Genomic DNA, 57,671 nt, shown 5'->3' with positions numbered 1-57,671 from the left:
CCGGTCTGCACCCAGATCATGACGATCATCAGCAGGTAGTTGTTCAGCGGGTGGGAGAGGATCCAGTTCGGCGGGTCGTCCCAGCCGAGGCTGATCGCGAGCTGGCTGAGCAGGCCGATCTGCGGCTGGGAGGGGTCGCGGTCCTCGTAGACGAACTTCCAGATAATCGACGCGCCGACCAGGGAGATCGCCATCGGCATGAACAGCAGCGACTTGTAGACCGCCTGCCCGCGCAGCCGGTCCACCAGCAGGGCCAGCACCAGGCCGGTGCCGGTCGCCACCAGCGGGGCGACGACCAGCCACTGCAGGGTGTTCCACAGCACCTGGTGGATGGACTCGGTGGTGAGCGCCCAGCCGTAGTTGCTGCCGCCGACCGCCTTGGTGGAGTCGTCGTTGTAGAAGCTCAGGTAGACGGTGCGGACCAGCGGGATCACCAGGCCGACCAGCAGCAGCAGGATCGCCGGTCCGACCATCACCAGGACGGCCAGCGGGCGGGAGAACCGCCCGGTCGCCCGGCCTGCCGCGAAGAAGATCAGCAGCAGCACGCCGAGGAAGCCGGCGACGGCTCCGACGGTGTTGGTGAACTTGATCGTCGCATCCGTCCACGCCGAGTCGGCGAGGTGCACGGCGGTGGCCGTGGGCATGCGGAGGGTCCTTCCTCGGACATGGGGAGGGGCAGCGCGGGCGGGTGGGACCCGCGCTGCCCGGAGGCGGCCGGCGTTACTGCGGCCAGGCCGCGTCGATGTCGGCCGCCACCTTCTGGATGGACTGCCCCTCGGCGAACCACGCCGTGAACGACTTCCACATCTGGCCGGAGCCGATGGCCGCCGGCATCAGGTCGGAGGCGTCGAAGCGGAACGTGGCGGCCGGGTCGGTGAGCGCCTCGGCGGAGAGCTTGTCGATCGGGTCGGTGTAGAGGCTCTTGTCCACGCCCTGGTTGGCGGAGACCCAGCCGGAGGCGACCTTGACCCGGCTGCTCGCCCAGTCGCTGGTCGACAGGTAGTTCTGCACCGCCTGCACCTCGGGCCGGCTGGAGAACGCGGCCAGGAACTCGCCGCCGCCCTCGACCGGGCTGCTGACCGCCGGGTTCACGGCCGGCAGGTGGAAGGCGAAGATGTCGCCGTCCGGGCCGATGTTGGTGCCCTTGGGCCACTGCGCCCGGTAGAACGAGGCCTGCTGCAGCATGTAGCACTTGTTGGAGAGGATCGGCGCGCCCGCGTCCTGGAACGTGGTCGTGGCGATCGACTTCACGTCGCCGATGCCGCCGTTGACCCAGGCCGGGTTCTGCATCCAGTCGGCCACCGTCTTCATGGCGCCGGTGATCTTCTCGTCACTGAACTTGATCTTGTGGCTGACCCACTGGTCGTAGACGTCGCCGCCGTAGCTGCCGAGGACGGCCTCCTCGACCCAGTCGGTGGCCGGCCAGCCGGTCGCGGTGCCGGAGGCGATGCCGCCGCACCACGGCTTGGCGCCGCCCGAGGTGGCGATCCTGTTGCTGAGGCCCATGAGGTCGGCCCAGGTCTTCGGGACCTCGTAGCCGGCCTGCTTGAAGGCCTTCGGCGAGTACCACACCAGCGACTTCATGTTGGCGCTCATCGGCGCCGCGTAGAAGGTGCCGTTGACGGAGCCGTAGGTCTTCCAGACCGGGCTCCACTTGTCCTCGTTGGCGACGGTCTGCGCCGGCGGCTTCACGACCTTTCCGGTCTTGACCATCTGCGCGAGCAGGCCGGGCTGCGGGATGATCGCGAAGTCCGGGGCGTTTCCGCCGCTCACGCGCACCGGCAGCTGCGACTCGAAGTCGTTGGAGCCCTCGTACGAGATCTTGATACCCGTACAAGAACTGAACTCCGCCCAGGACTTCTCCAGCGAGTCCGACTCCGGGCTGAGGATCGAGGCGAACATCGTCACCTTGGTGCCGGAGTGGCCCGCGTAGGCCTGGTACTTGGCACAGTCACCGGTGAGCGTGGGTGCCGCCGACGTGCCGCCGCCGTCCTTCGAGGAACTGTTCGAGCACGCCGCGGCGAGGGCCAGGGCGAACACGGCGGGAACGGCGAGCAGACGCCGCCGCAGGAGTGTGGTCATCGGCGGGCCTCACAGGCGATCGTGGTGGTGGACAATGCGCTCCTCCTGGCCAGGGCACCCCGAGATGCCGGCGTGGGACTACAAGTCTGCGCTGTACCGGTTGATCGAGCTGTACCCAGCAGTATCGCTGGCTTGAAGACGTTAACTCACCGGTTACCCCACGCCAAGGTGCGCGTTCGACCTTCATCGGCCGGTGTCCCGGTCGTGATCGGGCCGTGCTGGAGGGCCGGTTCCGCACCGGCCCTCCAGCACCGTTCCGGGCCCGGTCAGAGCCGGACGGGCAGCTCGCGCAAACTGTTGACCACCATGGTGGGGTTCGGCCGCAGCTCCTCCTCGGGCACCGCGAGGGCGAGGCCGGGGAAGCGTTCGAAGAGGGCGGGCAGCGCCACCGCGGCCTCCAGACGGGCCAGCGGCGAACCCGGGCAGACGTGCGGCCCGTGACCGAACGAGAGGTGCCGCCCGGCGTCACGGGTGATGTCGAAGACCTCCGCGGTGATGCCGTGCTGCGCGGGGTCGCGGCCGATGGCGTTGTAGGAGATCAGGACGGCGTCCCCGGCGGGGATCACCGTGCCGCCGGCCTCGATGTCGGCGGTGGCGAAGCGGAACAGGAAGTTGCTGGTCGGAGGGGTCCAGCGGAGCGACTCCTCGACCACCGCCAGCCAGCCGACCTCGCCCGAACGGGCGAGCGCGAGCTGGTCCGGATGGGTGAGCAGGGCGCGGACCGCGTTGGTGATCAGGTTGACGGTGGTCTCGTGGCCGGCCGCGATGATCACGCGCAGGGTCGCCGAGGCCTCGGCGTCGGTCAGCGGTCCGCCCTCGACGTCGGCCGTCAGCAGGGCGCTGATCAGGTCGTCCCCGGGCTCGGCGCGGCGCAGCGCCACCAGGTCCGCGACGAAGGCGTTCAGCGCGGCGATGGTGGCCGGCACGTCGGCCGGTGCGGTGGTGCTGGAGAAGAACCGCTCGTACAGCTCGCGGATGTAGGCGTGGTCGTGCTCGGGCACGCCGAGCAGCCAGCCGATCACCGACATCGGCAGCGGGAAGGCGAAGGCCGTCTTCAGGTCGACCACCGGCCCGGCCGCGGCGAGCCGGTCGAGCAGTTCGGCGGTGAGCTCCTCGATGCGGGGCTTCATGAGTTCGACGCGGCGGGGGGTGAAGGCCTGGGCCACGATCGCCCGCAGCCGGCGGTGCGCGGCGCCGTCGGTGGTGACCATCGAGGGGCCGGGCACGGCCAGGCCGATCAGCGGCCAGGTCTTCGGCACCTCGCCCTTCCGGAACGCCGCCCAGTGCGCCGCGTCCTTGACCAGCCGGGCGTCGGTGAGCAGTTTGCGGGCCTCGGCGTGCCGGGTGACCGCCCAGCCGCGGACGCCCATCAGCTCGACCGGGACCACCGGGCCGGCGGCGCGCAGCAGGGCGCCCTCGGCGGCGTTGTCACGGGCCAGCGGGTCCATCACGAACGGCGCGTCGGCGGTCGGCGCGGCCGCTCCGGTCGTCCCGTCCGCCCCGGTCGCCGGCTCCGCTGCCGTCACTGCGGCCCCTGCGGTCAGTTCGGTCATCCCTGCCCCTCCTCGGGTCTCGTCACTCCGCCACGTAGCCGGGGGTGAAGGCCACCGGCAGCGCCATCAGTCCGCGCACCCAGGCCGAGGGGCGCCACACCAGGGCGCTCTCGGACACCGCGAGGCGCAGGTCCGGCAGCCGGTCGAGCAGCACCTCGATCGCGGTGTTGGCGATCACCTCGGCGGCCTCGCGGGCCGGGTAGGGGCAGCCGTGGTCGCCGGCGGAGAAGCTCAGGTAGGCGCGGTTGCCCTCGGCGGGGCGGCCCGAGTCCTGGCGGACCGTCGGGTCGGCGTTGGCGCCGGCGAAGCCGAGCAGCACCATGTCGCCCTTGGCGATCCGCTGGCCGCCGAGGTGGACGTCGCGGGTCGCCCAGCGGCCGGCGAAGATCTGGGTGGGGGTGTCCTCCCAGAGGGCCTCGCCGAGCGCCTGGCCGATCGAGCGGCGGCCGCCGGAGAGGGAGGCGGCGAAGCGCTCGTCGGTGAGCATCAGCCGCAGCGCGTTGGAGATCCAGTAGGCGAGCGGCTGGTGACCGGCGATCAGCAGCACCCGCAGGTCCCGCATGACCTCTTCGTCGTTGAGCCCGGCCTCGTGGGCGAGCAGCCGCGAGGTGACGTCGGAGGCGGGGATCTCGCGGCGCCGGTGGACGAGTCCGAGCATGACGGCGAGCAGCTGCTGGGCGCCCTCCTGGGCGTCGGCGCCGCCGTCGAGCATCGCGAGCAGGCCGCGGATCAGGACGGGGGCCTCGTCCTCGTCGAGGCCGAACAGCCGGCAGAGCACCAACAGCGGCATCCGGTGGGCGTAGTCGGCGACCAGGTCGGCCTCGCCGCGGCCGGCGAAGCCGTCGATCAGCCGGTCGGCGATCTCCTCGGCGTGGATGCGCAGTTCGTACGGGTCGACGGCGGCGAGGGCGTCGGTGACGGCGGAGGAGCGGCGCTGGTGCTCGGCCCCCTCGGCGTAGAGGATCGAGGGGACGGGCGCCATCATCGGCTTGAGCGGCCAGTCCTCGGGGATGTCCGGCCACTGGTTCCAGCGGGTGGAGTCCCGGCCGAAGACCTTGGGCTGGCCGGTGACCAGCTGGAGTTCGCGGTAGCCGATGACCAGCCAGGCGGGGACGCCGCCGGCGAGTTCGACGGGCGCGACCGGGCCGTGGCGGTCGCGCAGCTCCTGGTAGAGCGCGCCGGGGTCGGTCTGGAAGCGGGGCCCGTACAGCGGGGCGGCGTCGGCGTGGGCCGGGCAGCCGGGCGGCGGGGTGGTGACGGGCTCGGTCACGGCGTGTCCTCTCCGGAGGCCTCGGCCTCGGCCATGCGGTGCAGGTGGCGGACGAGTTCGATCAGCACCTGCTTGCTCGACTCGCGGTCCCGTGCGTCGCACTCCACCAACGGGACGTGGTCGGCGAGGTCGAGGGCGGCCCTGACCTCGGCGAGGGTGTGCTCGGGCGGCCCGAAGTTGTTGCGGACGACCACGAAGGGCGTGCCGTGGTGTTCGAGGCGGTCGATGGCGTACCAGGACTCCTCGAGGCGGCGGGTGTCGACCAGCACCACGGCGCCGAGGGCGCCGCTGAACAGCCGGTCCCAGAGGAACCAGAAGCGTTCCTGGCCGGGGGCGCCGAAGAGGTAGAGCACGTTCTCGGCGCCGAGGGTGATCCGGCCGAAGTCGAAGGCGACGGTGGTCGACCGCTTGCCCTGCACCCCGGTGAGGTCGTCCACGCCCTCGCCGGCGCGGGTCATCGTCTCCTCGGTGTTGAGCGGGCGGATCTCGCTCACCGAGCCGACCAGGGTGGTCTTGCCGACGCCGAAGCCGCCCACCACGACGATCTTCAGCCCGTTGGCGGCGGTGCTGCTGAGCGGGGCCCGGCCGGCCGCAGCGAGGGTGTCAGAGCTGTTGGAGACCATGCAGTACCTGCTTCAGCGTGTCGAGGTCGGGCAGGCGTGCCTTGGACGGGGCGAACCTGGGGTGGCGGGCGGTGATCCGGCCGGCCTCCAGCAGGTCGCCCAGCAGGATCTTCACCACGCTGACCGGCAGGGCGAGTTCGGCGGCGAGTTCGACCACGGCCGTCGGGGTGGCGCACAGCGCGAGGATGCGGGCGTGCTCGGACTGCATGCCGGGCATCGGCTCCTGCTCGGTGACGATCAGGGTGACCAGGTCGAAGGCGTGCTCGGGCGGCCGGCTGCGGCCGCGGGTCACCGTGTAGAGCCGGTCCGGGTCCTCGTCCCGGCCGGCGAGCGGCCGCGTCACACCCCGGCCTCGATCTCGCGCGGCGGGGCGCTCAGGAACACCCCGATCTGCTCGATCAGCCCGTGCATGTTGTGCCCGACGACGCCGACGTCGGCGTCGTCGGGCGTGACGACCGCGAGGTGGGCCCCCTCGCCGGCGGCGACGATGCACAGGATGCCGCCGTGGAACTCGGTCATCGACTGGCGGACGCCGCCGGCCGCGTTCCCGAACTCGATGGAGGCGCCGTGGGCGAGGCTCTGCATGCCGGAGGCGATCGCGGCGAGCTGGTCGGCCTGGTCGGTGCCGAGGCCGGCGGTGTGGCAGAGCTTGAGGCCGTCGGCGGAGAGCACCAGGGCGTGCCGGGCACCGGGGGTGACCGTCAGCAGGTTCTCCAGCAGCCAGTCGAGGTCGCGGTCGGTGCTGCTGCTCATCGGGCATCGTCCTTCGAGTGGGCGTCGGGGGACTCGGCCCCTTGCAGGGCCTTGCGGAACGCGCCGAAGCGGGCCGCGGAGAGCGCGGCGGAGCGCTCGGTCCGCGGCGCCGGTGCGGCCGGCGCGGCCGGCGCGGCCGCTGGCAGGGTCTGGCCGCAGCGGGCGCCCCTGCTGCGCACCACCGACCGCGGGGTGTCGGTGCCGGCCCCGTTGCCGGCGTCGCTGTCGGTGGTGTCCGGGCCGTCGGTGCGCTCGGTGGTGTCGGCGCCCTCGGTGGCGCCGGGGGTGTCCGGGCCGGCCGGGCGGGCGGGCTCCAGGACGGCGCGGGCCGGGCGCGGTACCGCGGGGACGGGTACGGCCGGGGCCGGTGCGGCGGCCGCGGCGCGGCGCTCGGCCTCCAGGGCCCGGGCGAGGGCGGGCGCGGGGTGGCTGATCAGCTGTTCGGGGATCAGCACCACGACGCCGGTGCCGCCGCGGGCGGACGGCCGGAAGGAGATCGACAGGCCGTGCTTGCGGGCCAGCGAGCCGACCACGGCGAGGCCGAGCCGGGTGCCGGCGGAGAGCGCGCTGAGGTCCAGCGGCTGGGCGGAGACGGCCTGTTCGGCGCGGCGCAGCCAGCTGTCGCTGAGGCCGAGGCCGCCGTCCTCGACGGTGACGACGAGGCCGGAGTGCGCCTCCTCGACGTAGACGTGCACCTCGGCCGGCGGGGCGGAGAAGTTCGCGGCGTTGTCGAGGAGTTCGGCGAGGACGTGCATCACGCCCTCGGCGGCGAACCCGGCGACGGCGGCGGTGGAGGCGTTGTGCAGCCGGACCCGCTGGTAGGCGCCGATCCGGCCGAGGGCGCCGCGCAGGATCGACTCGACGCCGATCGGCTTCGTCCAGCGGCGGCCGGAGCGGGCGCCGGTGAGCACCGCGATGGAGTCGGCCATCCGCCCGACCTGGGCGGTGGAGTGGTCGAGGACGAGCAGGTCGCCGAGGACGTCCTCGCCGTGCCGGTGCTGCATGTCGCGCAGTTCCGCGTGCATGCTCGTGGCCAGCGCCTGGACGCGGCCGGCGGCGGTGGCGCAGACGGCGAGGGCGGCGGCGCGCTGGCGCTCGCCGCGGCCGACGGCCTCGGCGACGGTGCGCAGCAGGGCGTGGTGGACGGGCAGGTCGTGGCCGGCGAGGGCGGTGTCGACCGAGGCGCCGGCGCGCAGCCTCTCGACCACCCGGGGCAGCACCTGGTCGCGGAGGGCGGCCAGTTCGGTGCGTTCCCGGACGGCGGCGCTGTGCGCCTCGTGCAGGGCGGTGAGTTCGGCGCGTGCCGCATGCCGGTCGGCGCGGGCCTGCTCCAGGTCGGTGCGGATCTCCGCGGTCTCGGCCTGGGCGTTGGCGAGGGCGGCGCGCAGGGCGCCGGCCGCGGTGTGGGCGGCGGTGAGGTCGGTGTGCAGCGCGCCGGCGGCGGCGCCGGTCTCGGCGAGCTCGCGCCGGGCGGCGGCGAGACGCAGCTCGGCGGGGCGGGCGCGGAGGCCGAGCTTGGCCGTCCAGCCGACGAGGCCGCACCAGAGCAGGGCGGCGACGGCGGCGACGCCCGCGACGGCGGCGCGGTGGACGGACGGGGTGAGGGCGACGGCCGCGGCGGCGGCCGCGGCACCGAGGACCATCCCGGCCCCGGCGCGGACCGCGAGAGCGCCGTCGGATCCCTGGTACGCCGCCCCGGCGGGGCGCGTGCGAGCTCTCATCTGTCTGATCCTCGTGCGGCGTCGGCGGCGGAGCAGGGTGACCGCGGGACCGGCCGCGGGCATGCCGGGCGGGCCGGGGCAGCGTACGGCCGAGCGCGTTCCGCTCATTTGATCGGTACACGCGGTCGCCCGATCATATCCATTCAGGTTTTCGACTCAATGGCCGAGTTGACACACAGTCGCACAGGATGACGCTCCGCGCCCGTACCACCCGGTAACCGTGCGGCCGAGGGGCCCGGAAGACGTCCGGCGGGCCGTTCCGCGATGTGGGAACGGCCCGCCGGGGGGCGCGCTCAAGGTCGGCGCCAGGGCAGCGCCGGGCCAGCGTCGGGGCAGCGCCGGGTCAGCCGAGGACCGCCTCCACGTCCCGGCGCAGCTTGGCGAAGTCCACTCCGTGGCCGGAGAGCACCGCCGCACCCAGGCCCTGGCCCTCGCGGATCAGGCCGAGCAGGATGTGGCCGGTGGCGATCTCCTTCTGCTTGAGGCGGAGGGTCTCGCGCAGCGAGAGCTCCAGGGTCTTGCGGGCGCGCGGGGTGAGCCGACTGTGCTTGCCTGCCCGGCGGCCCTCGGCGGGCCGGCGCTCCAGGGCGCCCTCGCCGAAGGCGGACTCCACGGCCGCCCGGACGGCGTCGAGGTCGACGCCGATCGCGGCCAGCGCCCGACCGTCGACGTGGCCGCCGGACAGCCGGACGACCTCGGCCCGCGCGGCCTCGTGGTCGAGGCCGTCGGCGGCCAGCAGCGCGGCCACCGGGTCGGCCGGGTCGTGCACGATGCCGAGCAGCAGGTGCTCGGTGCCGACCTTCTCGTGGCCGAGCTCGCGCGCCTCCACCTGGGCCTGCATGACGACGCGGCGCGCGCCGTCCGTGAACCGCTCGAACACGGTCAGCCCTCCCCTCTCGTACCGAAGATCCGCTTGGCGTACTTCTTGTGCACCGCCTGTCGGCTGACCCCGAGGCAGGCGGCGATCTCCTGCCAGGACCAGCCCTGCTCGCGCGCGTTGCCGACCTGGAGGTCCTCCAGCCGGTCGGCCAGGTCCCGCAGCGCCCGTACGGCCCGCAGGCCGATCGCGGGGTCGCGGCTGCTCGCGTCCGCGGCGAGCTGTCTCGTCTCGCTCATGCTGTCAACTTAGGTTGACAGGCGCCCGATGTCAACCCAGGTTGACAAAGACTCGGGCGGCCGCACCGACGGCGACGCCTCACACGGACCAGTACGCCCGGTCGTTCGGGTTCCGCTCCCCCTCCCTCGGCATCCGGCGTCCGCAGCGCTTGCCCGTCCGGCGCGAGCGCGCGTACGCGTCCAGCTCGGCCAGCCAGCGGCTGCGGTCCTCCTCCAGCACCGCCAGCGCCCGCAACAGCGCCTCCTCGTCCCGCTGGAACGGCCCGGCCAGCCACGCCAGCCGGTCCAGCGTCCCGTGGAACCCCAGCGGCCGGTACAGCTGCACGCACGACCGCAGCGCCGCCACCCTCACCCGGAGCGGCAACCTCGAATCCGCCACCCGCCGGGCATGCCATCCGAAACTCATCCGGCATCCACCTCCAGAAAGTTGAGCCTGCGTCACTTTCGTCCAACCGATGACTCGTCAGTAACATGCCAAGGAATACGTCGGTCGGCCACCCCCGTCCGGCCTCACCCTGCCCTCACCACCTCGAAGGCGAACCCTCTGCATGTCCATACGCTCCCGTGCGCTCCCCGCACTGGCCACCGGCCTGCTGCTCACCGCCACCGGCTGCGCCGCCTCCGCACCCGCCGCCGAACCGGCCCTCGCCGCCGCGGCCCTCACCACGGAGACCGCCCCGGCGGCGCCGGCCGCGACCGCCCCGAGCAGCACCGACACCCGCGCCGCAGCGGCCCCGACCGCCGCCGTCGCCGCCCCGGCGACCGCCGGCGAACCGGCCGCCGGCACCGGCCGGACGGTCTCCCTCGTCGCCTACGACCCGGCCAGCGGCCACGCCACCCTGCGCACCGGAAACCCCGGGCACGCCAAGAACCCCGGCAGCACCGGCACCCCCGCCAGCACCGGGAAGACCCCCGCCCCCTCCCGCACCACCGGCGCCCCGCACGGCCCGGACGCCACCGCCTCCGCGTCCGCGTCCGCCGCGCCGGACACCGTCCGCACCGGCCAGCTGATCGCCAGCCCGCCCACCCCCGCCGCACCGCGCGGCGCCCTGGTCGCCGTCACCGGCGTGCAGAAGACCGCCGGCGACGAGGTCGAGGTCACCACCCGCCCCGCCGAGGTCGCCGAACTGCTCGGCGCCACCGCCACCGAGCAGCACCAGGCGATCGACGTCCACGGCATCCGCGTCCAGCCGCTGGTCAAGGACCTCAAGGTCGGCTTCACCACCCGCCCCGGCGGCGGCAACGGCTCCGCCTCGGCCCAGCTCTCCCTCGACGCCGGCACCAGCGTCCCGCTCCCCGGCGGAGCCAAGGCCGACCTCGCCGCCGGCATCCGCCTCTCCCCCTCCGTCGACTTCTCCTACGACGGCCGCGGCATCCTCAAGGGCGGCATCGAGAAGGCCCGCGTCGGCTTCGGCCTCGGCGCCCACGCCGACTGGAAGGTCGGCGCCACCCTCGCCGCCAGCCCCAATCCGCTGCGCGTCCCGCTCGCCAAGCTCAGCGCCAGCCCCGTGCTGACCGTCGCCGGCTTCCCCGTGGTGGTCAACCTCGACCTCACCTGCTACCTCACCGTCGGCGCCGACGGGAAGCTCACCGTCGAGGCCGAACAGGACCTCGACGGCGCCTGGTCCGTCCACGCCGACTACGCCAAGGGCAAGGGCTGGACCACCACCGCCGACCCCGGCACCACCACCGTCGGCCCCGTCCGCGCCAAGCTCAGCGGCGACGCGACCCTGCGCACCGGCCTCACCGCCGAGGCCTCCGTCGGCCTCTACGACACCGTCGGCGTCGCCGCGTCCGTCGAGCCCTACCTGCACACCCGGGTCGCCGGCTCCGTGACCCTCGACACCACGGGCAAGCCCCCGCACGTCGAAGGCAGTTGGACCAACACCGCCGGCCTCGACATCAACGGCAGGCTCTACGCCCAGATCAAGATCCTCGGCACCCCGCTCCTCAAGGCCGACCTCCCCCTGCCCGCCTTCCACCGCGAGTGGCCCCTGCCCTCCCTGAGCACCACCCACTGACCCGCGGCGAACCCGAGGGCCGGACCCCGACCGAGGGGTCCGGCCCCGGCGCACGAATCCGCTGGCACCGCGGCCCGTCGGCCGACCAGACTGCGCGGGTGGACTCCAACCCGTCGGCGCCCCGCCCGCTCGCCCGGCCCGCCCCCGACCCGCGCGCCCGCGACCTCGTCCCCGACTTCGCAGCCATGCAGGACCTGATCGCCGGGCTGGCCCTGCCCGACCGGGCGTCCATGGACGTGATGAGCACGCTGGAGACCGCCCGCGAACTCGTCCGGCACTCCTACCACCGGTACGAGTTCGCCACCGCCGCCGTCACGCACTCCCTCCTCGCCCTGGAGCGCGTCCTCGTCGACCGCCTGGCCACCGAGCGGCCGCTCCGCGAGCTGCTCGACCGGGCCGTCCGCGCGGGGCTCGTCACGACCGACCGCGCCGCCGTGCTCGACCGGGCCCTGCTGCTGCGCGACCGGCTCGCGCGGGGCGCCGCGACCAGCGCCGCCGTCCACCCGGCCGGGGCCGTCGAACTGCTGCAGGCCGTCTTCGACACCGTCGCCCTGCTCCTCGGACCGCCGCCCACGGCCGGGGCCGCGGCCCCGGACACCGGCACTGCCGGGCCCGCCGACCGGCTCGCCCTGCTGTGGGAGGAGCACCGGCGCGCGCCCTACCCCGACAGCTTCCACGGTGTGGACATCGCGGGCGTCGAACTGATCCTCCTGGACGCCGACGTCGCCGGACTCGTCCGGCGCGAGCTGGACGGCGGACTCGACGCCGACTGGATCGCCGTGCTCTGGCGGTACATCACCGAGCTCGACCGGGTGGTCCCGCTGATCGACGAGGCGTACTGCCGCGCCTACTTCGCGAAGCTCCGCACGGTGGCCGCCCTCGCGGCCGCACGGCACCTCCCCCCGGCGACCTGACCGCCCGCGTGCCACCCCGGACTCGCGGCACCACGGACTCGCGGCACCCCGGACGGCCGGCCCCGGCGGCAGGGATCAGCCGGCCCTGCGGTACGTGCCCAGCACGGCGGCGCCGATCTGCCGGACGGACCGGCACTCCAGGTCGGCGTGCGGGCCCTCGGCCGGGAACAGGCGGCGGCCGGTGCCGAGGACGGTGGGGAAGGTCAGCAGCCGGTACTCGTCGACCAGGTCCTCGGCCATCAGCCGGTGCACGACGCTCAGGCTGCCGGTGACGATCACGTCGCGCTGCTCGCGCTTGACGGCGTCGACCAGGTCCCCCTCCAGCAGGCGGGAGTTCGCCCAGGCCGAGGTGTCGGTGAGGGTGCGGGACGCGACGAGCTTCGGCACGGCGTTCAGCCGGACGGCATGGGGGCACCTCCCGGCCCCCGTGGGGCCGGGGGAGGGTCGTCGCGGCCCGGCCACAGCCGCGAGAACAGCCGCCAGGTCTCCCGCCCGAACAGCATGACCCCCTCGTCCAGCGTGCTGCCGAGCCGGAACTTGTCCCCGGCGACGGCCTCCCGGCCGAACCGGAAGGCCCAGCCGCCCAGCGGCGTTCCCCCGGACCGTCCGGGTCGGACACGACCCCGTCCAGGGTGATGAATTCGATGACGACGACGCTCACGGCGGATTCCCTTCGGTGCGGTGTTCACCGGTACGTACCGGCCGCACCGCCCGAACTCATCGCCGCCGCCGGAACTCCTCGGCGGAAATCCGTCGCGGCAGGTCGAACACTTCGAGGACGGGCGGATCCGCGAACACCGCGTTGTGCGCGACCCGGCCGCCGACCACGGTGAGGACCTGCACCGTGTGCAGAAGGAGTCCGCCGCCGTGATCCGGCGCATAGGCGGCCAGCGCGGGCTGCCCGTTGGCGGTGAGCCGCCGCATGCCCCAGCCGGTGCCGCGCATCCGGAAGACGCGTTCCAGGAACAGGCCGTACTCCCGGCTGCCCCGGTACCAGAGCGGCACGGGCGGCATCTCCAGGACGGCGTCCTCGGCCAGCAGCCGCACCAGCGCCGCGACGTCGGCCGCCTCGAACGCCCGCACGTAGCGCCGGACCACCGCCCGCACCTCGGGATCGTCCGGTTCCCGGACCTCACCGGCGTCGCCCACGCCGGCCACGGCCGCGCGGGCCCGCTGCAGCGCGCTGTTCACCGCGGCGACCGTGGTCCCCAACTGCTCGGCGACCCCGGCGGCGGAGAACGCCAGCACCTCGCGCAGGACGAGCACCGCACGCTGGCGGGCGGGCAGGTGCTGCACGGCGGCCACCCACGCGAGCCGCAGGTCGGCCCGCGCCTCGGCGTCGAACCGCGCGTCGGGGAAGGGCTCCAGCCAGGGGATGTCCGGCGCCGGCACGAGCGGCGTCCCCGGATCGTCGCTCGGCACCCCGAGCCCGGACGGCAGCGGCCGCCGCCCGCGCCCCTCCAGCGCCGTCAGGCACACGTTGGTGGCGATCCGGTACAGCCAGGTCCGCACCGAGGCCCGCGCCGGGTCGTAGCCGTCCCGGGCCTTCCAGGCCCGCAGCAGGGTCTCCTGCACCAGGTCCTCGGCCTCGTGGAACGAGCCCGACATCCGGTAGCAGTAGGCCACCAACTCACGCCGGTACGGCGCGAGTTCCATCCGCCCATCATGCCGCACACCCTCCCCGCCGGGGCCGACACGGACGGGCGCCACGCGGCGGAACGGCGGAGAGGGTGCCGACCGATGGTCGACACCCTCTCTCACGTGCGGCCCGGCACGCTCAGCGGCAGGTGCTCACTGGTGCGTCGGCAGCGCTTGCGCCCGCCGTCAGCTGCAGCCGCTGGTGGAGCCGCAGCCCTCGCAGAGGTAGCAGCTGCCGGCGCGGCGCATCTTGGTGCCGCAGGAGAAGCAGAGCGGCGCGTCCGCGTTCAGGCCCAGCTGGATCTCCACCAGTTCGGTGGAGTTGTGGGCCTGGGCCGGGGCGGCCTGCGGCTTCGCCGGGGCGGGCTCGGACGCCCTGGGGGCGGCGAGCGGCGCGGACTGGGCGAGGCCCTCCACGTCCACGTCCTCCTCGACCGGCTCGTAGGAGCCGGTCTCCAGGTGGCGGGTGCGCTCCTCGACGGAGTGGATGCCGAGCGCGGAGCGGGTCTCGAACGGCAGGAAGTCCAGCGCCAGGCGGCGGAAGATGTAGTCGACGATCGACTGCGCCATCCGCACGTCCGGGTCGTCGGTCAGACCGGCCGGCTCGAAGCGCATGTTGGTGAACTTCGAGACGTAGGTCTCCAGCGGCACGCCGTACTGCAGGCCGACCGAGACGGCGATGGAGAAGGCGTCCATCATGCCCGCGAGGGTCGAACCCTGCTTGGACATCTTCAGGAAGACCTCGCCCAGGCCGTCGTCCGGGTAGGAGTTGGCCGTCATGTAGCCCTCGGCGCCGCCGACCGTGAAGGAGGTGGTGATGCCCGGGCGGCCCTTCGGGAGGCGCTTGCGGACGGGGCGGTACTCGACGACCTTCTCGACCGCGGCGGGCGCCGCGGCGGCCTTCTCCTCGACGGCCGGGGTCTTGGTCTTGGCCGAGAGCGGCTGGCCGACCTTGCAGTTGTCGCGGTAGATGGCGAGCGCCTTCACACCGAGCTTCCACGCCTCGAAGTAGATCTCCTCGACGTCCTCGACCGAGGCGTTCTCGGGCATGTTGACCGTCTTGGAGATGGCGCCGGAGATCCACGGCTGGATCGCCGACATCATCCGGACGTGGCCCATCGGCGAGATGGACCGCTCGCCCATCGCGCAGTCGAAGACCTCGTAGTGGGCGGTCTTCAGGCCGGGGGCGTCGATCACGTTGCCGTGCTCGGCGATGTGGGCGACGACCGCCTCGACCTGCTCGTCCTGGTAGCCGAGGCGCTTCAGGGCGCGCGGCACGGTGCCGTTGACGATCTGCATCGAGCCGCCGCCGACGAGCTTCTTGAACTTGACCAGCGCGAGGTCCGGCTCGACGCCGGTGGTGTCGCAGTCCATCATCAGGCCGATGGTGCCGGTCGGGGCGAGCACGGAGGCCTGCGCGTTGCGGAAGCCGTTGGCCGCGCCGAGGCGGACGACGTCGCCCCAGGTCTCGGTGGCGGCGGCCCACACCGGGGCGTCCAGGTCGTCGACCGCGACGGCGGCGGCGTTGGCGTCCGCGTGCTGCTGCATGACCCGGCGGTGGGCGGCGGCGTTGCGGGCGTAGCCCTCGTACGGGCCGACCACGCCGGCGAGTTCGGCGCCGCGGCGGTAGGCGGTGCCGGTCATCAGCGAGGTGATGGCGCCGGCCAGGGCGCGGCCGCCCTCGGAGTCGTACGCGTGGCCGGTGGCCATCAGCAGGGCGCCGAGGTTGGCGTAGCCGATGCCGAGCTGGCGGAAGGCGCGGGTGGTCTCGCCGATCTTCTCGGTCGGGAAGTCGGCGAAGCAGATGGAGATGTCCATCGCGGTGATGACCAGCTCGACGACCTTGGCGAAGGTCCCTGCGTCGAAGGAGTCGTCGTCGCGGAGGAACTTCATCAGGTTGAGCGAGGCGAGGTTGCAGCTGGAGTTGTCCAGGTGCATGTACTCGGAGCAGGGGTTGGACGCGTTGATGCGGCCGGACTCCGGGCAGGTGTGCCAGTGGTTGATGGTCGAGTCGTACTGGATGCCCGGGTCGGCGCAGGCCCAGGCGGCCTCGGCCATCTTGCGGAACAGCTTCTTGGCGTCGACGGTCTCGATGACCTCGCCGGTCATCCGGGCGCGCAGGCCGAAGGTGGTGCCGTTCTCGACCGCGGCCATGAACTCGTCGGAGACGCGGACGGAGTTGTTGGCGTTCTGGTACTGGACGGAGGTGATGTCGTCGCCGCCCAGGTCCATGTCGAACCCGGCGTCGCGCAGGGCGCGGATCTTCTCCTCCTCCTTCACCTTGGTCTCGATGAAGGCCTCGACGTCCGGGTGGTCGACGTCCAGGACGACCATCTTCGCGGCGCGGCGGGTGGCGCCGCCGGACTTGATGGTGCCGGCGGAGGCGTCGGCGCCGCGCATGAAGGAGACCGGGCCGGAGGCGTTGCCGCCGGAGGAGAGGAGTTCCTTGGAGGAACGGATCCGGGAGAGGTTGAGGCCGGCGCCGGAGCCGCCCTTGAAAATCATGCCCTCTTCCTTGTACCAGTCGAGGATCGACTCCATGGAGTCGTCGACGGCCAGGATGAAGCAGGCGGAGACCTGCTGGGGCTGCTTGGTGCCGACGTTGAACCAGACCGGCGAGTTGAAGCTGAACACCTGGTGGAGGAGGGCGTGGGTCAGCTCGTGCTCGAAGGTCTCGGCGTCGTCCGGGGTGGCGAAGTAGCCGTGCTTCTCGCCGGCGGCGCGGTAGGTGAGCACCACGCGGTCGATGATCTGCTTGAGGCTCCACTCGCGCTGCGGGGTGCCGACGGCGCCGCGGAAGTACTTCGAGGTCACGATGTTGACCGCGTTGACCGACCAGAAGTCGGGGAACTCGACGCCGCGCTGCTCGAAGTTGATCGAGCCGTCACGCCAGTTGGTCATGACGACGTCGCGGCGCTCCCAGGTCACCTCGTCGTAGGGGTGGACGCCAGGAGTGGTGTAGATGCGCCCGATCCGCAGACCGCCCTCGGGGGCCTTGCCGGCCGCCTTGGTCCCCTTGCCGGACTTCGACCCGCGTGCGGAACCGCTCGTCGTGTCAGTCACTTCTTCTTCCTCCTCCTGGGCAAACGCCCTGGACGCCCCGATGCTTCCGGCTTACGGGGCATCCGGCGGTTCGCTTCTCCTGGTGTGCGGGCAGCCTGGAACACCGACCGCTTTCGCACGTTGTGTTGTGTTCTGTACCCGTCGAGCGGGCATGCGCCGACCGCGGACGGCCGGAGCGGTGGCCTGCCGCGGCCCTAGGGCGCGGCGGCGGGGGAGGGCAGCGCGCAGCCGTCCTCCGGGACGAAGGGCCGCTCGGCGCGGAGCTCCGCGATGGCGGCCTCGAAGTCCTCCAGGCCGTCGAAGGCCCGGTAGACCGACGCGAACCTCAGGTACGCGACGACGTCGAGCTCCTTGAGCGGGCCCAGTATGGCCAGACCGACGTCATGGGTGGACAGCTCGGCACTGCCGGAGGCGCGCACGCACTCCTCGACCCGCTGGCCCAGCTGGGCGAGCGCGTCCTCGGTGACCGGCCGGCCCTGGCATGCCTTGCGGACGCCGGAGATCACCTTCTCGCGGGAGAAGGGCTCGGTGACGCCGCTGCGCTTGATCACCATCAGGGTCGCGGTCTCCACCGTGGTGAAACGGCGGCCGCAGTCGGGGCACTGGCGGCGGCGGCGGATGGAACTGCCGTCGTCGCTGGCCCGGCTGTCCACGACCCGGCTGTCGGGATGCCGGCAGAAGGGGCAGTGCACCTGAGGACTCCCTCCCGAAGGGCATGACAGCGGACCGGGCCACTCTACGCGATGAGCAGGGGTCCACAGCAAGCTCGACCACAACCTGTGGGCCCGACCGGTGAGACTGGCACAAGATCTAGCGCTCGGGGGTCACGCCACGCCGAATGGATCCGGTTCGTCCGCAGTGTCGGCGTCGCCGCTCCGGCGGCGTGTTCCGCGGACCGGGTCGAAATCTCCAGGGCCGGTGAAATAGACTGCTGGAGTCGAACATTTAATCGATGTACACCCAAAGCCTTGATCGCGTCAGTAGACTGCTAAATAATTCACTCGAACGTGTGTTTGGCGCAACCTTTCGATAGGGGCACCAGTTGAGCAGGGCAAGGGAGAAACGCCTGTCCAATGAGGGGCCGCGATGAACACCGTAGAACTCAAGAGCAACTCCATCCCGGTGCAGGAGCGCTCCGCGCGCACCACGGACCAGCAAGGCGTGGACCACAGCATGAGCCGTAGCCAGCCGATCGAGCACGCCGCCGTGCAGGACACCGTGCTCGGCGCGCCCGCCCCCACCCGCTCCCTGCCCGGCCGCCCGCCCGGGATCCGCACCGACGAGGCCGGCCTGACGGAGCGCCAGCGCCGGGTCATCGAGGTCATCCGGGACTCCGTCCAGCGCCGGGGCTACCCGCCGTCCATGCGCGAGATCGGCCAGGCCGTCGGCCTCTCCTCCACCTCCTCCGTCGCCCACCAGCTGATGGCCCTGGAGCGCAAGGGCTTCCTCCGCCGCGACCCGCACCGCCCGCGTGCCTACGAGGTCCGCGGCGTCGAGGTCGCCCGCCCGAACACCGCCGAGACGGCCGGCCGCCCCTCGACCTCCTACGTGCCGCTGGTCGGCCGGATCGCCGCCGGCGGTCCGATCCTCGCCGAGCAGACGGTCGAGGACGTCTTCCCGCTGCCGCGTCAGCTGGTCGGCGAGGGCGAGCTCTTCGCGCTCACCGTCCGCGGCGACTCGATGATCGAGGCGGCCATCTGCGACGGCGACTGGGTCACCGTCCGCCGGCAGCCGGTCGCCGAGAACGGCGACATCGTCGCCGCCATGATCGACGGCGAGGCCACCGTCAAGCGCCTCAAGCGCGAGGACGGCAAGATCTGGCTGATGCCGCACAACCCCGCGTACGACCCGATCCCGGGCGACAACGCGACCATCCTCGGCAAGGTCGTCGCCGTGCTGCGGCGCCTCTGACGGGCAGACGCGCGGGGGCGCGGAGAACTGCGCGGGGCTCACGGCCCGCGCGGCTCCCCGCGCCCCCTTCTGTCCGTCCGGCACCCTCGCGGGCCGTCGCCGCCGCGCTCCTACTTCACCGGCTTCACCGGCGGGGCCGAGGCGTCGATCGCCGCCAGCGAGCGGCGGACCTGGTTGCGGTCGTTGGTGTACCAGAAGTCCGGCATCGACGAGCGGAAGAAGCCGCCGTACCGGGCGGTGGCCAGGCGCGGGTCGAGCACCGCCACCACACCCCGGTCGTCCGCCGCGCGGACCAGCCGGCCCGCACCCTGCGCCATCAGCAGCGCCGCATGGGTCGCCGCGACCGCCATGAAGCCGTTCCCGCCGGCCTCCTCGACCGCCTTCTGCCGGGCGCTCATCAGCGGGTCGTCCGGCCGCGGGAAGGGGATGCGGTCCATGACGACCAGCTGGCAGGCCGAACCGGGCACGTCCACGCCCTGCCAGAGCGACAGGGTGCCGAACAGGCAGGACTCGGCGTCCGAGGCGAACGCCTTGATCAGCTCGCCGAGCGTCTCCTCGCCCTGCAGCAGGATGCGGTTGTCCAGCCGCTCGCGCAGCGCCTCGGCCGCGGCCTGGGCGGCCCGCATCGAGGAGAACAGGCCGAGCGTGCGCCCGCCGGCCGCGCCGATCAGCTCGGCGAGTTCGTCCAGCATCGCCGGCCGGTCCGGTTCGCGGCCGGGCGGCGGCAGGTGCTTGGCGACGTAGAGGATGCCCTGCTTGGGGTAGGTGAACGGCGAGCCGACGTCGAGGCCGCGCCAGGACGGCGGGGCGTCCTCGCCGCCGTCGGGCTCCGGCTCGCCCGGCGTCCGCTCGTCGGGCAGCCGCCCCTCCGCCGGCAGGCCGACCGAGGCGGCCACGCCGTTGAAGTCGCCGCCCAGCTTGAGGGTCGCCGAGGTGAGCACCACCGAGCGGTCCCGGTAGAGGTTCTCCCGGAGCAGGCCGGAGACGGACAGCGGGGCGACCCGCAGCGAGGCCGTGCCGGCCCCGAAGCGGTCGCTGCGCTCGATCCACACCACGTCGTAGGCGGAGTCCTGGAGCAGCCGGTCGGCCGTCTCGTGCAGCGACTCGGCGGAGGCCATGGCCTGCTTGCGCACCGCGTCCTCGTCGGAGAGCGAGCGGTCCCGCGTCTCGCCGAGCGAGGTGATGACCTGGCGGGCGGCGTCCCGGATCGCCGTGACGGCGTAGGCGAGGTACTCGGGCAGCTCCTCGACCCGGCCGGGCTGCGCGGTCTCCATCAGCCCGTGGTAGTTCTCGGCGGCGGCCTGGAGGGCGTCCACCGACTTCTCGTTGGCGAGCTTGGCGGACCGCCGGACGGCCCGGTTCACCGCGTGCACGGTGAGCTCGGCGGTGGCGGCGCCGGTCACCCGGTTCACCAGCTCGTGCGCCTCGTCGATGATCAGCAGCCCGTGCTCGGGCAGCACCGGGGCGCCCTCGATGGCGTCGATCGCCAGCATCGCGTGGTTGGTGACGACGACGTCCGCCACCTTGGCCCGCTCGCGCGCGGCCTCGGCGAAGCACTCCTGGCCGTACGGGCACCTGGAGGCGCCGAGGCACTCGGAGGAGCTGACGGAGAGCTGGGCCCAGGCCTTGTCGGAGACGCCCGGCGAGAGGTCGTCCCGGTCTCCGGTCTCCGTCTCGTCCGCCCAGTCGCGCAGCCGCACGACGTCCTGGCCGAGCTTGCTGCTCGGGCCGCCGAGCACCTCGGCGGCGTCGAACAGGCCCTCGCCCTCGTCCGCCGGGGTGCCCTCGTGCACCCGGTGCAGGCACAGGTAGTTGGAGCGGCCCTTGAGCATCGCGAAGAGCGGGCGGCGGCGCAGCACGGGGTGCAGGGCGTCAACCGTCCGCGGCAGGTCGCGTTCGACGAGCTGGCGCTGCAGGGCGAGGGTGGCGGTGGCGACCACGACGCGGTCGCCGTGGGCGAGGGCGGGCACCAGGTAGGCGAGGGACTTTCCGGTGCCGGTGCCGGCCTGGACGAGGAGGTGTTCGCCCTCGTCGACCGCGTCCGCGACGGCCTCGGCCATCCTGACCTGGCCGGGGCGCTCGACGCCGCCGACCGCGGTGACGGCGGCGTGCAGCAGCTCGGGGATGCGGGAGCGCGGAACGGGGGCCGGTGTCTCGTCGCCCGGCAGGGGCAGGGGTGCGGAGTCGTTCGTCATGACGCCGCCCACCTTATTGCGCGCCGCCGACAATCGGTGCGCGCTGCGGCGGGTGGGGTCGGCCCGCCCGCCGGGCAGGGCGCCCCGTGCGCCCCGGCCCGGCGGGCCGCCCCGGCGGGTCTGCGGGGGTGCTCAGGCGCCGCCCGGCGGGGCGAAGCTGGTCCAGGCGGTGCGGGCGGGCAGCGGGTGGAGCTCCTTGCCGGCGACGGCGTTGAGGATGACGGCGGCGCGGTGGGCGCCGAGGCCCAGGTCGGGGGTGCCCACGCCGTGGGTGTGCAGCTCGGCGTTCTGCACGTAGAGGCCGCCGGTGAGTTCGGGCCGGGTGGCGACGCGGTGGTCCAGGTCGACCCGGTAGCGGCCCCGCTCGTCCCAGTCGATGAGGGCGGCGATCGGGTCGAGGGCGTCGGGGCGGGTGGCGCGGTAGCCGGTGGCGAGCACCACGGCGTCGGTGCGCAGGACGTGGTCGGCGCCGGAGTCGGTGTGCCGGCAGTGGAGTTCGAGGCCGCCGTAGGGCCCGGTGCGGGCGGCGGTGACGGCGGTGCCCGGGACGATCTCGACCGGGTCGCCGCCGGGTGGGCGGCCGACGGAGCGCTCGTACAGCAGGTCGTGGATCTCGGCGAGGGTCTCGGCGCTGGCGGCCTTGTGGAGCTGCCACTGGGCGGGCACCAGGTCGTCGCGGACCTCGCGCGGGAGGCTGTGGAAGTAGCGGGTGTAGTCGGGGGTGAAGTGCTCCAGGCCGAGCTTGGAGTACTCCATGGGGGCGAGGGCGCGGGTGCGGCTCAGCCAGCGCAGCCGGGTGCCGTCGTCGGCGCGGCGGCGCAGCAGGTCGAGGAAAACCTCGGCGCCGGACTGGCCGGAGCCGAGGACGGTGATGTCGCGGGCGCCGTCGAGGCTGTCACGGCGTTGGAGGTAGTCGGCGGAGTGCCAGACCCGGGGGTGGCCTGCGAGGTCGGCGAAGGCGGCCGGCCGGTGCGGGCGGGTGCCGACGCCGAGGACGACGTTGCGGGCGCGGATCTCCTCGCCGCCGGCCTCGGCGCGGAACAGCCGCTCGGCGGTGTCCCAGCGCAGGGCGGTGACGGGGGCGCCGAAGCGGCAGTTGGGCAGCCGGTGGGCGACCCAGCGGCAGTAGTGGGCGTACTCGCGGCGGGAGAGCTGGAAGCGCTCGGCGAAGTAGAAGGGGTAGAGGCGTTCCTGGTGCCGCAGGTAGTTGAGGAAGCTCCAGGGGCTGGTGGGGTCGACCAGGGAGACCAGGTCGGCGAGGAAGGGCACCTGCATCCGGGCGCCCTCGACGAGCATGCCGGGGTGCCAGCGGTACTCGGGCTCGGCCTCGCAGAAGAGCGCGGAGACGGCGTCGGCGGCGCCGTGGGCGAGGGCGGCGAGGGAGAGGTTGAACGGGCCGATGCCGACGCCGAGCAGGTCGTACGGTTCGCCGCCCTCGCGGGGGGCGGGGAGCGGGCGGGGGCCGGGCCGGGAACGGACCATCAGTGCGGCGCGCTTGTCGGGGAGTTCGAGTTCGCCGGCCTGCCGGAAGCCGGCCCGTTCGAGGGAGCGGCGGCAGGCGGTGTTGCGGAGGTCGGGTTCGGCGAGCACCCGGTGGCAGTCGGGGCGGTGGGCGAGGACGTGGTCGGCGAGGGCGGTGAGCAGGACGGCACCGAGGCCGCGGCCGCGGGCCGCGGGCGGGCCGAGCAGCAGGTGGAGGCCGGTGTCGTGGGGGCGCGCCGGGTAGTGGGCGGCGATCGGGTCGAGGTCGGCCCGGTAGATCTCCCAGTAGCTCATCGGGGTGCCGTCGAGCAGGCCGAGGCAGGGCAGGCTGCGGCCGTCGCCGTCGAGTTGGGCGCGCAGGTGCCGCTCGGTGCGGTCGGGCGGCCCGGCGAGCTGCCACCAGGTGTCGACGGCGGGGTCGTTCATCCAGCCGGCGATCAGCGGGAGGTCGTCGGGCAGCCGGACGGGGCGGAGCCGGAACTCGCCGGCGGGGGTGGCGATCGGGCCGTGGTCGGCGACGCCGTCCGGCGGGGCGGGGCGCTCCCCCGGTGCCGGAGCCGCCGGGGTCGGGGCGGTGGCCGGGGTCATGCGGCGGCCACCGGGTTGGGGATGTCGACGTAGACGGACTGCGTCTCGACCGGGCCGACGAGTTCGTCGAGGCCGTGCAGCCGGGTGAGCAGGTTGGCCTTGCAGCGCAGGGTGGCGGCGGTGAGCAGGTGGGCGGGCAGGGCGGAGCCGGTGGCGGCGGCGCGCGGGCCGGCGAGGAAGCGGCGCAGGGCGGCCAGCAGCACCTCCTCGTCGGCGAGCCGCTGGGCGCCGAGGGCGCCGATCAGGCCGAGGACGTGGTTGATGCCGAGGTAGTAGGCGAAGCGCTCGTCGGCGACCCGGTCGGGGACGAAGGTGTCGCTGGTGCTGCCGAGGCCGGGCAGCCGGGCGGTGAGCCGTTCGGCGGCGGAGGCGCGGTAGTAGTAGCCCTGGTTGTCGCGGTAGCGGCCGCCGACGGGCCAGCCGTCCCGGTCGAGCAGGACGAGGCTGTTCTGCTGGTGCGCCTCCAGGGCGATGCCGGCGGTGCCGTCGAGCCAGAGGACGGGCAGGACGACGGCGTCGAGGTAGCGCAGGAACCATTCGGCAGCGACGGTGCCCGGGCGGCGGCCGGTGCGGTCGGCGAGGACCGCGAGGAGGCGGCCGAGGTGCGAGTCGAGCCGCTGCCCGGCGGGGTGCTCGGCGAGCAGGCCGGCGAGGCAGTGGACGCGGTCGGCGGGGCCGAACGGCTGGTGGCGCAGCACGGTGGACAGCCCGTCGGGGTCGGTGAGGCCGGGGTGGTCGACGCCGATCCAGGCGGGGTCGCGGACGATGTCGAAGCCGGGGTGGGCGGCCCGCCACTCGGCGGCGAGGCCGGCTTCGAGCAGGCGGTGGACCTCCGTGCCGCGGTGGAGTTCCTTGCGGAGGTTCTCGCGGCGGGAGTTGGTGATCCGCAGGCCGAGCGAGAGCTTGAGCATCCAGGGGGTGCCGGGGCGGGTGACGGTGCGGACGGAGGAGGTGGGGTGCCAGGGGTCGCCGTGCGGGCCCAGGTCGTGCAGCAGGCCCTGGTCGAGCAGGGCGGCGACGGCGGGGCGCAGCGCGAGTTCGCGGGCCTGCCAGGGGTGGAGCGGCAGGGCGGCGGTGCCGGGCGGCAGGAGGCGGGGGGCGGCGAGGAGCCGTTCGGTGATCCGGTCGGCGCTCTCCGCGGTGGCGGAGTCGGCGGCGAGCAGGGTGCGGTCGACGGCGTACCAGTGGAGGCGGAAGGAGCCGTGGAGTTCGGGCGAGTAGGCGCGGCTCTCGGCGGGGCCGAGGCCGTCGCGGCTCTTGGGGGTGGGGTGCAGGGGGTGGCCGAGCAGCAGGGCCTGTTCGGAGCGGAGGAAGGGGGTGTGGCCGGCGGGGTCGGCGGCGGTGCGGCGGTGGGCGAGGATCTCGGTGGTGCGGGCGACGGAGTCGGCGACCCGGGCGGCGAGGTCGGCGATCCGGCCGGGGTCGGTGTGCCGGCCGTCGCCGTCGGCGGTGCGGGCGAGCAGGGCGGTGGCGGTGACGGCGTCGACGGGTGCGGCGGGGCCGCCGGGCCCGGTGCCGACGGTGGCGGGGCCGAAGCGGTGGCGGCCGCACGGCGACCAGTAGCGGACGGGGGCGCTGAGCCGGGCGGCGCCGCCGAGGACGGGGGCGTTGAGGCGTCCGGCGGCGTCGGGCCGGGTGCCGGTCTCACGGGCCCAGCAGCGCAGGACGGCTTCGGTGGTGGCGTGTTCCGCGGCGGTGGCGGGGTCGGGGTGGAGCAGCGGGTCGTCCGTCCCGGGGTGGTCCGGCGGGTCGGGAAGGGGGCCGGGAAGGGGGTCGGGAAGGGAGTCGTGCAGGGGGTCGTCGGGGGTGCGGCGTGCTCGGGGGGCAGCTGGTCCGGGCGGTGCGGCGGGGGTCGGGGCTCCGGTGAGGGCGGTGCTCAAGGCTGCTCCTTGGGTGCGCGCCGTCGGCCGGCGCGGGGTCGAACGGGTGCGGCGGGGGGGACGGCACCCGGAAGGCGACAGGTAAGGGTTACCTTCCTGGGGCGCCCGACCACAAAAGCTCCTCACTCGTTGTGGTGAAACGGAGCCGTTTGCTCACCCGTGGGGGTGGTGTGTGCTGACGGTGCGTCCGGGTCACGGTTCGGTGACCTCTTGTCAACCGGCGTGCACCCCGGCGACGTGGGCCGTGCCGGTGATGGCAGACTTCACCGGCGGCGATTCGGCCGCAGCGACGTCAGGGGGGACGTGGCCATGGCACACATCGGACGGGCGGGGCCGCTCGCGGCACTCGCCGCGGCACTGCTGCTCACCGTCGCGGCCTGCACTCCGGAGGGCGGGGGCACGCCGGAGCCGTCGGGCAGCGCCGCATCGGCACGGGCGGGCCGGCTGAAGCTGCCGACCGACCTGCCCTCGGGGCTGCTCGCGGGGCTGCCGCGGAGCTGGGACGAGCTGCGCCACTGGACGTACGCGGACTGGGACAGGTGGGCGTCCGCGCACGTCTTCCGCAACCCGGTGGTGCGGGACCTGTGGAATCCGGACCGGATGGACGCCGCCGCCCCGCAGCAGCCGGCACCGCCCACGGTGCCGCCCACCGCGCCGCCGCCCGGGGACGGGAGCGCCGAGCCCGATCCGACGCCGGTGCCGGCCGTCCCGGTGGAGCGCCCGTACACCCGCTACCCGGCCTCCGGGAAGGTGTTCAGCAACGCGCCGGGCGGCGGCATCGGCCAGTGCTCGGCGACGGTGGTCGCCGATCCGTCGCACCCGGGGAAGTCCAACCTGGTCTGGACGGCCGCGCACTGCGTCCACCAGGGCAAGGGCGGCGACTGGTTCAAGAACATCATCTTCGTGCCGGCCTACAACAGTTCGGGCGCGGCGAGCGGCGGCCGCAGGGCCCCGCTCGCCGAGGTGGCGCCGCTCGGCCAGTGGTGGGCCGACAAGGTGGTGACCTCGCCGCTGTGGCCGGCCGAGGGCGGGCACAGCGGGGACGCCGCCAACCAGTACGACTTCGCGGTGCTGCGGGTGCACGACCCGCAGGACCCTTCGAAGTCGCTGGAGGAGGCGATCGGCACCGCCGTACCGGTGTGGTTCGACGCACCGCGCGAGCAGTTGCGGATCTCCGCCTGGGGCTATCCGGCGGTCAAGCCGTTCAACGGCCAGGAGTTGGACCGATGCGACGGCGGCCGGCCCACCCGGCTGTCCTTCGACGCGGCCCGCCCGGCGATGCTCACCATCGGCTGCACCATGACCGCCGGTGCCAGCGGCGGCGGCTGGTTCGCACCGATGCCGGACGGCCGGACCGCCCTGGTCAGCAACACCTCGATCGGCACCGGGGCGCACACCACCCTGAGCGGCCCCTACCTGGAGAAGGTCGCCCAGCAGGCACTCGCCTGGATCTCCCAGAAGTAGACCCGCCCGACCGCAGGACCGCCCGACCGACAGACACGCACCGACGCGGCCGGCGGCTCCGGGGCACTCCCCCGGTGCTGCCGACCGCCGGAACATCGACACAGCAGACGGGGACAGAGATGCCTTCCACCTTCCGCAGGACCGCAGCCGCCGCCGCGGCGGCCGCCGTGCTCACCCTCACCGCGACCGCCTGCGACCCGGAGGCCGGCGGCGGCGCCGACGCGGCCGCGCCGGCCTCGGCCTCGGCCTCGGGCGCCGCCAAGCCCGGTCTCGACCTGACCGAGGCGCTGAAGAACCTGAAGAACTGGACCACGGACGACTGGGCGAAGTGGGCCGGTGCGCACGGCTTCACCGCGGAGAAGCTCAAGGGCTTCTGGGACCGGGCCCGGATGGACAAGGCGCAGGGCATGGAGACCCAGGACGCCGCCCTGCAGTCCGAGAAGACCGCTCCGGAGAACGACCCGCAGCCGCCGGCGAAGATCCCCGCCAAGGCGCAGCCGCACCCGTACTCCCCGGCCTCCGCGGTGCTGGGCAAGATCTTCATGCAGGTGGACGCGCAGACCAGCGCGGTCTGCTCCGGCACGGTGATCAGCGACCCGGCGCACCCCGGCAAGTCCAACCTGGTGTGGACGGCCGCGCACTGCCTGCACGAGGGCAAGGGCGGCACCTGGTTCAAGAAGATGGCGTTCGTGCCCTCGTACAACCGCTCCGGCGCCGCGTCGAAGGGCCGCGAGGCGACCTTCGAGCAGGTCGCGCCGTACGGTGCCTGGACGGCCGACTACGCGGTGGTCTCCCCGCAGTGGGCGGAGGAGGGCGGCGAGCGCGGCGGCCCCGCCAGCCAGTACGACTTCGGCATCCTCCGGGTGCACAACGAGGACTCCTCCGACGGCCGTTCGCTGGAGGAGGCGGTCGGCAGCTCGGTGCCGGTGTGGTTCGACGCGCCGCGCGCCCAGATCGCCGGGGTCTCCGCGTACGGCTACCCGCAGGGGGCGCCCTTCGACGGCCGGGAGCTGGAGTTCTGCGACTCGCGGGTGAAGCCGGCCCGGCTCTCCTTCGACGCCGAGCGGCCGACGATGTACGTGATCGGCTGCACCATGACGGGCGGTTCCAGCGGCGGCGGCTGGTTCGTGCTGCGCAACGGCAAGCCGTCGCTGGTCAGCAACAACTCGATCGGCCCGCGTCCGGCGGCCTGGATGGCCGGCCCGGCGCTCGGCGCACAGGCGAAGGCGATGTTCGACTACATGAGCACCCTGAAGCGGTGACCTGAGAACGGAGCGGGCCCCGCACCCCTCGGTGGGGTGCGGGGCCCGCGGCGTTCGCGGTGCGCCGTTGTCAGGCCTGGGCCACCACGGCGAAGCGCTCCAGCTCGGCGGCCAGCACGGCCGCCACCTTGGCGTGCAGCAGGGTGCCGTCGCCGGTGTGCTCGGTGGAGATCAGCTCGCCCTCCGCGTGCACCCGGGAGACCAGGTCGCCGCGGGTGTACGGGACGAGCACCTGCACCTCGACGGCCGGGCGGGGCAGCTCGTCGTCGATGAGCTGCAGCAGTTCGTCGATGCCCTGGCCGCTGCGGGCCGACACCACGATGGCGTGCGGCTCGCGTCGCAGCAGGCGCTGCAGCACCGCCGGGTCGGCGGCGTCGGCCTTGTTGATCACCACGATCTCGGGCACGTCCTGTGCCTCGACCGAGACGATCACCTCGCGGACGGCGGCGAGCTGGGTCTCCGGCTCGGGGTGCGAGCCGTCGACCACGTGCAGGATGAGGTCGGCGTCGGCGACCTCCTCCATGGTGGAGCGGAACGCCTCGACCAGGTGGTGCGGCAGGTGGCGGACGAAGCCGACGGTGTCGGCGAGCGTGTACAGCCGGCCGCTCGGGGTCTGGGCGCGCCGGACGGTCGGGTCCAGGGTGGCGAACAGCGCGTTCTCCACCAGGACGCCGGCCCCGGTCAGCCGGTTGAGCAGGGAGGACTTGCCGGCGTTGGTGTAGCCGGCGATGGCCACGGACGGCACCTGGTGGCGCTTGCGCTCCTGGCGCTTGGTGTCGCGGCCCTTCTTCATGTCGGCGATCTCCTTGCGGAGCTTCGCCATCTTCTCGCGGATCCGGCGCCGATCGGTCTCGATCTTGGTCTCACCGGGACCACGGGTGGCCATGCCGCCGCCCGAGGAGCCGGAGCCACCGCCACCCATCTGCCGGGAGAGCGACTGACCCCAGCCGCGCAGGCGCGGCAGCATGTACTGCATCTGCGCCAGGGAGACCTGGGCCTTGCCCTCGCGGGACTTGGCGTGCTGGGCGAAGATGTCGAGGATCAGGGCCGTCCGGTCGACGACCTTCACCTTGACGACGTCCTCGAGGTGGATCAGCTGGCCGGGGGTGAGCTCACCGTCGCAGACGACGGTGTCGGCGCCGGTGGAGGCGACGATGTCGCGCAGCTCCTGCGCCTTGCCGGAGCCGATGTAGGTGGCCGCGTCGGGCTTGTCACGGCGCTGGATCACACCGTCCAGCACCTCGGAACCGGCCGTCTCGGCGAGCGCGGCCAGCTCGGCCAGCGAGTTCTCGGCCTCGTCGGCCGTGCCGTCCGTCCACACGCCGACGAGCACCACGCGCTCCAGGCGGAGCTGGCGGTACTCGACTTCGGTGACGTCCTGGAGCTCGGTCGACAGGCCGGCCACGCGGCGCAGGGCCGCGCGCTCGGAGCGGTCGTACTGTTCCCCGTCGTAGTGGTCGAGGTCCTCGTCGATCGCCGCGAGGTCCTCGTCCATCAGGGCACCGGCCCTGAGGTCGGCGAGCCGGCGGGCGGACTCGCGCGTCTGGGTGCGGCTGTCGAACGTGGAGGTCATCTCATCCTTTGCGGTGTCGGGAGGCCGGCGCAGACGGACTGCGTCGAGGAGTCTGCCCGGCTGCCGCCCCTTCTACCGTCGGGCGGGACGAGCTACCCCTGCGGACCGCCGGCGGCACCGGAGCTACTGCCTCCGGACAACGCCGCGGACCGGCCGTGCATTCCCCACGATGGTCGCACGGCCCCGTCCGCCGGGTCACCCCCATTTCGCCCCGCGGCCACCTCGGCGGCACCGTCCGGCGGGTCGGCGGCGGGGCCGTCGGCGGCGTCCTCGCGGGGCGCGCCGGCCCGGTAGACGTCGTACACGCCGGGGACGCGCAGCATCGCGCGCATCACCGCGGGCAGCGTCTCGGCGCCGGGCAGTTCGATCGTGTAGCTGTGCCGGACCCGCAGGTCGCGGGGGGCCTCGACGTCGGCGGAGAAGATGCCGACGCCCTCGCCGGAGATGGCGGCGGTGAGGTCGGCCAGCAGCCGCGGGCGGTTCAGCGCCTCGGCCTGCAGGGCGACCCGGTAGCCGTTCGGCGGTGCGGCGCCGGGGACCCAGGTCAGCCGGAGCGGACCGCGGCCGTCCTCGCGCATCCGCTCGCCGACCGGGCAGCCGGTGCGGTGGACGGCGACGGCACCGCCGCGGATCGGGTAGCCGGTGACCGCGTCCGGGGGTACGGGGGTGCAGCAGCGGGCGAGCCGGACGGGTGTGCCGGGGCGGCCGGCCACGGCGACCGGGGCGCGGCCGCGGACGCCCGCCGGGGGGTGTGGCAGTGGTTGGGGCACCGGTCTGCCGTCGGCGGGGCCGGTCTCCACCTCCGGCGCGGCGGCCGGGAGGCCGGCCAGCCGGCCGCCGTCGGCGAGGCGGGCGGCGGGGGTGCGGGCGTGCTCCAGCCAGTCGGCGGAGGGGCCCGGCGGTTCGCCGGTCGGGGCGGTCAGCACGGCCACCATGTCGCCGTCGCGCAGCACGGTGGAGAGGGTGGCGAGCCGGCCGTTGACCCGGGCGCCGATACATCGGTGGCCGGTCTCCTCGCCGAGCAGGTAGGCGGCGTCCACGCAGCTGGCGCCGACCGGCAGGTGGAGGGTGTCGCCCTCCTCGGTGACGACGGTGATCTCGCCGTCGTCGGCGAGGGTGTCCCGCAGCGTCGACCAGAAGGCGTCCGGATCCGGCGTCTCCTGCTGCCAGGCGAGCAGCCGGCTGAGCCACCCAGGTCTCGCGGGGTCGGTGCGGTCGAGTTCGTCGCCGCCGGCCGGGGCGCCGGAGGCGGCCGGGGTGCCCGTCGCGGCCGGCGGCGCGGCGGCCGCCCGGTCGGCGGGCTGGTGCGGGTCGCCGAGCGCGACCACGCCGAACTCGGCCACCCGGTGCATCTGCCGGGTGCGGACCAGCACCTCGGCCACCTCGCCGCCGGGCAGCTGCACCGCGGTGTGCAGCGACTGGTAGAGGTTGAACTTGGGGGCCGCCACGAAGTCCTTGAACTCGCCGGGCAGCGGCGTCCAGCAGGTGTGGAGCTCGCCGAGGACGGCGTAGCAGTCCGCGTTCTCCTCGACGACGACCAGCAGCCGTCCGAAGTCCGCCGGCTGCAGGGCCTGCGGCCGGCCGTCCGGGCCGGCCGCGGCCGCCCGCTTGAGCATCACCCGGTGCACCGACACGCAGTGCCGGGGGCGGACGGTGACCTCGGCGGGCACCCCGGCCTCGGCGAGCTGGCGGGCGAGCGTCCCGGCGAAGGGCTGCAGCAGTTCGTCCGGCCGGGCCTCGTGCGCGGCGACCACGGCGCGCGTCCGGGCGTACTCCTCCGGGTGGAGGGTGGCGAAGACGATGTCCTCGAGCTCGGTCTTGAGCACCTGGATGCCGAGGCGCTCGGCGAGCGGGATGAGGACGTCCCGGGTGACCTTGGCGATCCGTACGCGGCTGGCGGGCTTCATGTGCCGGATGGTGCGCATGTTGTGCAGCCGGTCGGCGAGCTTGATGACCATCACCCGGACGTCGTCGCCGGTGGCGACGAGCATCTTGCGGAAGGTCTCCGCCTCGGCGGCGGCACCGAAGTCCACCTTCTCCAACTTGGTGACGCCGTCGACCAGGTAGGCCACCTCGGGCCCGAAGTCGGCGGCCACCTGATCGAGCGTCACCTCGGTGTCCTCGACCGTGTCGTGCAGCAGCGAGGCGACCAACGTGGTGGTCTCGGCGCCGAGTTGGGCGAGGATCATGGTGACGGCGAGCGGGTGGGTGATGTACGGCTCGCCGCTCTTGCGGGTCTGGCCGCGGTGGCCCTCCTCGGCGAGCCGGTAGGCCCGTGCGAGCAGGGCGAGGTCGGCCTGCGGATGGTGGCGGCGGTGCGCCTGCACGATCGGCTCGATGGCGTCCGGAACGGGGGCGCGGCCGGTGGCCAGCAGGGCGGCGCGGCCCGCCCGGGTCAGCGCGCTGCGGCTCAGCCGGCCGAGCGGGCGCCTGGACGCGGCGCCGGGCTGAGCGGTCTCGATCGGTCCTGCTTCGATGGCCATCCGCACCTCCGGCAGCGATCACCGGAGCGGACTCCCGACCCGGTGGTCCATGCTACCGAGGACAGCACGATCCGCGACGCAATGCTCCCGGTCCGTGACCAGGATCACCCGATCGGGCGGATTCGCCCACGACCGGAACGGGAAAACACCGCGCTCCGGCCGGAGCTGACGGACCGCCGGACACCTCCGTACGCGGACGGCCCTGCGGACGCCCGCCGGCGGCCCGCTGGTGTGGAGTCGACGGGCCGTCGGGCGGAAGGGCGGCGGGAAGGGCGCAGGGAGGGCGGGCAGGCGCGCGAGTGGGCCCCAGGCCGGGGCCGCGGATCAGGCCGGCAGGCCGGCCAGCCAGGCCGGGTCCAGGGTGCCGGAGGCGACGATCTCGGCGGGGCCGGTCATCTCCACCCGGCCGTCCGGGAACTCCTCGATCACCAGCCGGCCGCCGGGCAGGTCCACGGTGTAGCTGACGGCCTCGCCGGTGACGGCCGGGTCGATCCCGTCGCGGCGCGCGGCGGCGACGGCCACCGCACAGGCGCCGGTGCCGCAGGAGCGGGTCTCGCCGGAGCCGCGCTCGTGCACCCGCATCGCCACGTGCCGCGGGCCCCGGTCGACCACGAACTCCACGTTCACGCCGTCCGGGTAGACCCCCTCGGGGGCGGTGCGCGGCGCGGTGTACAGATTCCCGGCGTCGTCCAGGCTGTCGACGAAGGCGACCGCGTGCGGATTGCCCATGTTGACGTTGCGGGCGGGCCAGACCCTGTCGTCCACCGCGACCTCGATGCCGTCCGGACCGGGGAGCAGCGCGCGGCCCATGTCGACGGTGACCTCGCCGGGCGTGCCGTCGGCGGCGGGCCCGGCGACCCGGACCTGCCGGACGCCGGCCCGGGTGGCGACCGCGAGCGCACCGGGCTTCGCCAGCCCGGCCTGCACCAGGTAGTGGGCGAAGACCCGCACGCCGTTGCCGCACATCTCGGCGATCGAGCCGTCGGAGTTGCGGTAGTCCATGAACCACTCGGCCTCGCCGGCCAGGTGGGCGGCGGCCGGGTCGGCGGCGGAGCGCACCACCCGCAGCAGACCGTCGCCGCCGATGCCCGCGCGGCGGTCGCACAGCCGGGCGACCGTGGCGGGGCCGAGGTCGAGGCGGCCGTCCGGGTCGGGGACGATCACGAAGTCGTTCTGGGTGCCGTGGCCCTTGAGGAAGGGGAGGCCGGTTCCGGTGGGTGCGCTCACAGGGCCGATGGTACTGATCAGCCGCGCAGGTGGACGACCCGCCAGAGGGCCAGCGCCACGGCCGCGCCCGCGATCAGGGTGTAGGCCATGATCGCCCGCCAGCTCGCACGGGTGCCGCTGCCGCGCCGGGGCAGGCCCGGCCACTTGTAGCCGGCCCGCCGGGCGGCCATCGCACCCCAGCCACCGGAGGCCGCGGTGAGCAGCAGGCCGAGCATGCCGATCATCGAGGAGGCGGCGTCGCCGGAGAAGGCCAGCGGGAAGGCGAACATCAGGGAGCCGAAGGTGGCCATCAGCACGATCGGCAGCAGCTGCCACCAGCGCAGTCGGCGGCGCGGCCGGATCTCCCGCTCGTGCACGACGCCGGGGGCGGCGAGGTCCTCGATGGCGGGCAGCGCGATCGCGTAGGACGTGGGGACCACGAGCTCGGACAGCACCTGCTCGCTGCCCTGCCTGAGCTCCTCGGTTTCGGGGCCGGTACCCGTCGACACGCGGCCTCCCCTGACGGATCGACACGAGTTCACGGACTCGTGAACGGAGGAGCCGGCCCGCGCAGACCGACCCCCGGTACTGACGATGATGGCATGTCCAAGGTTGCCGACAGGGCGTCGTACCGGGTCTCCGGGTGATCCGTGGCCATGACGTGATCCGGCTGTAACCGCCGGTTCGTCGTGCACCTGCCGTTGCGTGCGCAGCTGCACGAACGACATGGCCGGAAAGCGCCCCCGCGGCCTCCGGGGCCGCGCCGGGCGTCCTCGGGGGCACTCCCGGAGGGTACTCCCCCGGGGCGGGCCGCGGACGGGCCGCGGGTCAGGCGCCGATCAGCTCCAGCGAGCGCGCCAGCAGCTCGACGGGGTCGGCGCCGGCCGGGCGGTCCAGCCAGTGGATGCGGTCGTCGCGGCGGAACCAGGACTCCTGGCGGCGGGCGAACCGCCGGGTGGCGCGGACGGTCTCGGCGCGGGCCTCGTCCTCGGTGCACTCGCCGGCGAAGAAGGCCAGCACCTGCTGGTAGCCCAGCGCCCGGGAGGCCGTCCGCCCCTCGCGCAGCCCGGCCTTCTCCAACTCCCTCACCTCGTCGAGGAGTCCGGCCTGCCACATGCGGTCGACCCGCAGCTCGATCCGCTCGTCCAGCTCGGGCCGGGGCACCCGGACGCCGATCTGCACGGTGTCGTAGACGGCGGTGTGGCCGGGCAGGTTGGCGGTGAACGGCCGCCCGGTGATCTCGATGACCTCCAGTGCCCGGACGATCCGCCGGCCGTTGCCGGTCAGGATCGCCTCGGCGGCCGCCGGGTCCAGCGCGGCGAGTCGGCGGTGCAGCGCCCCGGGGCCGTTTTCGGCCAGCTCGGCCTCCAGTCGGGCGCGTACGGACGGATCGGTGCCGGGGAACTCCATCTCGTCCACGGCCGCCCGCACGTACAGGCCGGAGCCGCCGACGAGGACGGGGGTGCGGCCGGCCGCGAGCAGCCGGTCGATCTCGGCGCGGGCCAGCCGCTGGTACTCGGCGACGCTGGCCGCCTCGGTGACGTCCCAGATGTCCAGCAGGTGGTGCGGGATGCCGCCGCGCTCCTCCTCGGTGAGCTTGGCGGTGCCGATGTCCATGCCCCGGTAGAGCTGCATCGAGTCGGTGTTGACCACCTCGCCGCCGAGGGCCCTGGCGATCGCCACGGCGAGGTCCGACTTGCCGGCTGCGGTGGCGCCGACGACGGAGACGACGCGGGAGGGGGCGGGGCTGGAGCTGCTCACCCGCCCAGTCTCCCAAACCCTGCGGCGGAGTTCGCACCACCGTATCGTTTTGTCCGATTACGCCCGGTTTGTCGGGGAGAACAACCGGGCACATCCGAGCGTTGGAGGAAATGGGACGCCGGCCCGCCGGGTCCGGCCCTCCCCCACCGGACGAGGAGACCAGCCATGGGACTGAAGGACAGCCTCAAGGTCAAGGCCGACGAGCTCAAGGTCAAGGCGAGCGAACTCACCGGCCGGCACGAGGAGAAGATCGACGACGTCGTCGACAAGACCGGCCAGGCCGTCGACAAGGCGACCAAGCACAAGTACCACGAGAAGATCGAGCACGGCACGGCCAAGGCGAAGCACATGGTCAACGACTTCGCGACCAAGCCGGACGCGGGCAAGACCTCCTGACCGCGGCGCCCCGCGGGGCGGAACCCGCGCGGCCGGGGCCGGGGCTCAGCGCCAGGAGGCCACGAGGTAGCCCACGCCGTACGGGGCCTCGTCGTGGAGCAGCCGGCCGCCCAGGCCCGCGCCCTCGGCGGCGCCGGCCAGCACCTGCCAGGGCGCCCGCCCGTCGGCCTGCAGCTCGGCCGAGAGCTGCGGGTCGAGGGCGGCCAGCGCGGCGGTGCCGGCCGCGGCCAGGGCGGCCGACACCGCCGCGTCGTAGGCCTCGGAGCGTTCATCCCAGTAGCCCGGGGCCTTCACCGAGCGGCAGGCGCTGCCGCCGCCCAGCACCAGCAGGCCGACCCGGTCCGCGAGGTCGGCCAGGCCCTTGCCGAGGCCGGCCAGGCGGTCCGGGGCGGTGTCGGGGCGGACGGCGCAGGCGTGCGCGGGCAGCGCGGCGCCGGCCTCGGCGAGCAGCCAGGCGCCGACGGTCAGCGAGGGCGCGAGCTCGGGGCCGGACACGCCGGCGGCGGGCAGCCGCACCGCGAGGTCCACCCCGTAGCGGCGGAACGACCCGGCCCCGCCCTCCGTCCAGACCTCCGCCTTCGGGCCCGTCCCGACCAGGACGATCAGCTCGGCCCCGGAGTCGAGCAGCTCCCCCACCGCCTCCGCGCAGGCGGCCCGCAGCCCGTCGAGCTCGGGCGCGGCACCGGCCGCCACCTCCGGAACGATCAACGGCGGACAGGGGCACACGGCGGCGGCAACCAGCATGCCGATCACTCTAGTCGGCACGGGCCCGCCGAAGACCCGCGGCGAACCCCACGGGGCGACGTGGGCACCCCCGGCCGGAGGGCGGGGAAACCGCGCGCGGCGGAAGGCACTGACCGCCGCGCGGATCCCGACGGGAACGTCAGTCGCAGCCGCACCCCGGCCCCGCCGGGGCCGCGGCCGGCACCGGGGCGCCGATCGTCGGGAGGCCGAGCATCACGCCGGCCGGCTTGGCGGCCGGGGCGGCCTGCCGCTTCTCCCAGGCGTCGCCGGCCCGGGTGCGCCGGACGCCGATCGGGGCGCCCTCCGCGAGGAGGTGGTGCGGGGCGGCGTAGGTGATCTCGACGGTCACCACGTCGCCGGGCCGGACGCCCTCCGCGGGCCGGGTGAAGTGCACCAGCCGGTTGTCGGGGGCGCGGCCGGAGAGCCGGTCCGTCCGGTCGTCCTTCTTGCCCTCGCCCTCGGCGACGAGGATCTCCAGCCGGCGGCCGACCTGCTTCTTGTTCTCCTCCCAGGAGATCTCCTCCTGGAGGGCGATCAGCCGGTCGTAGCGCTCCTGGACGACCGCCTTCGGGATCTGGCCGTCCATCTCGGCGGCCGGGGTGCCGGGCCGCTTGGAGTACTGGAAGGTGAAGGCGTTGGTGAAGCGGGCCTCGCGGACGACGTGCAGGGTCTGCTCGAAGTCCTCGTCGGTCTCGCCGGGGAAGCCGACGATGATGTCGGTGGAGATCGCCGCGTCCGGCATGGCCTCGCGGACCTTGCGGATGATCTCCAGGTAGCGCGCCTGCCGGTAGGAGCGCCGCATCGCCTTGAGCACGGTGTCCGAGCCGGACTGCAGCGGCATGTGCAGCTGGTGCATCACGTTCGGCGTCTCCGCCATCGCGGCGATCACGTCGTCGGTGAAGTCGCGCGGGTGCGGCGAGGTGAAGCGGACCCGCTCCAGGCCCTCGATGTCGCCGCAGGCGCGCAGCAGCTTGGAGAAGGCCTCGCGGTCGCCCAGGTCGGAGCCGTAGGAGTTGACGTTCTGGCCGAGGAGGGTGACCTCGACGACGCCCTCGGCGACCAGCGCCTCGACCTCGGCGAGGATGTCGCCGGGCCGGCGGTCCTCCTCCTTGCCGCGCAGCGCCGGGACGATGCAGAAGGTGCAGGTGTTGTTGCAGCCGACCGAGATGGCGACCCAGGCCGCGTAGGCGGACTCGCGGCGGGTCGGCAGGGTGGAGGGGAAGGTCTCCAGCGATTCGAGGATCTCGACCTGCGCCCGCTCCTCGACCCGGGCCCGCTCCAGCAGGGCGGGGAGGTGGCCGATGTTGTGGGTGCCGAAGACGACGTCGACCCAGGGCGCCCTGCGGACGATGGTGTCGCGGTCCTTCTGGGCGAGGCAGCCGCCGACGGCGATCTGCATGCCCTCGTGCTGCTGCTTGACGGGGGCCAGCCGGCCCAGGTTGCCGTACAGCTTGTTGTCGGCGTTCTCGCGGACCGCGCAGGTGTTGAAGACCACCAGGTCCGGGTCGGCGTCCTGGGCGGCCTTCGCGTAGCCCGCCTCCTCCAGCAGGCCGGACAGCCGCTCGGAGTCATGGACGTTCATCTGGCAGCCGTACGTGACGACCTTGTAAGTTCGCAAGCTCTCCTCCATACCCACGCCTGCAAGGGTACGGGCAGTGGGACGGCCCTCCCGCCGGGCCGTCCGGCCTGGCAGTATCCCTGCATGGCCCAGTCCTCGATACCCGCCCGGTTCGGTGCCGCCGTGCGCCGCGCCGCCCGCCGCCGGCCGGTGCCGATCGGCCTGGTGCTGCTGCTGGTGGCGGGCGCCCTCACCGGGTGGTGGCTGTCCTCCAGCGCCTCGCCCGGCTACCCGAAGGGCGAGATCGGCTTCTCGACCGGCGTGCAGCGCGGCGTGTACGACCGCTACGGGCAGCTGCTGCAGGGCTACGTCTCCACGGCGATGCCCGGGGTGCGGATGCGCCTGGACAACTCCCAGGGGTCGGTGGACAACCTGGAGCGGGTGGCCGCCGGCCGGGACGACTTCGCGATCTCGACGGCGGACGCGGTGGCGGGCTTCAACAGCCCGTCCAAGTGGCACCTGCGGGCGATCGCCCGGCTCTACGACGACTACCTGCAGCTGGTGGTGCCCGCCGACTCCAAGGTGCGGCGGACGGCCGACCTGCGGGGGCTGCGGGTCGGGGTGGGCCAGGAGAAGTCCGGCGTGAACCTCGTCACCCGCAAGCTGCTGGCCGCGGCCGGCCTGGACATCGACAAGGACGTCCGGCCGGCGCTGCTGGGCGTCGGCGACGCGGCGGACCAGCTGCGGGACGGCCGGATCGACGCGTTCTTCTGGTCCGGCGGCCTGCCGACCAACGCGCTCACCGACCTGTCGGAGCGCTACCGGATCCGGATCGTGCCGCTGGCCGACCTCGCCGAGGCGCTGCACCAGCAGGAGGGCGGCGGCGGCACCGACGCGTACCGGGCCGCGACCATCCCCAAGGACGCCTACCCGAAGGCCGAGCCGGCCGGCACCGCGGTGCCGACGGTCGCGGTGCCGAACCTGCTGGTCACCCGCGACGACGTGGACCCCGACCTGGTGCAGGGGGTGACCCGGGCGGTGATCGACAGCCGGGACACCATCGGCTCCCAGGTGCACGCCGCGCAGCTGGTGGACCTGCGCACCGCCGTCTACACCGACCCGCTGCCCCTGCACGAGGGCGCCCGGCGGTACTACACCTCGATCAAGCCCTGAGGGACCGCAGGACCAGGGCCACGGCCGCCGCCGGGCGGGGTCTCAGTCGCGGCGGCGCGGCACGGACAGCACCACGGTCAGCCCGCCGGGCTCGGCCGGGGCGAAGTCCAGCGAGCCGCCGCCCGCGAGCAGCAGGGTGCGGGCGATGGACAGGCCCAGCCCGGAGCCGTCCACGTTCTGGTGGCGGGGGCTGCGCCAGAAGCGGTCGCCGATCCGGCCGAGCTCCTCCTCGGTGAGCCCGGGGCCGGAGTCGGTCACCGCCACGCTGACCTCGCGCTTGCGCAGCACCGTGTCGACGGCCACCCGGCGCCCCGACGGGGTGAACTTCAGGGCGTTGTCCAGCACCGCGTCCAGCGCGCTGCCGAAGCCGATCGGGTCGGCCAGCCCGTACGCGACCGGGGGGCCGTCCCAGGCCAGGTCGATGCCGCGCTGGTCGGCGACCGGGCGCCAGGCGTCGACCCGGGCGAGCACCAGCGCGGTGAGGTCCACCGGCTCGGGCTCCGGGCGGGCGTGCTCGGCGGTGGCCAGGCCCAGCAGGTCGTCCAGCACCCGGGCCAGCCGGATGCCCTCCTCACGGACGGCGCCGACCTCCCCCTGGTGCCGCTCGGGCAGCTCCAGGCCGAGCAGCTCCACCCGCAGCAGCAGGGCCGCCAGCGGGTTGCGCAGCTGGTGCGAGGCGTCGGCGACGAAGGCCCGCTGCTGGTCGATGGCGAGCACCACGTGGTCGGCCATGTCGTTGAAGGAGCGGGCGAGGCGGCGCAGCTCCGGCGGGCCGCCGCTGGCGGCGACCCGTGCGTTGAGCCGGCCGGTGGCGATGTCGTGGGTGGCCCGGTCGAGGGTGCGGACGGGCCGCAGCACCCAGCCGGTCAGCCGGAGGGCGAGCAGCACGGCGACGATCATGGCGAGCGCCTCGCCGGCGCCGATCCACAGCCAGCTGTGCAGCACCCGGGCGCGCATCGGGCCGGTCGGCGACTCGGTGATCACCACGGCGACCACGTCGCCGTCGCGGACCACCGGCAGGGCGACGGTGATGGTGCGGTCCGGGGTCCACGGCCAGACCTGCGGCGGGTTGTGGCTGCGCCGCCCGTCCAGCGCCTCCTGGAAGGCCTGCGCGCCGGGGCCCTCCTCGGGCACCGTCCAGCCGACCGGGGCGACGGCGACGGAGCTGCCGTCCCGCTGGAAGATGCCGACCCGGGCGCCGTACAGGTCGTGGTAGCGGGAGGCCTCCAGGGCGAGCATGCGCAGCCGTGTGGTGTCCCCGGCGTCGGGCTCGGTGCCGCCCTTGACGGCGGTGTCGGAGCCCGCCCGGCCCTGGGTCGGCAGGTCCTGGGCGAAGCGGGCGGCGTCGTCGATCCGGTCGACCACCACCCGGCTCTGCTCGGCCGCGGCGACGGCGGCGGCCAGCGGCAGCCCGAGGGCCGCCAGCACGCAGGCCATCAGGGAGAGCAGGATGCCGAGCAGGCGGTTCTGCACGTCGGGCTCAGCGCTCCGCGGTGCCGGTGCCGGCGTTGTCCGTACCGGCGGCGTCCGTGCCGGCGGTGCCCGGGGCCCCGGCCGGTGCGGCCCGGTCGGCGTCGTCCGCGGGCTGCTCGGCGATCAGCCGGTAGCCGACGCCGCGGACGGCCTCGACGAGGCCGGGCAGGCCGAGCTTGGTGCGCAGCGAGCCGATGTGCACCTCCAGGGTGCGGCCGTTGCCCTCCCAGCCGCTGCGCCAGACCTCGCTGAAGATCTGCTCGCGGCGGTAGACCACGCCGGGGCTCTGCGCGAGCAGCGCCAGCAGGTCGAACTCCTTGCGGGTGAGCGGCACGTCGCGGCCCTGCACGCTGACCCGGCGGCGCTCGCGGTCGATCACGATGCCGCGGGAGGCGAGCGGTCCGCCGGCCTGCTCGGCCGGGCCGGCCGGGGCGGCGGGCAGGCCGCGGCGGGAGACGGCGTGGATCCGGGCGAGCAGCTCGCCCATGTCGTAGGGCTTGGTGATGTAGTCGTCGGCGCCGAGGTTGAGGCCGTGGATCCGGGAGCGGATGTCGGCCCGGGCGGTCACCATGATCACCGGGACGCCGCTGCCGGCCCTGATCCGGCTGCACACCTCGAAGCCGTCCCGGTCCGGCAGCCCGAGGTCGAGCAGCACCACCCGGAACGGATCGTTGCCGTCGGGCACGAGCGCGTCCAGCGCCTCGTGCCCGCTGCGCGCGTGCTTGACCTGGAAGCCGTGCCGGCCCAGGACAGCGGTGAGCGCGGCGGCGACCCGGTCGTCGTCCTCGACGAGCAGCAGTCGCATCCGGTACCTCCCATTTCTCCCGTTGCCGCGGTGGCCTGTCCGGCCAGTGTGCCGGGTGGGCGGCCCGACCGGTACGGCCACGCGGTTCGGAGTATTGTGCCGTCCGCCCCGGGGGCGGCGACACCGGCGTCTGCGGGGCGGACGCGCCGCCCCGGCCCATCGCACCGCACACGGCCGGTCGCCGGGGGCCGCGGCCGCGGGCCGTTACCGAGCCGATACCCGGAGCCGTCCGGCCCCGTCCCGGTGCGCAGGGTGACCTCCCGGCGGCCGTGCGTGGCCTGATCGTGATCCTCAAGTTCCGCTCAGATCGACTGACATGGCATCGTCGGGCCTCCTATGGTCGGCCCACCGGGGGCTGCGGGCTCCGCCGGCTCCGGCCCCCGGCACCAGTTCGACGCACCAGGTCGATCCACTTCGCACCACCAGCACTGCCACCCGCGGGAGTTCACCCCGGGTCAGAGACGAGGAGCTACCGCGCGATGACCGAGACCGCCGTCACCGATGCCGCGGCCGCAACCGCTCCGCTGGTGGTGCTGTCCGGCGTCAACAAGCACTTCGGCGCCCTCCACGTGCTGCAGGACGTCGACCTGAGCATCCGCCAGGGCGAGGTCGTGGTGCTGATCGGGCCGTCCGGCTCCGGCAAGTCGACGCTCTGCCGGACGATCAACCGGCTGGAGACGATCGACTCGGGCACCATCACCATCGACGGCCGGCCGCTGCCTGCGGAGGGCAAGGAGCTGGCCCGGCTGCGCGCCGAGGTCGGCATGGTGTTCCAGAGCTTCAACCTCTTCGCGCACAAGACGGTGCTGGAGAACGTCGTCCTGGCCCAGGTGAAGGTGCGCCGTGTCGCGCGCGCCCAGGCCGAGGCCACCGCCCGCGAGCTGCTGGAGCGGGTCGGCGTGGGCGCCCAGGCGGACAAGTACCCGGCGCAGCTCTCCGGCGGCCAGCAGCAGCGCGTGGCGATCGCCCGGGCGCTGGCGATGCGGCCGAAGGTGATGCTCTTCGACGAGCCGACCTCCGCGCTCGACCCGGAGATGGTCACCGAGGTGCTGGAGGTCATGCGCCAGCTCGCCGCCGAGGGCATGACGATGGTCGTGGTCACGCACGAGATGGGCTTCGCCCGCTCCGCCGCCAACCGGGTGCTGTTCATGGCGGACGGCCGGATCGTCGAGGAGAACACCCCGGACGCGTTCTTCACCGCCCCGCGGACGGACCGCGCCAAGGACTTCCTGTCCAAGATCCTGAGTCACTGAACGCCGCGGCGCCCCTCTGCGCGCCGACCCAGAGCGGCCGGGCCCGACGGGGTGCCCGGCCGCAGTCACGGAAGGTCCAGCCCGGCCCCCGGTCGTCCGGTGGCCACTACCGAGGAGAGCCAACCCTCATGAGGACTCGTCGCACCATCGCCGCCGCCCTGTCGGTGCTCGCGCTGACCGCCGTCGCCGCCTGCGGCAAGGACGGCTCGCCGGCCGGCTCCGACGCCGCCGCGCCGACCCTGCCCACCTACGCCGTGAACAAGTCCGCCAACCTGGACGCCTCGCCGGTGTGGAAGAAGGCCAAGGCCAAGGGCAAGCTCACCATCGGTGCCAAGGCGGACCAGCCGTACCTCGGCTTCGAGGACGTCACCGCCAACACCCGCACCGGCTTCGACATCGAGATCGCCAAGATGATCGCGGCCGACCTGGGCTTCGCGCCCGACCAGATCGACTTCAAGACCGTCGTCTCCGCCAACCGCGAGACAGAGATCAGCGGCGGCGGCATCGACTACTACGTCGGCACCTACAGCATCAACGACAAGCGCAAGGCCTCGGTCTCCTTCGCCGGCCCGTACTACATCGCCGGCCAGGACCTGCTGGTGAAGAAGGACAACACCGCCATCACCGGCCCGGAGTCGGTCGCGGGCAAGAACGTCTGCTCGGTGACCGGTTCCACCTCGGTGACCCAGATCCAGAAGTACGTCGGCGAGGGCAAGAAGGTCGTCCAGTACGACAACTACGCCCAGTGCGTCGACAAGCTGCTGACCGGCGAGATCGACGCGGTCACCACCGACGACGCGATCCTCAAGGGCTTCGGCGCCAAGAACGCCGGCAAGCTCAAGGTCGTCGGCAAGACCTTCTCCGCCGAGAAGTACGGCGTGGGCCTGAACCACGACGACAAGGTGCTGCGGGACGCCATCAACAACGCGCTGAAGGCCCACGAGGACAACGGCGACTGGAAGAAGGCGTACGACGCGACGCTCGGCCTGTCCGGTGCCGCCGCCCCGGCCGTGCCGCCGCTCGAGCGCTACTGATCCGGTCCGGGACCGGCCGAACGACCTAGAGAGGAGGGCCGCCGGCGTGGGCATACTGTTCGAGGGCGACAACTTCGCGCTCTTCCGCGACGGTTTCCTGCAGACGATCGAGCTCAGCGCGGTGAGTGCGCTGTTCGCGCTGCTGCTCGGCACCGTACTGGCGGCCTTCCGGGTCTCCCCGGTCCCGGCGCTGCGGGTGTTCGGCACCGTGTGGGTGAACACCTTCCGGAATACCCCGCTGACCCTGCTGTTCTTCGCGGTGATCTTCGGACTCCCGCGGCTGGACGTGCACTTCGACAACTTCACCTTCGCGGTGATCGCGCTCAGCGCCTACACCGGCTCGTTCGTCTGCGAGGTGCTGCGCTCGGGCATCAACACGGTGCCCTTCGGGCAGGCCGAGGCCGCCCGCAGCCTGGGCATGTCCTTCGGCCAGACCCTCCTCCACGTCGTGCTGCCGCAGGCGGCCCGCACCGTGCTGCCGCCGATGAGCAGCATCTTCATCGCCCTCCCGAGGAACTCGGCGATCGCCGGCGCGTTCAGCGTCGCCGAGCTCTACAGCGTGCAGGCGACACTGAGCGACAAGGGGTACGCCATCCTCGCGATCTTCTTCTGGGTGGCGCTGGCCTACCTGCTGGTCAGCTTCACCGTCGGCGGTGTGTTCCGGTTCCTGGAGAGCCGCCTGGCGGTGGTCCGATGAGCACCCGCACCGCCACCGCGACCGTCCTCTTCGACACCCCCGGCCCGAAGGCCACGCTCCGCTACCGGCTGTTCGGCGTCCTGTCGCTGCTCGCCATCGCCGGCCTCGGCTGGTACGTGTACGCCAAGCTGGACGCGGCCGGGCAGTTCGACCCCCAGCTGTGGGACCCGTTCCAGTACACGGCCGTGCAGCAGCGCATCCTCGACGGCATGGTGGCCACCCTCAAGGTCTTCGCGCTGGCCGGTGTGCTGTCGATCGTGCTCGGCGCGCTGCTGGCCGCCGGCCGGCTCTCCGACCACCTCCCGGTGCGCGCGGTGTCCTCGGCCCTGGTGCAGTTCTTCCGCGCCATGCCGCTGCTCATCATGATCTTCGCGCTGTACCACGCGGTGTTCCCCTCGGAGCCGATGCCGGCCCTCGTCCTCGGGCTCACCCTCTACAACGGCGCCGTCCAGGCCGAGATCATGCGCACCGGCATCCTCGCGCTGCCCCGCGGCCAGGGCGAGGCCGCCTACGCCCTGGGCATGGGCAAGACCCAGGTCATGGCGCTGATCCTGGTGCCGCAGGCGGTCCGGTCGATGCTCCCGGCGATGATCGGCCAGCTGGTGGTCACCCTCAAGGACACCTCGCTCGGCTTCGTCATCACCTACCCCGAGCTGCTCTACGCGGGCAAGCTGATCGCCAGCAACTCCACGGGCTATCCGTACATCCCCGTGGTGATCGTCGTCGGCACGCTCTACATCGGCCTGTGCCTCGCCCTCACCGGCCTCGCCAAGTGGCTCGAGGCGCGCGGCCGACGCGGCGCGAACCGGCGCACACCTGCTGCTGCTTGACGTCAACCCAGGCGATCTGTTGCATTGCTCTTCGTGACACCACCAGGGACCACCCCCGCGGCACATGCTGATCCCGCACGCCCGGAGGTCCCCGCGTGGACCCGGTGATCGTCGTCGGGGCCGGGCCGGTCGGGCTGTCGCTCGCCCTGGCCCTGGCCCGGCACGAGGTGCCGAGCATCGTCCTCGACGAGGGCGCGGGCCTCTGCCCGGAGAGCCCTCGCACCGTCGTCCTCGGCCCCGACACCACCGCCCTGCTCGAACGCCTCGGCTACACCCGGGCCGCCTCCGACGCGGCCCGCTGGGACGCCTTCACGGTCTGGCGCCGACGCGCCGAGGTCCTGCGGATCCCGCTCGACGAGGAGCCGGTGCTGCACCTCGCGCAGCACCGGCTGCAGCGCGGCCTGCGCGACGCGGTCACCGCCACCCCGCTGATCCAGCTGGCGCCGCTCACCCGCGTCGTCGAACTCGAACAGGACCGGGACGGCGTCAGCGTCCGCACCACCGGCACCCGTGACGGCGCCTCCACCTGGTGGCGCGGCAGCCACCTGGTCGGCTGCGATGGCGCCCGCTCCACCGTCCGCAAGCTGCTGAAGATCCGCTTCCCCGGCCGGCCCGCCGTCGACCGGCACGCGGTCGCCACCGTCCGCGTCGACCTGCCCTTCCCCGGCGAGGCCCGGCTGCACCGCGAACCCCCGTGGCGCGGCGACCGCGAGGCCTCCGCCCGCCCGCTGCCCGACGGCCTGTGGCGCCTCGACTGGCGGCTGCCCCCGGGCCGCCCCGCCCCGACTGAACCGGTCGACCCGCACGCCACCTGGCCCGGCATCGTCACCGGCGACACCCTGCTCACCCGGGTCCGCGCCGCCCTCACCGGCTGGTGCGGCGAACTCCCCGCGTACGAGCTGCTCGCGGCCGCCGACCACACCGCCCAGCAGCGGCTCGCCGCCCGGTTCCGCTCCGGCCGCTGCTTCCTCGCCGGCGACGCCGCCCACCTGCACGGCGCCCTCGGCATGCAGAACCTCGTCGACGGGCTCCGCGACGCCGACAACCTGGCCTGGCGGCTCGCCCTGGCCTGGCACCTCCCCTCCGGCGGGCCGCAGCCCGGCGGGGCGCTGCTGGACGGCTACGAGGCCGAGCGGCGCAGCGCCGTCGGCGCCCGGCTGCGCGCGGTGGACCAGGCGATGCCGCTGCTGCGGCCGCTGCGCGGCTGGCAGCAGACCCGGCGGTCGATGTTCACCGGCTCGTTCCGCAAGCACGCGCCGCTGCTGGCGGACGGCCAGCTCGGCACCGGCCGCTTCGGCGGCGCACCCGCCTACCCGGCCGCCCCGTCCGGGGTGCCCGGGCAGGTCCCGGAGCAGCGCGCGGCCCGTGCCACCTCGCTCACCGAGAACCTGCCGCCGACCGCGCCGGGCGTGCAGGTGCCCGACCTGGCGGTGGTCACCACCGAGGGCACGCCGGACCGGCTGCGCGCCCGGCTCGGGCTGGGCTTCCTGCTGGTGCTGGTCGCGCCCGGCACGGCCGTCTGGTCGTCCCGGCACTGGTTGGGCGCCGGGATGATGCCGCGGCTCACCGAGGTGGCCGCGGCGCTGCCCGTCCCGGCCGAGGTGCTGGTCACCGAGGAGTACCCGGGGGCCGAGCCGCACACCGTGCTGCTGGTGCGCCCGGACGGGCACCTGGTCGGCACCACCCAGGGCTGCCGGGCCGAGGAGCTGCGCAGCCTCGCGGAGGGCGCCCGCGGCGGGCCGGCCCAGCTCCCGGCCGGCGGCGCCGGCGCCGACCGGACGCCGGAACGCGATCCGGATGCGGCGTCACGGAAGACCGCGGCCCGGGAGGACGCCGCCCGGGAGAAGGCTGCCCGGGACGGCGCGGGCCGCCGCTGACGCGCCGCAGGGAGGGCACAGGGACGCCGCAGGGACGCCGCAGGGCTCAGCGGGCGAACTCGGTGGCCCGGCTCTCGCGGACCACGGTGATCCGTATCTGCCCCGGGTAGGTCAGCTCCTCGCGGACCTGCCGGGCGACCTCCCGGGCGATGGTCTTGGCCCGCAGGTCGTCGACCTTCTCGGGCTGGACCATCACCCGCACCTCGCGCCCGGCCTGCATCGCGAAGACCTTGGAGACACCCTCGTGCGAGCGGGCGATCTCCTCCAGCCGCTCCAGCCGCCGGACGTACGCCTCCAGCGACTCCCGGCGGGCACCGGGGCGGCCGCCGGAGCAGGCGTCCGCGGCCTGGGTGAGCACCGCCTCGACCGTCTTGGGGTCGACCTCGCCGTGGTGGGCCTCGATCGCGTGCACCACCTCGGCGGACTCGCCGTGCCGGCGGGCGAACTCCGCGCCGATCGCGGCGTGGCTGCCCGGCAGTTCGTGGCTGAGCGCCTTGCCGATGTCGTGCAGCAGCGCGGAGCGCTTCACCAGGTCCTGGTCGACGCCGAGTTCGGCCGCCATCATGCCGGCGATGTGCGCGGACTCCACCAGGTGCCCGAGCACGTTCTGCCCGTACGAGGTCCGGTACCGCAGGGTGCCGAGGGTCCGGACGAGCTCCGGCTCCATGCCGTCGAGCTGGACGGCGAGCAGGGCGTCCTCACCGGCCCGCACGCAGAGCCGCTCGACCTCGGCGCGGCTGCGCTCGTGGACCTCCTCGATCCGCAGCGGGTTGATCCGGCCGTCGGCGGTGAGCGCCTCCAGGGTCAGCCGGGCGGCCTCCCGGCGGACGGGGTCGAAGCAGGAGAGCTGGACGAGTTCGGGGGTGTCGTCGACGATCAGGTTGACCCCGGTGACGGCCTCGAAGGCCCGGATGTTGCGGCCCTCGCGGCCGATCACCCGGCCCTTCATGTCCTCGTTGGGCAGCTTGAAGGCGGCCACCACGGTGTCGGCGGTCTGCTCGGCGGCCAGCCGCTGGATCGAACCGGCGATGATCTCGCGGGCCCGCTGGTCGCCCTCGGTCTTGGCCCGGCGCTCGATCTCCCGGACGGTGACGGCCGCGTCCCGGCGGGCCTCCGACTCGACGGCGCGAGTGAGTTCCTCCCGGGCGCGGGCGGCGGTCAGCCCGGCGGCGGTCTCCAGCGCGCGGCGCCGATCGGTCTCCAGCTCGGCGAGTTCGGCCCGGGTGGTGTCCAGTTCCGTGGCGCGGCGGTCGAGTTCGTCCTCCTGGGCGCGCAGCCGGCGCAGTTCCTCGGCCAACCGCTCCTCGCGGCGGTCGAGTTCGGCGCGCAGCTGGGCGGCCTGGGTCTCGGCCCAGGTGCGCGCCCGCTCGGCCTCGCCGACGGCGCGGCGCTGGGCGGCCTGCAGACGCCGGATCATCAGCCAGGTGAGGGCCAGGACGAGGCAGAGGACGGCGGTCAGCAGCAGGGAGGCGACCGATCCGGTGCCCATCGCGATCCTCATCCCGGCCTCACTCCCCGTGCCTGCGCGCTGTGTCGGTGCGGCGGTGAGGGAACTGCCGGGGACCGGGGGGTGGTACGCGGAACCGACTCCGACCGATCCTGCGCACGGCAGGCCGTAGCGTGATCGAAGTGATCCCTCACTGCTTGCGAGGCTAAGCGCAGGTTACGAAACGGTCAAGATGCGATCGAGAGTTGATGCCGATGACTGATGATCCGTCACCAATCCTCGCCGAGGCCTTCACTCTCCTCCCCCAGTGCCTCCCGGACGACGCGGAAGGCGAGGCCCTCGGAGTAGCCGCGGCGGGCGAGCATGCCGACCAGTCGGCGGGTGCGGGCCTGCGGCTCCAGACCGCGGGTGGTGCGGAGCTTGCGGTCGACCAGGGCGCGGGCGGCCTCGGCCTCGTCGTCAGAGTCGACCCGGGTCAGCGCCTCCTCGACGAGGTCGCCGGAGACGCCGCGGGTGCGCAACTCCTGGGCGAGGGCGCGGCGGGCGAGGCCGCGGCGGCCGTGCCGGGCGTCCACCCAGGCGGCGGCGAAGGCGGCGTCGTCGATCAGCCCGACCTCCTCGTAGCGGGAGAGCACCTCCTCGGCGACGTCGTCGGGGATCTCCCGCTTGCGCAGGGCGTCGGCGAGTTGCTTGCGGGTACGCGGGCTGCCGGTGAGCAGGCGCAGGCAGATGTCGCGGGCCCGGCCGGCGGGGTCGGCGGATTCCTCGGCGCGTCGGCGTGGGGCGGCGTCGGAGGACCGGTCGCCCCGCTCTGCGGGATCGGACCGCCGACGGCGTCCGCCCGGTCGTTCGGCACGACCACCACGGTCGGCACCGTCGGTGCTGTCACCGCGGTCCGACCGCGGTGAGCGTGCACGCCGGGACTGCGGGGCCGCCTCCTCGGCGGGCGGTTCGCCCTCTTCCGGGGCGAGCGCGCTGCGTCGGCGCCGGCGGCCGGCGGGCAGCGCGGAGGCCGAGCGCAGGCCCGGCACCTCGGCGAGGCTCGGCGCGGGGCCGTCGTGGTCGTCGGGCCCGGACGGTCCGTCGGCCTCCGGCTCCTCCTCGGGGAGGGCGACGGCGGCGAACCAGTCGGGCGGTCCGGCGTCATCGGGCTCGGCGGCGGGTGCGGCCGAGCCCGATGGGCGGTCGGGGATGTGCATCGGCGGATCAGGCCTTCGCGGCGGCCACGGTCTTCTTGGCGGCGGTCTTGGTGGCCGGCGCCGCAGCCGGGACCTCGGCGGCCGGTGCCGCGGCGTTGGCGTCGGCGTCGGCCGGCGCCTCGGTCTTCGGGCCGATGCCGAGCTTGCCCTTGATCTTCCGCTCGATCTCGTCGGCGAGCTGCGGGTTGTCCCGCAGGAAGTTGCGGGCGTTCTCCTTGCCCTGGCCGAGCTGGTCGCCCTCGTAGGTGTACCAGGCGCCGGACTTGCGGATGAAGCCGTGCTCGACGCCCATGTCGATCAGGCCGCCCTCGCGGCTGATGCCGACGCCGTAGAGGATGTCGAACTCGGCCTGCTTGAACGGGGCCGCGACCTTGTTCTTGACGATCTTGACGCGGGTGCGGTTGCCGACCGCCTCGGTGCCGTCCTTCAGGGTCTCGATGCGGCGGATGTCCAGGCGGACGGAGGCGTAGAACTTCAGCGCCCGGCCACCGGTCGTGGTCTCCGGGGAGCCGAACATGACGCCGATCTTCTCGCGCAGCTGGTTGATGAAGATGGCGGTGGTGTTCGACTGGTTGAGCGCGCCGGCGATCTTGCGCAGGGCCTGGCTCATGAGCCGGGCCTGGAGGCCGACGTGCGAGTCGCCCATCTCGCCCTCGATCTCGGCGCGCGGCACGAGCGCGGCGACCGAGTCGATGATCACCAGGTCGATCGCGCCGGAGCGGATCAGCATGTCGGTGATCTCCAGCGCCTGCTCACCGGTGTCCGGCTGGCTGACCAGCAGGGCGTCGGTGTCGACGCCGAGCTTCTTGGCGTACTCGGGGTCGAGGGCGTGCTCGGCGTCGACGAAGGCGACGGTGCCGCCGGCCTTCTGCGCGTTGGCGGCGAGGTGCAGCGTCAGCGTCGTCTTGCCGGAGGACTCCGGGCCGTAGATCTCGACCACGCGGCCGCGCGGGATGCCGCCGACGCCGAGCGCGACGTCCAGCGCGGTGGAGCCGGTCGGGATCACGTCGATGGGCTCGTTGGCCTTCTCGCCGAGGCGCATCACCGAGCCCTTGCCGAACTGCCGCTCGATCTGGGCGAGTGCGGTCTCAAGGGCCTTCTCGCGGTCCGTTCCTGCCATGGCTTCCACCCTCGGGTTCTGTGCTGTGCGCTTCATCGTCCTCGACGCTAGCGCGTCCCACCGACAATCGACCCGGATCGGGCCGCGCCTGTGGAAAACTCGCCGCCCACAAGTATAGAGAACAATCGTTCGAATATTGCGGGGACTCCTACTCCTCCCCGTCCCGCCTGTCCCGACCTGCGGAATCGTCCGCGGATCCGGTCCGCATCATGCGCCGCAGACGGCGCGCGGCCTGCCGCCTGCGCTCCCGGCGTTCCTTCCGCTCCTCCCCGCGGTCGATCCGCGGGTCGGTCGCCACCTCGTAGCGGCGCACGTAGGTGCCGACGAATCCCTGCAGGGTGGCCGCGGCCGGGATGGCGATCAGCGCGCCCACCGCGCCGAGCAGCGCCGCCCCGGCGATCACCGAGCCGAACGCCACCGCGGGGTGCACGTCCACCGTCTTCGCGGTGATCCGCGGGTGCAGCAGGTAGTTCTCGACCTGCTGGTAGACGATGACGAAGCCGAGCACCCAGACCGCGTCCACCGACTGCCCGGTCAGCGCGACCAGCACCGGCAGCGCACCCGCGATGTAGGTGCCGATGGTCGGCACGAACTGCGACATCACGCCGACCCAGACGCCGAGCGCGGCCGCGTACGGCAGGCCGAGGATCTGGAAGACCAGCCAGTGCGCCAGCGTCGAGATGAGCGCGAGCAGCGCCCGGGAGTACAGGTAGCCGCCGGTCTTGGCGAGCGCGATCTCCCAGGCGCGCAGCACCTCGCCCTGCTTGGCGGGCGGCAGCAGCGAGCAGACGGTGCGCCGCACCCGCGGGCCGTCGGCGGTGAAGTAGAAGCTGAACAGGCCGACGGTGAAGAGCTGGAAGAGGCCGCCGATCACGGTGCTGGAGACGCCCCAGACGTTGCCGGCCGCCTGCTGGGCGTACTTCTCGACCGTCCCGGAGTCCTTGAGCACCCGCTTCTGCAGCTCGTCCAGCGAGAGGTCCTGGTGGAAGGTCCGGTTGATCCAGCCGATCAGGTTCTCCAGCAGGTGCGGCAGCTCGCCGGCGACCCGGGTGACCTGGTCGACGAGCAGCGTGCCGAGCGCGGCGAGGAAGCCGCCGACCGCGACCACCGCGGCGATGAACACCAGGAAGGTGCCGAGCCCGCGGCGCACCCCGCGGGCCGCCATCCGGTCCACCGCCGGCTCCATGGCCAGCGAGAGGAAGAAGGCCACCAGCAGCATGACGAAGAGGTCGATCAGCTGGTGGAACGCCCAGTCGGCGAGCTGGAAGAGGCCGACCAGCACCAGGGCGAGCACCATCGCCCGGGGCAGCCAGCGCGGCATGGCCCCGCCGCGCAGCTGGGGTCTGCGGCCGAACCATTCGTCGCGGGCGGGCCGTCCTTCCGGTGCCCCGGGCACCTGGCTGCTCTGCTGTTCTGGGCTGCTGTCCACCCGCCAAGTCTCGCCCATCGGACGGACGGCGTTTCCGGAATTGCGGCCGCGCCGACCCGCCGGCCCGGCGGGTCGGCGCGGCCCCGCGGCTCAGCGCAGCCGGGCGGGGACCCCCTGGCTGCCGCAGACCACCCGCCAGACGTCCTTGGCCTCCCAGCCGCCGTCCAGCGCCTGCTGCACCGTCCGGCCGCCGAGCTCGCTCATCACGTGGTCCCGCGCGAAGGACTCCGCGTACGCCTCGCCGAAGTGCTCGTTCATCCGTCGCCAGAACTCGGTCAGCCTCATGGCACCCAGTATCCCCGAGCCGGGTCGGCACCGGCCGCGGGCGGCTCCCGGCCCGGCGGGAGCCGCGGGCCCTCAGGGCAGCGCGAGCAGGCCGGCGCCGTAGAACCTGCGGTCGCCGCAGGTGTCCGGCCCGGTCGGGCAGTTGGCGGCGGCGGCCGACTCCAGTTCGCCGGTGATCCGGTCGGGCCCCCAGCCGGGGTGCTCGGCGGCCACCACCGCGACGGCTCCGGTGACGTGCGCGGCGGCCATCGAGGTACCGGCGAGCGCCGCGTACCGGTCGCCCGGCCAGTCGGAGACGATCGCGCCGTCCGCCCCGCCGTCGGGGTCGCCGCCGGGCGCGGCGATGGTGACGCCGCCGTAGTTGGTGTAGCCGGCCGGCACCCCGGCGCGGTCGACGGCGCTGACGGTGACCACGCCCGGCAGCTCCCCGGGCAGCCGGATGCACTCGGTGCCGAGGTGGCGGTCCTGCGGCGGGCCGGAGAGGCGGTCGTTGGGGCTGCGCCGGTCGTCGCGGTCGGCGGCGAGGTCCTGGCTGTCGTTGCCGGCCGAGGCGACGACGACCGAGCCGCGCTTCTGGGCGTAGGCGACGGCCCGGCCGACGGCCTGGGTGAGGGCGGCCTGGTCCGGGTCCTCGGGGCAGTTGTACTTCCACGGGTCGGCGAAGTAGCTGTCGTTGATCGCGCGGGCGCCGTGGTCGGCGGCCCAGAGCATGCCGCAGACGATGTTCTCGGCGTAGTACTGGCCGAGCGGGCCGAGCAGCCGCACGGCGGCGATCCGGACGCCGGGGGCGACGCCGGTGACGCCGCGGCCGTCCCGGGCGGCGCCGACGGTGCCGGCCACGTGGGTGCCGTGGCCGCTCTCGGAGACGCCCTCGTCGGGCCGCCAGGCGCCGTAGCGGGCGTCCGGGCGCCCGTCGGCGCAGGAGACCGAGGCCCGCGGGTCGACCGCGTCCCGCAGGTCCGGGTGGGTGTCGTCGACGCCGGAGTCGAGCACGGCGACGAGCACGCCGCGCAGGGCGGCGGCGGTCGGCGCGGACGCGGCTCCGGCACGGTCCGCGGCGGGGGTGCGCAGCAGTGCGGCGGAGGCGGTCTGCGGGTCCCCGGCGCCGATCATGGCGAGGTTCCAGTCGTCCTGCTCGGCCGGGTCGGAGAGGCTGCCCTGGGCGTCGTCGGCGGCGGCCGCGGCCTCGTTGGCGGGGCGGAAGTCGGCGCCGGTGAGCGGGCCGGGCGGGCTCGGCACGGTGGCGGTGCGGGTGGCCCCGACGGCGGCTATGCCGGGCCGTTCGCGCAGCCGCTGGGCGAAGCCGCCGGAGGCGTAGGCGAGCACCGCGCCGATCTGGGGGTAGTCCTGGACGACCCGTCCGCCGGCCGCCCGGGCCTCGGCCGCGGCGAGCGAGGCGCCGTCGGCGTCCTGCCGCTCGGCGAGCACCAGGTAGCTGAGGTAGGCCCGGCCCGCGCCGGAGACGTAGGGGACGGCGCCGCCGACGACCAGGGCGACGAGCAGCATCGCCAGCAGCAGCTGGAGGAGTCGGCGGCGTCCGCGGGCGGGGCTGCCGGTCGCCGGGGCACCCGGTTCCATGGCGACCTCCGCTCTCCGCGGGACGGGGCGCGGGGCGGCCCGACCGAGCTGGTGGAGTCCTCCTCCCGGAGCGCGGCAGCTCCGGAAAGTGTGACTGAATCTTCACCATATGAGTGAAATGTCCGATTCTGCTCCCCGGGTTGCGGCAGACGGAGTGCCCGGCGGCGGAGTGCCTGCCGGTGGACCCGCCCTGTCGGCGGACCCGCCCTGTCAGTGGCACCGGGCACCATGGGGGCATGGCGCAGCACAGCCCCGCGGACGCCCTCGCCGGATTCGCCCCGGCCACCAGGGCCTGGTTCACCGGCGCCTTCACCGCGCCCACCGCCGCCCAGGCCGAGGCCTGGACGGCCATCGGCCGGGGCACCGACGTCCTGGTCGTCGCCCCCACAGGCTCCGGCAAGACCCTGGCGGCCTTCCTCTCCGCGCTGGACCGGCTCGCCTCCACCCCGTCGCCGGCCGACCCCAAGCGCCGCTGCCGGGTGCTCTACATCTCGCCGCTGAAGGCCCTCGCGGTGGACGTCGAGCGCAACCTCCGCGCCCCGCTCACCGGCCTGCGCCAGGCCTCCGTCCGGCTCGGCCGGCCCGAGCCGGAGATCGAGGTCGGCATCCGCTCCGGCGACACCCCCGCCGCCGACCGGCGCCGCTTCGCCTCCCACCCGCCGGACATCCTCATCACCACCCCCGAGTCGCTCTTCCTGCTGCTCACCTCGGCCGCCCGGGACGCGCTGCGCGGCATCGACACGGTGATCCTCGACGAGGTGCACGCGGTCGCCGGCACCAAGCGCGGCGCCCACCTCGCGCTCAGCCTGGAGCGGCTGGACGCACTGCTGGACGCGCCGGCCCGCCGGATCGGCCTGTCCGCCACCGTCCGGCCGGTCGAGGAGGTCGCCCGCTTCCTCAGCCCGCAGCGCGGCGCGGTCGTCGTCCAGCCGCCCGCCGCCAAGGAGTTCGACCTGTCGGTGGTCGTCCCGGTCGCCGACCTCGACGAACTGCCCTCCGCCGGCGGCGACGACAACGACCCCGCACGGCAGGCCTCGATCTGGCCGCACGTCGAGGAGCGCATCGTCGACCTCGTCCAGGCGCACCGCTCGACCATCGTCTTCGCCAACTCCCGCCGCCTCGCCGAGCGCCTCTGCAACCGGCTGAACGAGATCGCCCACGAGCGCGCCACCGGCGAACCGCTGCCCGAGGCGCACGCCCCCGCCCAGCTGATGGGCGGCTCCGGCGCCGCCGGCGGCGCCCCGCCGCTGATCGCCCGCGCCCACCACGGCTCGGTCTCCAAGGAGCAGCGCGCCCAGGTCGAGGAGGACCTCAAGGCCGGCCGGCTGCCCGCCGTGGTCGCCACCTCCAGCCTGGAGCTCGGCATCGACATGGGCGCCGTCGAGCTGGTCGTCCAGGTCGAGTCCCCGCCCTCGGTCGCCTCCGGCCTGCAGCGCGTCGGCCGGGCCGGCCACCAGGTCGGCGCGGTCTCCACCGGCGTCGTCTTCCCCAAGTACCGCGGCGACCTGGTGCAGTCCGCCGTCGTCACCGAGCGGATGCGCGCCGGCCGGATCGAGGCGCTGCGGATCCCCCGCAACCCGCTGGACGTCCTCGCCCAGCAGCTGGTCGCCGTCACCGCCCTGGACACCTGGGACGTCGACGAGCTGCTCGCCCTCGTCCGCCGGGCCGCCCCCTTCGCCTCCCTGCCGCAGTCCGCGTTCGACGGCGTCCTCGACATGCTCGCCGGGCGGTACCCGTCCGACGCCTTCGCCGAGCTGCGTCCCCGCCTGGTGTGGGACCGCGTCGCCGGCACCGTCACCGGCAGGCCCGGCGCCCAGCGGCTCGCCGTCACCTCCGGCGGCACCATCCCCGACCGCGGCCTGTTCGGCGTGTTCATCGCCGGCACCACCGGCGCCGATTCGAAGACCGGGAAGAAGGGCGGCGGCCGGGTCGGCGAGCTCGACGAGGAGATGGTCTACGAGTCCCGGGTGGGCGACGTCTTCACCCTGGGCACCACCTCCTGGCGGATCGAGGACATCACCCACGACAAGGTCCTCGTCACCCCCGCCCCCGGCGTGCCCGGTCGGCTGCCCTTCTGGAAGGGCGACACCCTCGGCCGCCCGCTCGAACTCGGCCGCGCCGTCGGCGCCTTCGTCCGCGAGCTCGGCTCGCTCCCGCCCGAGCGGGCCACCGAGCGGCTGAAGGCCGCCGGCCTCGACGACTGGGCCGCCGGCAACCTGCTCACCTACCTCGCCGAGCAGCGCGCCGCCTGCGGGCACCTGCCGGACGACCGCACCATCGTCGTCGAACGCTTCCGCGACGAGCTCGGCGACTGGCGGATCGTCGTCCACTCCCCCTTCGGCGCCCAGGTGCACGCCCCCTGGGCGCTCGCCCTCGGCGCCCGGCTGCGCGAGAAGCACGGTCTCGACCCGCAGGTCATGCACGCCGACGACGGCATCGTGCTGCGGCTGCCCGACGCCGACCTGCTGGACTTCCCCTCCCCCGACGCGCCGCCCCCCGACGAGGCCCCGGTCGGCGCGGACGCCGCGCTCTTCGACAGCACCGAGATCGAACAGCTCGTCACCGACCAGGTCGGCGGCTCCGCGCTGTTCGCCTCCCGCTTCCGCGAGTGCGCCGGCCGGGCCCTGCTGCTGCCCCGCCGCAGCCCCGGCCGCCGCACCCCGCTCTGGCAGCAGCGCCAGCGCGCCTCCCAACTGCTGGAGGTCGCCGCCGAGTACGGCTCCTTCCCGATCGTGCTGGAGGCCGTCCGCGAGTGCCTGCAGGACGTCTTCGACGTGCCCGGCCTGGTCGAACTCATGGGCGACCTGGAGTCCCGCGCCGTCCGCCTGGTCGAGGTCACCACCCCCGAGCCCTCCCCCTTCGCCCGCTCGCTGCTCTTCGGCTACGTCGCCCAGTTCCTCTACGAGGGCGACTCCCCGCTCGCCGAGCGCCGCGCCGCCGCGCTCTCCCTCGACTCCCGGCTGCTGTCCGAACTGCTCGGTCAGGCCGAACTGCGCGAACTCCTCGACCCGGAGGTCCTCGCCCAGCTGGAGGCCGAACTCCAGCGCCTCACCCCGGAGCGGCGGATCAAGGACGCCGAGGGCGTCGCCGACGCGCTGCGGCTGCTCGGCCCGCTCTCCGAGGCCGAACTCACCGTCCGCGGCGCTGAAACGCTCTGGTCTCTGGAGCTTGAGTCCGCCCGCCGGGCCATCCAGGTCCGGATCGGCGGCGAGCTGCGCTGGGCCGCGATCGAGGACGCCGGCCGGCTACGCGACGCCCTCGGCACCCCCCTGCCGGTCGGCGTCCCCGAGGCCTTCACCGAACCGGTCAAGGACCCGCTCGGCGACCTGCTCGCCCGTTACGCCCGCACCCACGGCCCGTTCACCGCCCCCGAGGCCGCCGCCCGCTTCGGCCTCGGCTCCGCGGTCGTCACCGGCACCCTGCACCGGCTCACCGCCGCCGGCCGCCTCGTCCAGGGCGGGTTCCGGCCGGTCGAGGGCCACACCGCCACCGTCGAGTGGTGCGACGCCGAGGTGCTGCGCCGGCTGCGGCGCCGCTCGCTCGCCGCCCTCCGCCAGGAGGTCGAGCCGGTGCCGCCCCGCTCGCTGGCCGCCTTCCTGCCGCAGTGGCAGCACCTCGCCGGGCACCGGCTGCGCGGCCTCGACGGCCTCTACCGGGTGGTCGAACAGCTCCAGGGCACCGCCCTGCCCGCCTCCGCCCTGGAGAAGCTGGTCCTCCCGGCCCGGCTGAACGACTACACCCCCGAGATGCTCAACGAGCTGATGGTCGCCGGCGAGGTCGGCTGGGCCGGCGCCGGCGCCCTGCCCGGCAAGGACGGCTGGATCAGCCTCCACCTCGCCGAGAACGCCCACCTGCTGCGCCCCGAGCCGGTGCCGCCCGCCCTCACCCCCGTCCACACCGACCTGCTGGAGGCCCTCTCCGGCGGGTACGGCCTGCTCTTCCGCCAGCTCGCCGACCGGCAGCCGGACACCCCCGAGACGGCCCTCGCCGACGCGCTCTGGGACTTGGTCTGGGCCGGGTACGTCACCAACGACTCGCTCGCCCCGCTGCGCGCACTGCTCGGCTCCGGCCGCACCGCCGGGTCGACGGCGCACCGGGCGCCGCGCGCCACCCCGCGCGGCCGCTTCGGCGTCGCCGGCCGGCCCTACGGGACCCCCCCCCCCCCCCCCCCCCCCCCCGCCGGCCCCCGGGCGGTGCTGCCCGGGGCCCCCACC

46 protein-coding genes (1 of these 46 running past the window's edge) are annotated in these 57,671 nt (G+C 74.1%); 13 read left to right on the top strand and 33 right to left on the bottom strand.

All coding sequences use genetic code 11. The features are described 5' to 3' along the window. The 11 genes from ABD353_RS10540 to ABD353_RS10490 form a co-directional block, all read right to left on the bottom strand. Positions 1 to 644, bottom strand: the 5' portion of a protein-coding gene (locus tag ABD353_RS10540) for a carbohydrate ABC transporter permease (RefSeq protein WP_344623240.1). 367 nt of this gene lie to the left of the window's left edge; 644 of the gene's 1,011 nt are visible here — the first part of the coding sequence; its start codon is at positions 642 to 644; its stop codon lies beyond the left edge, outside the window. Between the two features lie 76 nt (positions 645 to 720). Further along, positions 721 to 2,082 carry an ABC transporter substrate-binding protein gene (locus tag ABD353_RS10535; RefSeq protein WP_344623239.1) on the bottom strand — a complete coding sequence of 454 codons (1,362 nt, stop codon included), beginning with the start codon at positions 2,080 to 2,082 and terminating at the stop codon, positions 721 to 723. Positions 2,083 to 2,348: 266 nt separating this feature from the next. Next, positions 2,349 to 3,530: a cytochrome P450 family protein gene (locus ABD353_RS10530; RefSeq protein WP_344623289.1), complete on the bottom strand. Its 1,182-nt coding sequence runs from the start codon at positions 3,528 to 3,530 to the stop codon at positions 2,349 to 2,351. Positions 3,531 to 3,657: 127 nt separating this feature from the next. Next, positions 3,658 to 4,905 (bottom strand): cytochrome P450, encoded by a 1,248-nt coding sequence (locus tag ABD353_RS10525; protein ID WP_344623238.1) that lies wholly within the window; start codon positions 4,903 to 4,905, stop codon positions 3,658 to 3,660. Beyond that, entirely contained in the window at positions 4,902 to 5,528 is a 627-nt protein-coding gene (locus tag ABD353_RS10520) for a GTP-binding protein (protein WP_344623237.1), read from the bottom strand. Before ABD353_RS10520 ends, ABD353_RS10525 begins: the two co-directional genes overlap by 4 nt. Then, positions 5,509 to 5,871 (bottom strand): DUF742 domain-containing protein, encoded by a 363-nt coding sequence (locus ABD353_RS10515; RefSeq protein WP_344623236.1) that lies wholly within the window; start codon positions 5,869 to 5,871, stop codon positions 5,509 to 5,511. The genes ABD353_RS10520 and ABD353_RS10515 overlap by 20 nt, the downstream gene beginning before the upstream one ends. Then, positions 5,868 to 6,281 carry a roadblock/LC7 domain-containing protein gene (locus tag ABD353_RS10510; RefSeq protein WP_344623235.1) on the bottom strand — a complete coding sequence of 138 codons (414 nt, stop codon included), beginning with the start codon at positions 6,279 to 6,281 and terminating at the stop codon, positions 5,868 to 5,870. Before ABD353_RS10510 ends, ABD353_RS10515 begins: the two co-directional genes overlap by 4 nt. Further along, positions 6,278 to 8,002 (bottom strand): sensor histidine kinase, encoded by a 1,725-nt coding sequence (locus ABD353_RS10505; protein WP_344623234.1) that lies wholly within the window; start codon positions 8,000 to 8,002, stop codon positions 6,278 to 6,280. The genes ABD353_RS10510 and ABD353_RS10505 overlap by 4 nt, the downstream gene beginning before the upstream one ends. 343 nt (positions 8,003 to 8,345) lie before the next feature. Next, positions 8,346 to 8,882: a Clp protease N-terminal domain-containing protein gene (locus ABD353_RS10500; RefSeq protein WP_344623233.1), complete on the bottom strand. Its 537-nt coding sequence runs from the start codon at positions 8,880 to 8,882 to the stop codon at positions 8,346 to 8,348. Positions 8,883 to 8,884: 2 nt separating this feature from the next. Next, positions 8,885 to 9,118 (bottom strand): helix-turn-helix domain-containing protein, encoded by a 234-nt coding sequence (locus tag ABD353_RS10495; protein WP_095872902.1) that lies wholly within the window; start codon positions 9,116 to 9,118, stop codon positions 8,885 to 8,887. Positions 9,119 to 9,197: 79 nt separating this feature from the next. Beyond that, complete coding sequence (locus tag ABD353_RS10490; RefSeq protein ID WP_344623232.1) at positions 9,198 to 9,524, bottom strand: hypothetical protein; 327 nt, start codon at positions 9,522 to 9,524, stop codon at positions 9,198 to 9,200. Positions 9,525 to 9,666: 142 nt separating this feature from the next. Here ABD353_RS10490 and ABD353_RS10485 point away from each other — a divergent pair, with 142 nt between their 5' ends. Beyond that, the gene (locus ABD353_RS10485) at positions 9,667 to 11,139 is read left to right on the top strand and encodes a hypothetical protein (protein WP_344623231.1); all 1,473 of its coding nucleotides are present in this window, start codon (positions 9,667 to 9,669) and stop codon (positions 11,137 to 11,139) included. Positions 11,140 to 11,237: 98 nt separating this feature from the next. Beyond that, positions 11,238 to 12,053, top strand: coding sequence for a hypothetical protein (locus tag ABD353_RS10480; protein WP_344623230.1), 816 nt, complete (start codon positions 11,238 to 11,240; stop codon positions 12,051 to 12,053). A 75-nt stretch (positions 12,054 to 12,128) separates the two neighbouring features. Here the strand turns inward: ABD353_RS10480 and ABD353_RS10475 are convergent, their stop codons facing one another. From ABD353_RS10475 to nrdR, 4 genes are all read right to left on the bottom strand, one after another. Further along, positions 12,129 to 12,440, bottom strand: a complete 312-nt coding sequence (locus ABD353_RS10475) for a dihydrofolate reductase family protein (RefSeq protein WP_344623229.1) — start codon at positions 12,438 to 12,440, stop codon at positions 12,129 to 12,131. Positions 12,441 to 12,770: 330 nt separating this feature from the next. Further along, a complete protein-coding gene (locus tag ABD353_RS10470) occupies positions 12,771 to 13,709 on the bottom strand; it encodes an RNA polymerase subunit sigma-70 (RefSeq protein ID WP_344623228.1) in 939 nt (312 codons plus the stop codon). Positions 13,710 to 13,877: 168 nt separating this feature from the next. Next, positions 13,878 to 16,754, bottom strand: a complete 2,877-nt coding sequence (locus ABD353_RS10465) for a vitamin B12-dependent ribonucleotide reductase (protein WP_344623227.1) — start codon at positions 16,752 to 16,754, stop codon at positions 13,878 to 13,880. Between the two features lie 194 nt (positions 16,755 to 16,948). Continuing rightward, complete coding sequence (gene nrdR / locus ABD353_RS10460) at positions 16,949 to 17,446, bottom strand: transcriptional regulator NrdR (RefSeq protein WP_344623226.1); 498 nt, start codon at positions 17,444 to 17,446, stop codon at positions 16,949 to 16,951. Between the two features lie 481 nt (positions 17,447 to 17,927). Here nrdR and lexA point away from each other — a divergent pair, with 481 nt between their 5' ends. Then, positions 17,928 to 18,665, top strand: coding sequence for a transcriptional repressor LexA (lexA, locus tag ABD353_RS10455; RefSeq protein ID WP_425555119.1), 738 nt, complete (start codon positions 17,928 to 17,930; stop codon positions 18,663 to 18,665). 110 nt (positions 18,666 to 18,775) lie between these two features. Here lexA and ABD353_RS10450 read toward each other — a convergent pair whose 3' ends face one another. The 3 genes from ABD353_RS10450 to ABD353_RS10440 all read right to left on the bottom strand — a co-directional run bounded on the left by ABD353_RS10450 (position 18,776) and on the right by ABD353_RS10440 (position 24,810). Then, the gene (locus ABD353_RS10450; RefSeq protein WP_344623224.1) at positions 18,776 to 20,860 is read right to left on the bottom strand and encodes an ATP-dependent DNA helicase; all 2,085 of its coding nucleotides are present in this window, start codon (positions 20,858 to 20,860) and stop codon (positions 18,776 to 18,778) included. 132 nt (positions 20,861 to 20,992) lie between these two features. Continuing rightward, the gene (locus ABD353_RS10445; RefSeq protein ID WP_344623223.1) at positions 20,993 to 22,930 is read right to left on the bottom strand and encodes a GNAT family N-acetyltransferase; all 1,938 of its coding nucleotides are present in this window, start codon (positions 22,928 to 22,930) and stop codon (positions 20,993 to 20,995) included. Then, entirely contained in the window at positions 22,927 to 24,810 is a 1,884-nt protein-coding gene (locus ABD353_RS10440) for an IucA/IucC family protein (protein ID WP_344623222.1), read from the bottom strand. Before ABD353_RS10440 ends, ABD353_RS10445 begins: the two co-directional genes overlap by 4 nt. A gap of 309 nt (positions 24,811 to 25,119) precedes the next feature. On the opposite strand from ABD353_RS10440, the gene ABD353_RS10435 reads away from it, so the two are divergent. Both ABD353_RS10435 and ABD353_RS10430 read left to right on the top strand, forming a co-directional pair. Then, entirely contained in the window at positions 25,120 to 26,274 is a 1,155-nt protein-coding gene (locus ABD353_RS10435) for a trypsin-like serine peptidase (protein WP_344623221.1), read from the top strand. Positions 26,275 to 26,393: 119 nt separating this feature from the next. Then, complete coding sequence (locus tag ABD353_RS10430) at positions 26,394 to 27,536, top strand: trypsin-like serine peptidase (protein ID WP_344623220.1); 1,143 nt, start codon at positions 26,394 to 26,396, stop codon at positions 27,534 to 27,536. Positions 27,537 to 27,606: 70 nt separating this feature from the next. Here the strand turns inward: ABD353_RS10430 and hflX are convergent, their stop codons facing one another. The 5 genes from hflX to miaA form a co-directional block, all read right to left on the bottom strand. After that, a complete protein-coding gene (gene hflX, locus ABD353_RS10425) occupies positions 27,607 to 29,109 on the bottom strand; it encodes a GTPase HflX (protein ID WP_344623219.1) in 1,503 nt (500 codons plus the stop codon). Positions 29,110 to 29,201: 92 nt separating this feature from the next. Continuing rightward, positions 29,202 to 31,592, bottom strand: a complete 2,391-nt coding sequence (locus tag ABD353_RS10420; protein WP_344623218.1) for a RelA/SpoT family protein — start codon at positions 31,590 to 31,592, stop codon at positions 29,202 to 29,204. A gap of 324 nt (positions 31,593 to 31,916) precedes the next feature. Further along, positions 31,917 to 32,828, bottom strand: coding sequence for a diaminopimelate epimerase (gene dapF, locus ABD353_RS10415; RefSeq protein ID WP_425555118.1), 912 nt, complete (start codon positions 32,826 to 32,828; stop codon positions 31,917 to 31,919). Between the two features lie 8 nt (positions 32,829 to 32,836). Continuing rightward, complete coding sequence (locus tag ABD353_RS10410) at positions 32,837 to 33,307, bottom strand: hypothetical protein (RefSeq protein ID WP_344623216.1); 471 nt, start codon at positions 33,305 to 33,307, stop codon at positions 32,837 to 32,839. 319 nt (positions 33,308 to 33,626) lie between these two features. Further along, the gene (gene miaA / locus ABD353_RS10405; protein WP_344623215.1) at positions 33,627 to 34,559 is read right to left on the bottom strand and encodes a tRNA (adenosine(37)-N6)-dimethylallyltransferase MiaA; all 933 of its coding nucleotides are present in this window, start codon (positions 34,557 to 34,559) and stop codon (positions 33,627 to 33,629) included. A gap of 165 nt (positions 34,560 to 34,724) precedes the next feature. On the opposite strand from miaA, the gene ABD353_RS10400 reads away from it, so the two are divergent. Beyond that, a complete protein-coding gene (locus ABD353_RS10400; RefSeq protein WP_344623214.1) occupies positions 34,725 to 34,955 on the top strand; it encodes an antitoxin in 231 nt (76 codons plus the stop codon). A gap of 45 nt (positions 34,956 to 35,000) precedes the next feature. Here the strand turns inward: ABD353_RS10400 and ABD353_RS10395 are convergent, their stop codons facing one another. Both ABD353_RS10395 and miaB read right to left on the bottom strand, forming a co-directional pair. Further along, positions 35,001 to 35,699 carry a class III extradiol ring-cleavage dioxygenase family protein gene (locus ABD353_RS10395; protein WP_344623213.1) on the bottom strand — a complete coding sequence of 233 codons (699 nt, stop codon included), beginning with the start codon at positions 35,697 to 35,699 and terminating at the stop codon, positions 35,001 to 35,003. Positions 35,700 to 35,838: 139 nt separating this feature from the next. Further along, a complete protein-coding gene (miaB, locus tag ABD353_RS10390; protein WP_344623288.1) occupies positions 35,839 to 37,329 on the bottom strand; it encodes a tRNA (N6-isopentenyl adenosine(37)-C2)-methylthiotransferase MiaB in 1,491 nt (496 codons plus the stop codon). Between the two features lie 72 nt (positions 37,330 to 37,401). Between miaB and ABD353_RS10385 the strand changes: the two genes are divergently transcribed. After that, entirely contained in the window at positions 37,402 to 38,430 is a 1,029-nt protein-coding gene (locus tag ABD353_RS10385) for a TAXI family TRAP transporter solute-binding subunit (RefSeq protein WP_344623212.1), read from the top strand. A gap of 42 nt (positions 38,431 to 38,472) precedes the next feature. Here ABD353_RS10385 and ABD353_RS10380 read toward each other — a convergent pair whose 3' ends face one another. Both ABD353_RS10380 and ABD353_RS10375 read right to left on the bottom strand, forming a co-directional pair. Next, positions 38,473 to 39,903 (bottom strand): sensor histidine kinase, encoded by a 1,431-nt coding sequence (locus tag ABD353_RS10380; RefSeq protein ID WP_344623211.1) that lies wholly within the window; start codon positions 39,901 to 39,903, stop codon positions 38,473 to 38,475. A gap of 7 nt (positions 39,904 to 39,910) precedes the next feature. Then, a complete protein-coding gene (locus ABD353_RS10375) occupies positions 39,911 to 40,708 on the bottom strand; it encodes a response regulator transcription factor (RefSeq protein WP_344623210.1) in 798 nt (265 codons plus the stop codon). A gap of 479 nt (positions 40,709 to 41,187) precedes the next feature. On the opposite strand from ABD353_RS10375, the gene ABD353_RS10370 reads away from it, so the two are divergent. From ABD353_RS10370 to ABD353_RS10350, 5 genes are all read left to right on the top strand, one after another. Beyond that, complete coding sequence (locus tag ABD353_RS10370) at positions 41,188 to 41,961, top strand: amino acid ABC transporter ATP-binding protein (RefSeq protein ID WP_425555115.1); 774 nt, start codon at positions 41,188 to 41,190, stop codon at positions 41,959 to 41,961. A gap of 128 nt (positions 41,962 to 42,089) precedes the next feature. Continuing rightward, positions 42,090 to 42,995 carry a glutamate ABC transporter substrate-binding protein gene (locus ABD353_RS10365; RefSeq protein WP_030272562.1) on the top strand — a complete coding sequence of 302 codons (906 nt, stop codon included), beginning with the start codon at positions 42,090 to 42,092 and terminating at the stop codon, positions 42,993 to 42,995. 46 nt (positions 42,996 to 43,041) lie between these two features. Then, on the top strand, positions 43,042 to 43,692 hold the full coding sequence (locus ABD353_RS10360; protein ID WP_344623209.1) for an amino acid ABC transporter permease: 651 nt from the start codon (positions 43,042 to 43,044) through the stop codon (positions 43,690 to 43,692). After that, on the top strand, positions 43,689 to 44,522 hold the full coding sequence (locus ABD353_RS10355; RefSeq protein WP_344623208.1) for an amino acid ABC transporter permease: 834 nt from the start codon (positions 43,689 to 43,691) through the stop codon (positions 44,520 to 44,522). Before ABD353_RS10360 ends, ABD353_RS10355 begins: the two co-directional genes overlap by 4 nt. A gap of 95 nt (positions 44,523 to 44,617) precedes the next feature. Then, entirely contained in the window at positions 44,618 to 46,399 is a 1,782-nt protein-coding gene (locus ABD353_RS10350; RefSeq protein ID WP_344623207.1) for an FAD-dependent monooxygenase, read from the top strand. A gap of 46 nt (positions 46,400 to 46,445) precedes the next feature. On the opposite strand, the gene rny is transcribed toward ABD353_RS10350, so the two are convergent. The 6 genes from rny to ABD353_RS10320 all read right to left on the bottom strand — a co-directional run bounded on the left by rny (position 46,446) and on the right by ABD353_RS10320 (position 53,457). Next, a complete protein-coding gene (gene rny / locus ABD353_RS10345; RefSeq protein WP_344623206.1) occupies positions 46,446 to 47,900 on the bottom strand; it encodes a ribonuclease Y in 1,455 nt (484 codons plus the stop codon). A 215-nt stretch (positions 47,901 to 48,115) separates the two neighbouring features. After that, complete coding sequence (locus ABD353_RS10340; RefSeq protein ID WP_344623205.1) at positions 48,116 to 49,045, bottom strand: RecX family transcriptional regulator; 930 nt, start codon at positions 49,043 to 49,045, stop codon at positions 48,116 to 48,118. Positions 49,046 to 49,052: 7 nt separating this feature from the next. Continuing rightward, entirely contained in the window at positions 49,053 to 50,165 is a 1,113-nt protein-coding gene (gene recA, locus ABD353_RS10335; RefSeq protein ID WP_344623204.1) for a recombinase RecA, read from the bottom strand. Positions 50,166 to 50,313: 148 nt separating this feature from the next. After that, complete coding sequence (locus tag ABD353_RS10330; RefSeq protein ID WP_425555114.1) at positions 50,314 to 51,594, bottom strand: AI-2E family transporter; 1,281 nt, start codon at positions 51,592 to 51,594, stop codon at positions 50,314 to 50,316. 90 nt (positions 51,595 to 51,684) lie between these two features. After that, on the bottom strand, positions 51,685 to 51,879 hold the full coding sequence (locus ABD353_RS10325; protein WP_344623203.1) for a DUF3046 domain-containing protein: 195 nt from the start codon (positions 51,877 to 51,879) through the stop codon (positions 51,685 to 51,687). A 72-nt stretch (positions 51,880 to 51,951) separates the two neighbouring features. Continuing rightward, a complete protein-coding gene (locus tag ABD353_RS10320) occupies positions 51,952 to 53,457 on the bottom strand; it encodes a S8 family peptidase (protein WP_344623202.1) in 1,506 nt (501 codons plus the stop codon). Between the two features lie 236 nt (positions 53,458 to 53,693). Between ABD353_RS10320 and ABD353_RS10315 the strand changes: the two genes are divergently transcribed. Continuing rightward, positions 53,694 to 57,671 (top strand): ATP-dependent helicase (locus ABD353_RS10315; RefSeq protein WP_344623201.1); only part of this gene is annotated, 3,978 nt, incomplete at its 3' end.

It is taken from the genome of Kitasatospora arboriphila (assembly GCF_039528095.1).
GTDB lineage: Bacteria > Actinomycetota > Actinomycetes > Streptomycetales > Streptomycetaceae > Kitasatospora > Kitasatospora arboriphila.
The sequence above is the reverse complement of the archived record's forward strand: the minus strand, read 5'-3'. Positions and strand labels throughout refer to the sequence as shown.

Excerpts from the sequence above, each read along its gene's own strand:
- ABD353_RS10355 (WP_344623208.1), top strand. The coding sequence starts at position 43,689 with ATGAGCACCCGCACCGCCACCGCGACCGTCCTCTTCGACACCCCCGGC.
- ABD353_RS10420 (WP_344623218.1), bottom strand. The coding sequence starts at position 31,592 with ATGGCCATCGAAGCAGGACCGATCGAGACCGCTCAGCCCGGCGCCGCG.
- ABD353_RS10520 (WP_344623237.1), bottom strand. The coding sequence starts at position 5,528 with ATGGTCTCCAACAGCTCTGACACCCTCGCTGCGGCCGGCCGGGCCCCG.
- ABD353_RS10495 (WP_095872902.1), bottom strand. The coding sequence starts at position 9,118 with ATGAGCGAGACGAGACAGCTCGCCGCGGACGCGAGCAGCCGCGACCCC.
- ABD353_RS10450 (WP_344623224.1), bottom strand. The coding sequence starts at position 20,860 with ATGACGAACGACTCCGCACCCCTGCCCCTGCCGGGCGACGAGACACCG.
- rny (WP_344623206.1), bottom strand. The coding sequence starts at position 47,900 with ATGAGGATCGCGATGGGCACCGGATCGGTCGCCTCCCTGCTGCTGACC.
- ABD353_RS10510 (WP_344623235.1), bottom strand. The coding sequence starts at position 6,281 with ATGAGCAGCAGCACCGACCGCGACCTCGACTGGCTGCTGGAGAACCTG.
- ABD353_RS10530 (WP_344623289.1), bottom strand. The coding sequence starts at position 3,530 with ATGGACCCGCTGGCCCGTGACAACGCCGCCGAGGGCGCCCTGCTGCGC.
- ABD353_RS10505 (WP_344623234.1), bottom strand. The coding sequence starts at position 8,002 with ATGAGAGCTCGCACGCGCCCCGCCGGGGCGGCGTACCAGGGATCCGAC.
- ABD353_RS10490 (WP_344623232.1), bottom strand. The coding sequence starts at position 9,524 with ATGAGTTTCGGATGGCATGCCCGGCGGGTGGCGGATTCGAGGTTGCCG.
- recA (WP_344623204.1), bottom strand. The coding sequence starts at position 50,165 with ATGGCAGGAACGGACCGCGAGAAGGCCCTTGAGACCGCACTCGCCCAG.
- ABD353_RS10470 (WP_344623228.1), bottom strand. The coding sequence starts at position 13,709 with ATGGAACTCGCGCCGTACCGGCGTGAGTTGGTGGCCTACTGCTACCGG.
- lexA (WP_425555119.1), top strand. The coding sequence starts at position 17,928 with ATGAGCCGTAGCCAGCCGATCGAGCACGCCGCCGTGCAGGACACCGTG.
- hflX (WP_344623219.1), bottom strand. The coding sequence starts at position 29,109 with ATGACCTCCACGTTCGACAGCCGCACCCAGACGCGCGAGTCCGCCCGC.
- ABD353_RS10400 (WP_344623214.1), top strand. The coding sequence starts at position 34,725 with ATGGGACTGAAGGACAGCCTCAAGGTCAAGGCCGACGAGCTCAAGGTC.
- ABD353_RS10375 (WP_344623210.1), bottom strand. The coding sequence starts at position 40,708 with ATGCGACTGCTGCTCGTCGAGGACGACGACCGGGTCGCCGCCGCGCTC.
- ABD353_RS10430 (WP_344623220.1), top strand. The coding sequence starts at position 26,394 with ATGCCTTCCACCTTCCGCAGGACCGCAGCCGCCGCCGCGGCGGCCGCC.
- ABD353_RS10395 (WP_344623213.1), bottom strand. The coding sequence starts at position 35,699 with ATGCTGGTTGCCGCCGCCGTGTGCCCCTGTCCGCCGTTGATCGTTCCG.
- miaB (WP_344623288.1), bottom strand. The coding sequence starts at position 37,329 with ATGGAGGAGAGCTTGCGAACTTACAAGGTCGTCACGTACGGCTGCCAG.
- ABD353_RS10385 (WP_344623212.1), top strand. The coding sequence starts at position 37,402 with ATGGCCCAGTCCTCGATACCCGCCCGGTTCGGTGCCGCCGTGCGCCGC.
- ABD353_RS10365 (WP_030272562.1), top strand. The coding sequence starts at position 42,090 with ATGAGGACTCGTCGCACCATCGCCGCCGCCCTGTCGGTGCTCGCGCTG.
- ABD353_RS10445 (WP_344623223.1), bottom strand. The coding sequence starts at position 22,930 with ATGACCCCGGCCACCGCCCCGACCCCGGCGGCTCCGGCACCGGGGGAG.
- ABD353_RS10320 (WP_344623202.1), bottom strand. The coding sequence starts at position 53,457 with ATGGAACCGGGTGCCCCGGCGACCGGCAGCCCCGCCCGCGGACGCCGC.
- ABD353_RS10535 (WP_344623239.1), bottom strand. The coding sequence starts at position 2,082 with ATGACCACACTCCTGCGGCGGCGTCTGCTCGCCGTTCCCGCCGTGTTC.
- ABD353_RS10325 (WP_344623203.1), bottom strand. The coding sequence starts at position 51,879 with ATGAGGCTGACCGAGTTCTGGCGACGGATGAACGAGCACTTCGGCGAG.
- ABD353_RS10340 (WP_344623205.1), bottom strand. The coding sequence starts at position 49,045 with ATGCACATCCCCGACCGCCCATCGGGCTCGGCCGCACCCGCCGCCGAG.
- ABD353_RS10370 (WP_425555115.1), top strand. The coding sequence starts at position 41,188 with ATGACCGAGACCGCCGTCACCGATGCCGCGGCCGCAACCGCTCCGCTG.
- ABD353_RS10485 (WP_344623231.1), top strand. The coding sequence starts at position 9,667 with ATGTCCATACGCTCCCGTGCGCTCCCCGCACTGGCCACCGGCCTGCTG.
- ABD353_RS10435 (WP_344623221.1), top strand. The coding sequence starts at position 25,120 with ATGGCACACATCGGACGGGCGGGGCCGCTCGCGGCACTCGCCGCGGCA.